General features: G+C 35.9%; 43 protein-coding genes, 6 tRNA genes and 1 other annotated feature. Of the genes, 6 read left to right on the top strand and 43 right to left on the bottom strand.

What is annotated here, in order from left to right; genetic code table 11:
* Positions 1-130 precede the first annotated feature (130 nt).
* A complete protein-coding gene (locus tag JUJ52_RS13780) occupies positions 131-1,588 on the bottom strand; it encodes a spore germination protein (protein ID WP_026681147.1) in 1,458 nt (485 codons plus the stop codon).
* Positions 1,589-1,742: 154 nt separating this feature from the next.
* Here JUJ52_RS13780 and JUJ52_RS13775 point away from each other — a divergent pair, with 154 nt between their 5' ends.
* The gene (locus JUJ52_RS13775; protein WP_026681148.1) at positions 1,743-2,603 is read left to right on the top strand and encodes a hypothetical protein; all 861 of its coding nucleotides are present in this window, start codon (positions 1,743-1,745) and stop codon (positions 2,601-2,603) included.
* A gap of 186 nt (positions 2,604-2,789) precedes the next feature.
* Here JUJ52_RS13775 and JUJ52_RS13770 read toward each other — a convergent pair whose 3' ends face one another.
* The 7 genes from JUJ52_RS13770 to JUJ52_RS13740 form a co-directional block, all read right to left on the bottom strand.
* Positions 2,790-4,337, bottom strand: coding sequence for a rhomboid family intramembrane serine protease (locus JUJ52_RS13770; protein ID WP_026681149.1), 1,548 nt, complete (start codon positions 4,335-4,337; stop codon positions 2,790-2,792).
* A gap of 97 nt (positions 4,338-4,434) precedes the next feature.
* Positions 4,435-4,629: a hypothetical protein gene (locus JUJ52_RS13765; protein WP_026681150.1), complete on the bottom strand. Its 195-nt coding sequence runs from the start codon at positions 4,627-4,629 to the stop codon at positions 4,435-4,437.
* Positions 4,630-5,251: 622 nt separating this feature from the next.
* Positions 5,252-5,836 carry a 5-formyltetrahydrofolate cyclo-ligase gene (locus tag JUJ52_RS13760; protein ID WP_205388620.1) on the bottom strand — a complete coding sequence of 195 codons (585 nt, stop codon included), beginning with the start codon at positions 5,834-5,836 and terminating at the stop codon, positions 5,252-5,254.
* 88 nt (positions 5,837-5,924) lie between these two features.
* Positions 5,925-6,074, bottom strand: coding sequence for a 50S ribosomal protein L33 (gene rpmG, locus JUJ52_RS13755; protein ID WP_026681152.1), 150 nt, complete (start codon positions 6,072-6,074; stop codon positions 5,925-5,927).
* A gap of 509 nt (positions 6,075-6,583) precedes the next feature.
* Positions 6,584-6,799 (bottom strand): twin-arginine translocase TatA/TatE family subunit, encoded by a 216-nt coding sequence (tatA, locus tag JUJ52_RS13750; RefSeq protein ID WP_205388621.1) that lies wholly within the window; start codon positions 6,797-6,799, stop codon positions 6,584-6,586.
* 34 nt (positions 6,800-6,833) lie between these two features.
* Positions 6,834-8,552 carry a GMC family oxidoreductase gene (locus JUJ52_RS13745; protein ID WP_205388622.1) on the bottom strand — a complete coding sequence of 573 codons (1,719 nt, stop codon included), beginning with the start codon at positions 8,550-8,552 and terminating at the stop codon, positions 6,834-6,836.
* Between the two features lie 26 nt (positions 8,553-8,578).
* Positions 8,579-9,328, bottom strand: coding sequence for a gluconate 2-dehydrogenase subunit 3 family protein (locus tag JUJ52_RS13740; RefSeq protein ID WP_205388623.1), 750 nt, complete (start codon positions 9,326-9,328; stop codon positions 8,579-8,581).
* Between the two features lie 113 nt (positions 9,329-9,441).
* Here JUJ52_RS13740 and JUJ52_RS13735 point away from each other — a divergent pair, with 113 nt between their 5' ends.
* The gene (locus tag JUJ52_RS13735; RefSeq protein WP_121605262.1) at positions 9,442-10,128 is read left to right on the top strand and encodes a hypothetical protein; all 687 of its coding nucleotides are present in this window, start codon (positions 9,442-9,444) and stop codon (positions 10,126-10,128) included.
* Positions 10,129-10,515: 387 nt separating this feature from the next.
* Here JUJ52_RS13735 and JUJ52_RS13730 read toward each other — a convergent pair whose 3' ends face one another.
* Positions 10,516-10,692, bottom strand: a complete 177-nt coding sequence (locus tag JUJ52_RS13730; RefSeq protein WP_080668671.1) for a YjzC family protein — start codon at positions 10,690-10,692, stop codon at positions 10,516-10,518.
* A gap of 251 nt (positions 10,693-10,943) precedes the next feature.
* On the opposite strand from JUJ52_RS13730, the gene JUJ52_RS13725 reads away from it, so the two are divergent.
* Together JUJ52_RS13725 and JUJ52_RS13720 are read left to right on the top strand one after the other, a co-directional pair.
* Positions 10,944-11,156 carry a hypothetical protein gene (locus JUJ52_RS13725; RefSeq protein ID WP_205388624.1) on the top strand — a complete coding sequence of 71 codons (213 nt, stop codon included), beginning with the start codon at positions 10,944-10,946 and terminating at the stop codon, positions 11,154-11,156.
* 20 nt (positions 11,157-11,176) lie between these two features.
* Positions 11,177-11,788 carry a hypothetical protein gene (locus JUJ52_RS13720; RefSeq protein ID WP_121605264.1) on the top strand — a complete coding sequence of 204 codons (612 nt, stop codon included), beginning with the start codon at positions 11,177-11,179 and terminating at the stop codon, positions 11,786-11,788.
* A gap of 364 nt (positions 11,789-12,152) precedes the next feature.
* Here JUJ52_RS13720 and phoU read toward each other — a convergent pair whose 3' ends face one another.
* The 12 genes from phoU to JUJ52_RS13660 all read right to left on the bottom strand — a co-directional run bounded on the left by phoU (position 12,153) and on the right by JUJ52_RS13660 (position 21,777).
* Positions 12,153-12,809: a phosphate signaling complex protein PhoU gene (gene phoU, locus JUJ52_RS13715; protein ID WP_026681158.1), complete on the bottom strand. Its 657-nt coding sequence runs from the start codon at positions 12,807-12,809 to the stop codon at positions 12,153-12,155.
* Between the two features lie 542 nt (positions 12,810-13,351).
* Entirely contained in the window at positions 13,352-15,436 is a 2,085-nt protein-coding gene (locus tag JUJ52_RS13710; protein ID WP_205388626.1) for a peptidoglycan D,D-transpeptidase FtsI family protein, read from the bottom strand.
* Positions 15,437-15,514: 78 nt separating this feature from the next.
* Positions 15,515-16,786: an MFS transporter gene (locus tag JUJ52_RS13705; protein WP_166530586.1), complete on the bottom strand. Its 1,272-nt coding sequence runs from the start codon at positions 16,784-16,786 to the stop codon at positions 15,515-15,517.
* Between the two features lie 196 nt (positions 16,787-16,982).
* Positions 16,983-17,594, bottom strand: coding sequence for a superoxide dismutase (locus JUJ52_RS13700; protein ID WP_205388627.1), 612 nt, complete (start codon positions 17,592-17,594; stop codon positions 16,983-16,985).
* Positions 17,595-17,770: 176 nt separating this feature from the next.
* Positions 17,771-17,846, bottom strand: a tRNA-Phe gene (locus JUJ52_RS13695).
* A gap of 21 nt (positions 17,847-17,867) precedes the next feature.
* A tRNA-Ser gene (locus JUJ52_RS13690) sits at positions 17,868-17,960 on the bottom strand.
* A gap of 11 nt (positions 17,961-17,971) precedes the next feature.
* A tRNA-Ile gene (locus JUJ52_RS13685) sits at positions 17,972-18,048 on the bottom strand.
* A gap of 21 nt (positions 18,049-18,069) precedes the next feature.
* Positions 18,070-18,145, bottom strand: a tRNA-His gene (locus tag JUJ52_RS13680).
* A 26-nt stretch (positions 18,146-18,171) separates the two neighbouring features.
* Positions 18,172-18,248: transfer RNA gene (locus JUJ52_RS13675), tRNA-Met, on the bottom strand.
* A gap of 4 nt (positions 18,249-18,252) precedes the next feature.
* Positions 18,253-18,327: transfer RNA gene (locus tag JUJ52_RS13670), tRNA-Asn, on the bottom strand.
* Between the two features lie 574 nt (positions 18,328-18,901).
* Positions 18,902-20,527, bottom strand: coding sequence for a Na/Pi cotransporter family protein (locus JUJ52_RS13665; protein WP_026681162.1), 1,626 nt, complete (start codon positions 20,525-20,527; stop codon positions 18,902-18,904).
* Positions 20,528-21,144: 617 nt separating this feature from the next.
* Complete coding sequence (locus JUJ52_RS13660) at positions 21,145-21,777, bottom strand: NfeD family protein (RefSeq protein WP_205388628.1); 633 nt, start codon at positions 21,775-21,777, stop codon at positions 21,145-21,147.
* 77 nt (positions 21,778-21,854) lie between these two features.
* On the opposite strand from JUJ52_RS13660, the gene JUJ52_RS13655 reads away from it, so the two are divergent.
* Complete coding sequence (locus JUJ52_RS13655; RefSeq protein WP_034678965.1) at positions 21,855-22,172, top strand: hypothetical protein; 318 nt, start codon at positions 21,855-21,857, stop codon at positions 22,170-22,172.
* 270 nt (positions 22,173-22,442) lie between these two features.
* On the opposite strand, the gene JUJ52_RS13650 is transcribed toward JUJ52_RS13655, so the two are convergent.
* Positions 22,443-22,817, bottom strand: a complete 375-nt coding sequence (locus JUJ52_RS13650; RefSeq protein WP_026681164.1) for a hypothetical protein — start codon at positions 22,815-22,817, stop codon at positions 22,443-22,445.
* A 168-nt stretch (positions 22,818-22,985) separates the two neighbouring features.
* On the opposite strand from JUJ52_RS13650, the gene JUJ52_RS13645 reads away from it, so the two are divergent.
* Positions 22,986-23,270, top strand: a complete 285-nt coding sequence (locus JUJ52_RS13645; protein WP_026681165.1) for a DUF2624 domain-containing protein — start codon at positions 22,986-22,988, stop codon at positions 23,268-23,270.
* A 79-nt stretch (positions 23,271-23,349) separates the two neighbouring features.
* Here JUJ52_RS13645 and JUJ52_RS13640 read toward each other — a convergent pair whose 3' ends face one another.
* From JUJ52_RS13640 to yqfC, 21 genes are all read right to left on the bottom strand, one after another.
* A complete protein-coding gene (locus JUJ52_RS13640) occupies positions 23,350-24,243 on the bottom strand; it encodes a deoxyribonuclease IV (RefSeq protein ID WP_026681166.1) in 894 nt (297 codons plus the stop codon).
* A gap of 23 nt (positions 24,244-24,266) precedes the next feature.
* Entirely contained in the window at positions 24,267-25,574 is a 1,308-nt protein-coding gene (locus tag JUJ52_RS13635) for a DEAD/DEAH box helicase (RefSeq protein ID WP_026681167.1), read from the bottom strand.
* A 30-nt stretch (positions 25,575-25,604) separates the two neighbouring features.
* A complete protein-coding gene (locus JUJ52_RS13630; protein WP_205388629.1) occupies positions 25,605-26,714 on the bottom strand; it encodes a Nif3-like dinuclear metal center hexameric protein in 1,110 nt (369 codons plus the stop codon).
* On the bottom strand, positions 26,689-27,417 hold the full coding sequence (locus JUJ52_RS13625; protein ID WP_205388630.1) for a tRNA (adenine(22)-N(1))-methyltransferase: 729 nt from the start codon (positions 27,415-27,417) through the stop codon (positions 26,689-26,691). Before JUJ52_RS13625 ends, JUJ52_RS13630 begins: the two co-directional genes overlap by 26 nt.
* 96 nt (positions 27,418-27,513) lie before the next feature.
* Complete coding sequence (gene cccA, locus JUJ52_RS13620; RefSeq protein WP_026681170.1) at positions 27,514-27,891, bottom strand: cytochrome c550; 378 nt, start codon at positions 27,889-27,891, stop codon at positions 27,514-27,516.
* A gap of 105 nt (positions 27,892-27,996) precedes the next feature.
* Positions 27,997-28,521 (bottom strand): hypothetical protein, encoded by a 525-nt coding sequence (locus JUJ52_RS13615; protein ID WP_026681171.1) that lies wholly within the window; start codon positions 28,519-28,521, stop codon positions 27,997-27,999.
* A gap of 98 nt (positions 28,522-28,619) precedes the next feature.
* On the bottom strand, positions 28,620-29,741 hold the full coding sequence (gene rpoD, locus JUJ52_RS13610) for an RNA polymerase sigma factor RpoD (RefSeq protein WP_121605269.1): 1,122 nt from the start codon (positions 29,739-29,741) through the stop codon (positions 28,620-28,622).
* A gap of 29 nt (positions 29,742-29,770) precedes the next feature.
* Complete coding sequence (gene dnaG / locus JUJ52_RS13605; protein WP_026681172.1) at positions 29,771-31,585, bottom strand: DNA primase; 1,815 nt, start codon at positions 31,583-31,585, stop codon at positions 29,771-29,773.
* A gap of 461 nt (positions 31,586-32,046) precedes the next feature.
* Positions 32,047-32,850 carry a pyruvate, water dikinase regulatory protein gene (locus JUJ52_RS13600; protein WP_026681173.1) on the bottom strand — a complete coding sequence of 268 codons (804 nt, stop codon included), beginning with the start codon at positions 32,848-32,850 and terminating at the stop codon, positions 32,047-32,049.
* 26 nt (positions 32,851-32,876) lie between these two features.
* Positions 32,877-33,506: a transcriptional regulator CcpN gene (gene ccpN, locus JUJ52_RS13595; protein ID WP_026681174.1), complete on the bottom strand. Its 630-nt coding sequence runs from the start codon at positions 33,504-33,506 to the stop codon at positions 32,877-32,879.
* Between the two features lie 95 nt (positions 33,507-33,601).
* Positions 33,602-35,674, bottom strand: coding sequence for a glycine--tRNA ligase subunit beta (gene glyS, locus JUJ52_RS13590; RefSeq protein ID WP_121605270.1), 2,073 nt, complete (start codon positions 35,672-35,674; stop codon positions 33,602-33,604).
* Positions 35,675-36,553 (bottom strand): glycine--tRNA ligase subunit alpha, encoded by an 879-nt coding sequence (gene glyQ / locus JUJ52_RS13585; RefSeq protein WP_026681176.1) that lies wholly within the window; start codon positions 36,551-36,553, stop codon positions 35,675-35,677.
* A 73-nt stretch (positions 36,554-36,626) separates the two neighbouring features.
* Positions 36,627-36,799: a binding site (T-box leader), on the bottom strand.
* Positions 36,800-36,849: 50 nt separating this feature from the next.
* Positions 36,850-37,593: a DNA repair protein RecO gene (recO, locus tag JUJ52_RS13580; RefSeq protein WP_026681177.1), complete on the bottom strand. Its 744-nt coding sequence runs from the start codon at positions 37,591-37,593 to the stop codon at positions 36,850-36,852.
* A gap of 67 nt (positions 37,594-37,660) precedes the next feature.
* Positions 37,661-37,807, bottom strand: coding sequence for a YqzL family protein (locus tag JUJ52_RS13575; protein ID WP_080668672.1), 147 nt, complete (start codon positions 37,805-37,807; stop codon positions 37,661-37,663).
* Between the two features lie 94 nt (positions 37,808-37,901).
* On the bottom strand, positions 37,902-38,804 hold the full coding sequence (gene era, locus JUJ52_RS13570) for a GTPase Era (protein ID WP_026681178.1): 903 nt from the start codon (positions 38,802-38,804) through the stop codon (positions 37,902-37,904).
* Positions 38,805-39,016: 212 nt separating this feature from the next.
* Entirely contained in the window at positions 39,017-39,376 is a 360-nt protein-coding gene (locus tag JUJ52_RS13565; protein WP_226983520.1) for a diacylglycerol kinase family protein, read from the bottom strand.
* On the bottom strand, positions 39,366-39,830 hold the full coding sequence (ybeY, locus tag JUJ52_RS13560; protein ID WP_026681180.1) for an rRNA maturation RNase YbeY: 465 nt from the start codon (positions 39,828-39,830) through the stop codon (positions 39,366-39,368). Before ybeY ends, JUJ52_RS13565 begins: the two co-directional genes overlap by 11 nt.
* The gene (locus JUJ52_RS13555; protein ID WP_308036041.1) at positions 39,831-41,972 is read right to left on the bottom strand and encodes an HD family phosphohydrolase; all 2,142 of its coding nucleotides are present in this window, start codon (positions 41,970-41,972) and stop codon (positions 39,831-39,833) included. It abuts the gene before it with no gap.
* 73 nt (positions 41,973-42,045) lie between these two features.
* Positions 42,046-43,005, bottom strand: coding sequence for a PhoH family protein (locus JUJ52_RS13550; protein ID WP_026681182.1), 960 nt, complete (start codon positions 43,003-43,005; stop codon positions 42,046-42,048).
* A 2-nt stretch (positions 43,006-43,007) separates the two neighbouring features.
* On the bottom strand, positions 43,008-44,228 hold the full coding sequence (yqfD, locus tag JUJ52_RS13545) for a sporulation protein YqfD (protein WP_121605271.1): 1,221 nt from the start codon (positions 44,226-44,228) through the stop codon (positions 43,008-43,010).
* An 11-nt stretch (positions 44,229-44,239) separates the two neighbouring features.
* Positions 44,240-44,524, bottom strand: a complete 285-nt coding sequence (gene yqfC / locus JUJ52_RS13540; protein ID WP_026681184.1) for a sporulation protein YqfC — start codon at positions 44,522-44,524, stop codon at positions 44,240-44,242.
* Positions 44,525-44,729: the final 205 nt, after the last annotated feature.

Below are 44,729 nucleotides of genomic sequence, written 5' to 3'. Positions count from 1 at the left end.
CGCGGAAAGCGAAGTAATTAGTCGGAGCATTGCCCAATATACATCAAACATTTCAAAATAACTACTTGGCTTAACGCAGTCATTGCACTGATTTTATACTTTCTTAACTTATAAAAAAAGATCCAGACGTTTAACGATCTGGATCTTTGGGGTGTAAAAATGCAGGTCGCCTATTTTTAAGCGGAATGGGTGATCGTAGAAATATATCACGAAATGGACGGTAAGAGAAAGGGATAAATGGCCAAAAATAAGCCACATGGAAAGCCTTCATCCTTGTTAGATATAATAGCCATAACGTAACTCCTAAAATATATCCAATACCTCCTAATAAAGCAGAAGATAGTAGCAGGAATATGCGTACCAACCGATTAGCTAAGCTTAATTCATAGCTTGGAGTGGCATATGTTCCAATCGCAGCTACAGCTAGATATAGTACGACTTCGTGCGAAAACCAACCAACCTCTACAGAAACCTCTCCGATCATAATAGCAGCTACTAAGCCAAGTGCCGTTGCTAAGGAGGATGGAGTATGGATTGCTGCCATCCTTAAAATATCAATCCCGATCTCAGCTATCAGAAATTGTACTAATAATGGTACAACGCCTATCTCATCAGGGCCAATATATTGGAGAGTCTCTGGTAGAAATTCAGAGTTCTTCGCAAACAAATAATATAATGGTAAGATGAATATCGATGCTATGACCGCAATAAAACGAACTAATCGTAAATATGCGCCCACTAAAGGTTTTTGTCTATATTCTTCTGCATGCTGTAGATGATGCCAATACGTAGCGGGAGTAATCATTACACTTGGCGATCCATCTATAATGACCATGACATGACCTTCATATAGATGTGCTGCTGCTGTATCTGGTCGCTCTGTATAACGAATCGTAGGATATGGATTCCAATGCCTTCCACTAATATATTCTTCAATCGTCTTTTCAGCCATAGGCAAGCCATCCGTATCAATCTTCATTAGCTTTTTCTTTAGATTTTCTACACGACGATTATCAGCAATATCCTCCAGATAACAAATACAAATATCTGTTTTTGATCTTCTTCCTAATTGTAAATATTCCATCCGTAGCGATCTATCACGAACTCTTCTACGAGTCAGAGCAGTGTTAAAGACAATCGTTTCAACATACCCATCTCTAGATCCTCTTACAACTCGCTCCAAATCTGGTTCTTGCGGGGAGCGTGCTGGATAGGTTCTAGCGTCAATCATGATTACTTTATTGATTCCTTCAACAATTAGCGCCGCTGGCCCACCTAAAACCAAATCCGCAGCTTCGTTTAAATCAAGTACCTCGTCAACTTCCACATAGGGGATATACGTTTTTATTAATTTTGTAAGCGTATCAGGTTGCAAATCTTCAGGACTTAACTTAGCAAATAACTTCATGATGTATAGTAAAATGTCGTCTTTAGCAAATCCATCAATTAAAAATAGTGACATTTCAACGCCAACATATTCTAAATCTCGTTGAATCATATCAAAACTTTTATCAACCGCTAATCGTTCGTTTAAATACGCTCGATTTTTTTTAAACTCTTTAAATAATGGCTGTTTTTCTTTCTCCATAAACTCACCTATCCAACATGTTAGATTACTAATAGTTTGAGCACTGGAAGGATAACTATGCATAAACCAGTTAAAGAGTTCATCAATTCCATCATATATTAAAACTTATACTCATATATTGGACTAAGACAAGCAGTTTAAAGGCGGGAAGCATATGAACAAATGGCATTTAGTTATTATGATTATCACAGCAGCATGTGTAATAGCAGTTGTATATCTAATCAGACTGAACTCTACTCCTGCCATTACATACTTTCCAATTGATAATAATACAACCTTCTCTAAATCGGAGACACAGCTCCAACTATTCTCGGAAAAAGGCAAGGATAATTATGAAATTACATGGGAGTCTGATTCTATCACAAATATGCCGATCTATTTACGACAAGATGTATCATTGCTATATGATAACGGAAGATTAAAGGGGGCAAAGACAAAATGGACGCAGGATACAGATACCATTCAGTTACGGGAAAAACTATTTCATGAAGATAGCAGTTTATTTCAATCTATCTCATTTCATCATGGTGAGATACATCGCTCAAGTAATGATATAAAAAGCATTCATCGCATGTCTAGCGATTACTTATATGTCATAGATTCACCGACAACAGCACTTGATTCATTTAAAAAGCCTCATAACAATTATGAAAAAGAATGGAAAGATTTACTTGATCGAACAACGAAGCAACAGCTTCTTTATCATTGGCATCAATTATTTCATTATTTCCATATTGATCCAGATAACTATCTTAGCGTACCGCTTACGGATTTAGTCCATTACAACACAAAGCCATTACCATCATTGACACAAGCGCAAACGAATAAAATTATTGGACAACTTTGGGAGGGACTGTATAAAAATTATGTTATACCCGTAGTAAATACCACCAATGAAGAGCTGAATAGCTATATACCAATTATTTTATTTGATAAAGAACAAAAGCATCTACTTGTACTATATGAAATCAACGGAAAAAAAGAAAAACTGATACAAAACTATTCTTTTCAATAAAATATGAAAATAAAGTGAAACTTCAATTCGTGGGGGTTTTGTTTTCCCCCCACGAATTGAAGTTTCACAAAGGTCCTATTATCTAATGTAAGAAACGAGGTGAGAGTAGGCTTTATGTAGTTTTAGATACTCGTTAATGACCCTCTTGAAAAAAGGAATCCTCTACTCGAAAGCACCCATACACTATTAGTTAGCTGATTTACCAGTAAGTTGTTCATATAACCTTATAAAATCATCATTGTCAGGGTTTAATTGATACGCGCTTTCAATAGCTGATTTAGCTTTTTCTACTTTCCCGTTATTCTTATATAAAATTGCTAAATTATAATATGCCTCCGGAAAACTATGATCAATTTCTATACTTCGCTCTAAATCTTCAATCGCTTTTTGATCTTGATTTAATTCAATATACGCATAAGACCTATGAAACAGGATGGCAGCTTCTAGATTCCCTTCACTTTCTAAGGCCTGATTAGCTTGGGAAATGATAGCCTCGTACTTTTCTTGTTTTAGCAATTCTTCTATTTGCATTACATGATACACTTGATTATTCATATTATTGTAATAACCGAATTGAATAAGACCATATGCAATAATGCAATATAGCACAATTGCTATCATTTGTTTAAACGTTTCTTTACGCTTTGGTAAATGGACTATTCCAGATGCAATAAATCCAGCTACTAAACCTCCCAAATGCGCCCCATTATCAATTTGCGGTACGAAGAGACCAAATACGATATTAATTCCGATTAAAACTAAAACATTCGTTCCCATTGTTTGAAAGAAAATTTTCCGATTATGTAATCCAAAGAATAATAATGCTCCGAACAATCCAAACAATGCACCTGAGGCACCAGCCGCAATACTTGGAGAAAAGGCAAAACTCGCTATCCCACCACCAATACCGGCAAGAAAGTAGATACATAAAAATCGAAATGAGCCATATATACGTTCAACTAAAGTTCCTAAATAATAAACAGCAAGCATATTCATGAGTAAATGAAGGAACCCAATATGAAGAAACATAGAGCTAATGATGCGCCACCATTCTCCTTGTTCTATGATAGCAGGATTGTACTTTGCACCAAAATCAATTAACGGCTGCATGGAACTACTTCCACCGTTCAGTTCTACTAATACAAACATCCCAATGCAAATTGCAAGAATAAGATAGGTAAATAGCGGCTTACCAAAGGAGAATACCGCCTGAGTTTGCTCTTTTTGATCCAAAACATTTTTCTTTAAATACTTTTTATAATTGTGTAGCTGACTTTCCTTATCTATAGGTTCTTGAGAATCAGCGGTATTTATTGTTATATCTGTATCTTTTTCCAAACGTATTTTCTCTTCCACAAACTGTTCATCTGACAAATAATAAACATTCATGGAAATAGGGTGCTTCTCATTTAGCTGCATTGGCTTCTTTAGCATTTCCCAATCATCGACAGGCTCGTGCTCGGATATGTAAACATTATAAATTTGAATAACTTTACCTCGCAACAATCGTTTCATTGCTTTAACTTTTTGAAAAACAACTGCAATATCCTTTTTTAAATAGTTCTTCCAATCAAACCCACGACCTAGGAAGCGAATGACTGTAGATTTTTTCCCTTCTTTTTTCTCTAGCCATATTTCATCTTCCTGATCACTTACAAATAGCACGTCATATTGATAAGTCTTTACGTAATGATAAGCGATTTGATATATATTATATTGGTTATCTATGTACATCCTCGACCTCCCCTTAGACTTCCATCATACCAAATCCCTCATCATTTTTCTTTTATCATGATAAAAGAAGCTGCAAAATTCACAACTTCTTCACCGATTAAGAATTTGATGTATTTTTCTGGAACATTGTCGGTATAATTTTCGAACGAACTGCTGGCACGTTCATGGATAAACTTACCACAACTTTTCTTAAAAATCCAATAGCCAATAATGTATTCATAATCCGATAGCGCCATTTATAAAGCAAGCTCGCCGCAGTTATCATTCCGGCAAATAAAAACAGAATACGCATAAATACACCTCTTTTTATCATGGTACTTCTAGTTTTCATCTACCTGATTATTTTTATGCATGTACGATACTATATATTGTTCAAACCACGTATGTTCCTGACGCTTGTTGCAACTCCCTTTTATCAGAATACGGGCATCTGGGAAAATAGTGAAAAGAATATCATCCTGTATAGCTACGCGTAAAAAAAGGGCGTTCTTGTAACATTAAAATGATCTAGCTTTTTTTCTAAAGCTTCCAGTATGAAATCATGAAGCTAATTTGAATCATATTTATACCGCAGAGAACCGTTTCATTTACAATCGCTTCTGATTTTAGAGCTGGATAATCTTTTTTGACAGGTTGGACAATTTGATCTGAAAGCTAATTTCACATCATGTTGTAGATTATCCCAGATATTTTTCGTAATGAGTTGTGATTACCAGTAACATGCTTCATAGACCAACAAGTTGAAAAGCGGCTACTTGTTCTACTGCAGATGAGATAGCACCTACCCTATCAAATGATTGCAAAGTTTACTACCAAGCACCCCTAACCCAGCAACAAGTACGGTATAATTCTCTATTCACCTCTGTCCATTTTCATGTATTGGACGAAATAATTGTTGACAAATGTATCTGCTCTCATTCATCGATCCTTCTTCTGTCATAACTGCTTATCCATGTATCTTCTGTAATTAAGTGGTCTACCGGAATATCAAATGATTCCTTAGGTATAGCGTCTACTAATTGACTACTATGTAACAGTGCAACCGTATGATTGGAATAGTTCATTAAAAATCGATCATAGTAACCTCCGCCAAAACCAATTCGGTAACCTTTCCTATCAAAGACAAGCCCTGGTACAAATAGCAATTCAATTGCAGTTATATCTATTTGTTTCGTTTCATCTGGCTTAGGTTCAAACAATCCATAATAGACAACCTCTAACTGATCAAAGGAACTAATTTGATAAAAAGTTAACGTTTTATCAACAGAAGAACACTTCGGTACACAAACTTGTTTCTGCTGCCTCCAGGCTGTTTCAATAATGTTTCTCGTATCCCATTCAAACGCTTGCGATACCGTTATTCCAATTACCCTGGCGTTTTTCCAAAGCGATGAAGCTATAAGTCGTGCATATAAGCTATTCTCAATTTCGCGTTTCTTTACTGGATTTATTTCTTTAAGCATCTGAAGCTTTGCTGACCGAATGTGAGCTTTATTCAAATCAATTACCCCCGTTTGAGTTAATAAGTACAGCAAATGATTAAAAATAAAACCCTTATCAGCTGATAAAGGTTTTATTTTTAATCATTTATTTTGTTTCACGATGTAGAGTGTGTTTTTTAAGACGTGGACAATATTTCATAAGCTCAATACGTTCAGGATTAGTACGTTTGTTTTTCGTAGTAATATAATTACGATCTCCTGTTTCAGTACAAGCTAAAGTAATGTTAACGCGCATGATTTTCCCTCCAAACTTTACCTAATTGCTTCAAAACGAGCGATTAATTCATTTCAGACTTATTCATAATATCAGATGTTGATGAAACTATCAAGAAGTAAGCTAGAAATCCTTAAGAATTTGATCAGTTTTGGAAAATCAATTCGCCTATTCTAATAGCTATAATAGACCACAACTAGACGAAGTATAACAAGAGGTATTATATATAAAACAAGAGCGCAAGCCCCCGATTAGAAACGTTGCCTAGGGCGAGTCAACGGAGATATAGAAATCACGGTGAGCTTATGAGCCGATGATGACTTAGATTAGGACTATTCGTGAAGTGGAACTTCTTGGTGCTGGAGCTGGATGCTAGCTCAACACTCCCATATTTAATCACATGGGCTAATTTCCTAGACAACAAGAAAAAGGTTGTCCATTACTCTGAATAGTCAACCTTTTCTTATTGAAAAATTTCATATCCTTTTTCAAATGCAAGCAAGATAGTTGTTTATTGGGCGTTTTGCAATTTAGTCAGATCTCTTCATTTTTGCTGCTGTCACATCTTTTGGCCTTGTGGTTTCAGCTTGTTCATCATCACTCATAATGTCACTGGTAGTCTTTTTAAATTCCGATAACGTCTTTCCTAATGCCGATCCAATCTCAGGTAACTTTCTTGGACCAAATATAATTAATGTAATGATTAGAATAATAATCAAACCTGGTATACCTATATTTGTAAGCAATTACAGCACCTTCTTTCCTAATCAAACCAACCCATTAAGATGTAAGAAGTCCACCATCCTTACTGTATTTAACCACTCCTTCTGCAGCACGATATGCTAACGCACCAACGGTATCAGTAGGATTATAACCGCTATTATGTGGAAAAGAGGAAGCTCCTACAACGAACAGATTCTCCATATCCCACATCTGCGAATAATTATTAACCGCTGATGTTTCCGGATCTGCTCCCATAATTGCACCTCCGGTATTATGCGTTGACTGATAGGTAGTAATATCATAGGGTCCCAATTCATCCATCGCATCGATTTTATCAGCACCCATCTCTTGCAGAATTTCCTTTGCTTTTGTTGCGGTAAACTTAGCAAGTTCTTTATCTTGGTCTCTAAATCCATAAGTCATGCGAATTAAGGGGTCACCAAAAGCATCTTTATACATTGGATCTAAGTCCAAATAATGCTGTTTATATGGTAAGCTGGCACCCATGGCACCAATGGACAACGTCCTATTAATATATTTTAATGAGTTTTGCTTAAATTCCTTACCCCATGTTGCTGAATCAGAAGGAATTGGATTGGTCTGAATCGGTCTTTTTCCAGTCTGTGTTAGAGACAAATAACCACCATGTAAAAAATTCACATTTGAATGGTCGAAATTATCCCCATTAAAGTCGTCGATAACCATTCCTAAGGCGCCTGCTCCAGCGAAATTATTAAATTTCTTGTTTTCGAAAAACCCTGTTGCTGCACCTTTAATGATCTGATAAGCATAATTTTTTCCGATAACTCCTTTACCACTAGCAGGATCATACGGGCGACCAATTTTTGAATTCAGTAAGAGTTTTACATTATTAAATACGTAGCTTGTTAATACTACCATATCAGCTGGTTGTTCTATTTCTTCACCGGTAGTTAAATCTGTATATAGTACACCAGTTGCCTTCCCATCCTTATGTAAAACTCTTCTCACCCAAGAATGGGTTCTTAAGTCAAATTTACCCGTATTTTTAGCTACCGGTATAACCGTAACAACCGGATCAGCTTTTGCTCCATATTCACAACCAAAGCGTTCACAAAATGCGCAATACTGACAAGCGGCTCTACTTATACCATCTGGATTTTTATACGGTTCTGATAAATTGGCAGAAGGGATCGTATACGGATGATATTTTAGCTTTTCTGTTGCTTCTTTAAACATTTTCATTTGCGGAGAATGTAGCATTGGCCCGGTAGGATACTTATCCGAGCGTTTACCCCCTAACGGATTTTCCTCTCCTGAAATACCAGCCATTTTTTCAAACTTGTCATAGTATGGCTCGATTTCATCATAGGTAATTCCCCAATCCTGAATCGTCATATCAGCTGGTATCTTACCTTTCCCATATCGTTCAATTGTTTTACTTCGTATTTCGAAGTCATACGGCAAAAATCGAAAAGTTTGTCCATTCCAATGAACACCAGCACCACCAACACCATCTCCGAATAAAAATGAGCCATACTGACGCATTGGTAATGCTCGCATTTTCTCATTACCTCTAAATGTTATCGTTTCTTTAGAAAGATCCTGCATCAACTCATAACGAACTGCATAGCGCAATTCATCATGAGCCATATAATAGTCTTCGGTTTCTCTTTCCTGTCCTTTCTCCAACCCAACCACTTTCAATCCTTGTTTTGTCAGTTCTGAAGCAATAATACCTCCACCCCAACCGACACCAACAATTACTACATCTGTCTTTGGTAGTTTTTTAGCCATCATATCACCTCATACCATTTTAATTACTACATATGGTCTCGAAGACTCCTAGGTTCAATTTGCTGAAATTCTTCACTCTCGATTACCTGGGTATAGTTCATTTGATCGCCAGGATAATCTCTTAATTTCCAACCTTGCATATCTTTATTTCCACCATATAAAGGATCACTATACACTCCTTCTAACGTCATACTCCTTAGAAGATTGAAGAACCCACTTGCTGAAACAGTCGTAATATTCACCTTATCATCGGCAAAATCTGCTAGCACCGTATCCTGTTCATCAGCAGTTAAATCCGTGAAGCCCTTTTTATATTTCGAATGACTATAGTTTTGCATTTCACGAATACCAATCTTGAAAATTTCTCTTCTTTTCAATCTACCTTGATAACCTTGGGTTTTTTCACCATGAAAGAAAGGAGGATTCATATAATCCCTTGCGTTGAAGCCATAAGAGCCTGCCAATTGATGATCAATATAAAATGCCACTCCTAACGCTTGAGCTCCTGGGCCATTTTCATCTTCTGGAAAAATGCGTTCTGTTGCCGCTTCAACAGTTTGAAATTCTACTTGATTAAAATTCATTAACGCATGATTGTAATTTTTTGTTTCATTAGCAGCCTGTTGTGGCTCTTTTTCATCGGTTCCCCATGGGATAACACTGCCTAATACACCACCAACAGCTAGACCCCCGACGGCAAAACCTGAGTTTCTAAGAAACTTTCTACGAGATAAACTCTCTTGATCAATCTTTTCCTTATTATTATCTTCTGCCAAAAGACTCACCTCCTTATAAGTTGACCTTATTATGTCACCAAAAATAACCACTCATACATAAAAAATTTCAGGACATAATACTTATAAATCATTTATTATGGAGGGAAGCTTTTATGTTAAGAAAATGGAAACTATCAATATTGCTGATCACAGTTCTAATCACAGCATTACTTACTGCTTGTACTGCAAACGATAACAGTGCGATGGAAGATGAACATACGAATGACATGAATATGGCCAACGTATCCGATCATGCCAATCAGGAAAACTTAAATAATCCAAATATAATACCTAGTGAGACAAGTGATAAAACACGGACCACGAATAAAAAAGGAACTACCTATAGCGGCATGGGGCAAAATTTATATAGTTCGATCGGAAGCTCTGGTATTCATGAAGGTGGTGTTTCTTCATTTTTTGAATCTATTTTAAAGAGCGAAGGAATAACTGGAATTAAGGTATTTGTTGTTGATGATTCAGTTATCCTAGCTAGAAATAACGAACAAACGACTAGTCATCAATATGATGATATGCAAAAAGACCTTTTAAGTGGTACAGAAGGCTTATCCTCAAAAGGAGAAACCGAAGAAGTAGAAAATAATAATGAAAAGAATCCTAATGATAACTTGCAGCAAGCCAAAAATAAGATGAATGAGATGTTCAATGGTGATGTAAAAATTCTTACCGTTACACAACCAGGAGCTGTAGAGCTAATTGAAGGAATTAAAGAAAACATTATGGACTCAGCTTACTCAGAGGCATCGAATCAATTGCTAGAGCTATTTAATATGGCAAGCTAATCTAGCTATCGACTGGATTATTAAACGTAGTATATCTAAAATCAACTAATAATAAGTTCATCTTTCCATATGGACTCTTACTGCGGACACAGCCTCAACGAATGCTGCTAACCACAATACGCTTAGAAGCGAAGATTTTCGAATTGAGCTGTTTCCGCAGGCTTTACTGCAAAGATAAACGAGCAATCCGTCCCATTCTATTTCTCCAAAAAGTGAACGAAGAAATTTCGAATGACTTCCCGAATATTACTTTATATATTCGGATTTTCTTTATATTAAAAATTCATTTCTTTCTTCTTTTTTCATAGATGCACTTAATGAAATGCTTTTATTCATGTAAAAATACCTCCCGAAATCCAAAATCAGGAGGTATCTCACTTATTTCTTCTAGTTTTTATCATATGTCCAAACTCGATTATGATTTGTTGTTTGCGGGAATTTTTCTCCCGCTTTTAATTTTATTATTTTGGGATCGGTGACACTGCTCCCCGTTTCACCGATTTCGATATATACACCATTATTTGGTGCTTTTTGGCCAAATCGAAAATGACTGAATTCACCCATTGCTGTAACTCCTTCCAAAATTCTTTATTATCACGTAATAAGTAGTGTAATCGTTTAAACAGCAAATTATACACCAGGTCGTTTTACTCACATTTCCATTTCTATTTTCATTTCTTAGGACCTGTTAATCTGCTTTAATTCAGCAAAAATCGGGACTATTCTATTAATTTTGTCGAAAAAATTTAATTGGTAATGGCTTTTAGCTACTCATTTATGTTATAACTAATAATGAATAAGAAGGAGGTATTTACATGGTCTATGCAATCATTACCATCATTGTGATTGGACTAGTTCTACTAACATTGTCCTATTTCTTAAATGATCGTATGGAAGAAGTAGAGAGTCAATTAGAGCAGTTCTCCATTACTACGTTGCAGGATACATATCAAATGAAAAAGAAAATAAAAATCCTGGAAGAGGAATTGCTTACAGAAGAGTTCGCACAAGATTTGGAAAATAAATAAAGGGATTAAAGGAGAAAACAATGAAACAACCTGTACGAGTATTTGCAATTGGTCTTCTTACAGCAGGGATTATTATGTTAGCCACTTATCTATTATTTAAGGGCGATACAAAGACTGTTGAAGGTATTTCTGAGAAAGAATTGATTTCTCTAGTCAAAGATAAAGGATATCATGTCTTATCCAATTCAGAGTACGTTGCTTTATCTGTCAATGATAATCCAGAAAAAGCTGCGAAAACTCCACCGAATGAAAATACTTCTACTACTACACAAAATGATCAATCTGCTAAGACTACAGAGCAAGAAGATGCAGCTAAAAAACAAGATTCCAATAATACGGAGAAAGCTGAAAAAGAAAACACCAAAGAAGAAAATCAAGAACAGAAGAAAGAACAAGCAAAGGAATCACCGGAAAAAGAGGAAGGTCCCAAAACGTATACCTTACATATAAAAGAAGGGATGGCCTCATCTGAAATAAGTTCCTTATTAGAAGAGAACAAATTAATTAAAGATGCTTCAAAATTTAGCGATTACTTAGAAAAAAATGACTATAGTCAACGCGTGCAAATCGGTAAGTTTAAATTAAATACAGATATGGATCAACATCAAATAGCTGAGGCAATCACTAAATAATAGTAAGGAATGCACGATTAAATAAGTGGCTAACTAACATTCTCGATTAGCCACTAACGTATTTAAAAAGAGGCTGAGACAAAAGAATGAAGAAGCAATTAAAAACGAACGATGATTGGTTGGAAACTAATTATCGTTCGTTTATTGATCAGAATCATTCATTTAGCACCTGAAATCAGCGAGACTCCGGCGAGAACAGCACGAGTCCGAAGATCCACTTGGTAACGTGTTTTTCTTTACCAAGTTAGCTGAGGCCGTGCCCGCGGAAAACGAGTATAGTTTCACGGTGCGGCGATGATACTCCTATTGATAATATGATTATTCGTATTTTGAGTAAAGAAGTTATGTTTTGTACCAGCCTCTTTTAATTTAAATTAAAATTCTCTCCTTTAACTAAATATAAAATGCTTTCACCAATGTTGGTAATATGATCAGCATACCTTTCTAAATATCGTGCACAAAAGGCAACTTGCATAATATATTGAATTTTATCTGGTTTTGTAGCAGTTTCTCCTAGAAGCTCACTAATGATTAATTTGTTCTGTTTATCTACCCTATCATCCATTTCTGATAATTGTGCCGCTAAGATGATATCTTCATTGGAAAATGACTCCATTGCTATCTGCAACATTTCTATGATATATGTTTGCATGTTTGCTAAACCGTGTGGTAATAATGTCTCCCCGTTTTCTCCTAAACGAATTGCTGAACGGGCAATATTTTTCGCGTTATCAGCCATTCGTTCTAAATCCGTCACAATTTTTAATGCGGTAATTAATCTTCTAAGATCCGTTGCTACTGGCTGTTGTTTGGCGATAAGTAAGATAACTTTATCATTAATATCTATTTCCTTTTTATCTATTTCTTTATCATCTTCAATTACTTGGTTTGCTAAGGTTATATCTTGTTCATATAAGGAATTCAGGGCATTATTCAACGCTTTTTCTGTTAATTTAGCCACTTGTATGATATCTTGATTAATCTCCTCTATTTCATGATGAAATTGTCCACGTGTATTCATCTGGCTTTTCCCTCCTATCTAATCTAGCTATTGCTTATCTATACTTTAACAGACAGGTATGAAATGGCTATTGATTTAATGTTAATTACATGTAAAATTTTATAAAGTGAAACTTCAATCAGTTTGGGATTTTTGTTTTATCCCCCACTGATTGCTAGTACCACAAGGGTCTGACCTAATGGCCTTTGAACCAATCGGACATGTACTAGCAATAGATCCACGACTTATCCATATTGGGTTTACTTTATTGCTTAAACTAGGGGCTTACTGACAGTTATATGCGGGAGAACAAAACGCAAGCGCCCATTTAAAAACGTAGCGAATGGAGCGATTCAACGGAGATAAAGGAATCACAGTAAGCTTACGAACAGATGATGACTTTATATCGTAAGGCGATTCGTGAAGTCGCCACCGTTTCTCAGCGCTGGAGCTGGACACCGCACAACATGCCCACATTTATACATATGGACTGTTAATTTCCTCTAATTTCCTAGAGTATAAAAAAGTACAAGTCTTCGTAGACTTGTACTTTACGTAATACTTTATTCTTTTTCTTCATTCTTTTCTTTGTCTCGCTCTTCCTTCAAATCAAAATATGCATCTAAAATCCGGGTTCCAATCATATGATTAATCTTATAGGAGTTACCCTTGCCTGTATCTGGAGCTATAATTGCAAATGCGATCTCTGGCTCGTCATATGGTGCATAACCGACAAGAGATAGATTTTCTGTCTCCGCTAACTTTTTGCCATCTTTATACACTTCATTTTGCGCCGTACCAGTCTTTCCTACAGCATTATAATCTTTATGGTAATACCCATAACCAGTTCCTCCTGGCTCCTGAAACACTCTCCGAAAACCTTCCTGCACACGATCTATATAGGATTGATCCATTTGAACACGGTTCAAGATATCCGTGTTCTCACTACGATAGATGGATCCAAGATCCTTACCTGATTTACTTGGTTCACGAATTTCCTTTAGAAAATGCGGACGAACTCGATAGCCATCATTGGCAATCGTCGATACATATTGAGCTAATTGCATCGTGGTATACGTATCATACTGCCCAATAGCAAAGTCCATCAAAAGTCCTGCTCGATTCATCGAATCCCCTTCAAAGCCAACACTTTCATAAGGAAAATCAATACCAGTCTTCACACCTAAACCAAATTGCTGGAAATAGTTACGCATTTTCTGCCAAGCTTCCGTATTAAACGACGCTTTACTTCCATTTGGGAAGGGATAGCGATTCTCTCCCCCCATTTTTAATGCGATATAAAACATGTAGACGTTGGACGAGCGTTTCAACGCATCCTGATCATCGACTACCCCAATATAGTTGCTGTGGGAACCTTTTTTCGGGGTACCTGAAATTTTTATCGGACTGTCATTAAATCTTTGTCCAGGTGAGATCACGCCTGATTCTAAGCCTGCAAGTACAGTTGCACCCTTTACAATAGAACCAGGGCGATGGGCATCATACAACGTCTTGTATGCAGCGTTACTGTATTCATTTCCATCTCTGGTTTGTCCACTAACCGCTAATAATTCACCTGTTTGTGGATTCATAACAACGGCAAGTGCATCCTTTAAATATTTATTGTCATAGGGATGGCTCTGAACGGCTGCTTTTAATTCCTCTCGTACTATTTTATCCACTTCTTCCTGAAATTCCATGTCGATAGATAAAACTAAATCCTTACCTCGGCTACCCTCAACGACCGTTTCTGTTCCAACAACTTCACCTGATTTAGTGGTCGTGTACTGAATTTGTTCCTTTGTTCCTCGTAATACGTCCTCATAATATTCCTCAAGTCCGCTCTTTCCAACCCGATCATTACGGCTATAACCTCTTGTTAGGTAATATTGCTCTTTTTCCGCCAAGATCCCTTGCTCTTGTGTTGTAATAGTACCTAGTAAGCTGTTGATCGTCTCACCGAAAGGGTAGTCCCTATTCCAGTCAGTCGTTGCATTAACTCCAGGTAGAACATCCAAGTGCTCAGAAACTTTAGCATATTCCTCTGCGGTGACATCGTCATTTTTAACTATTTGCGGCGTAAGCGAATATGCTTTATCTAATTCTTTTTTAATTGCAATTACTTCAAGCTCCTGTTTCGAAAAACCGGAGATTTCATCTTTTGTAATTCGATCTAGAATGGTATTATACTGTTCAGCATTATCTAAATCTGCTACTTCTTTTTCAGATAAGCGATTGTCAGCTTCTTCCTTATTTTTTAAGTACCAATACTCTTTTTTATTGCGCTCTGTTAATTTATCAAGGTATTTTTTTTCATCATCCATAGAAATATACTTCGACAATTTTTCAGCAACTTCTAATCGATCTTCTGCCTGCGTTCCTTTTGCAGGTGTATACGTGATCGAATACAATGGTTTATTATCTACAATAACATTATGGTTACTATCATATATTTTACCTCTAGGAACGGGTATCTTTGTTGTATCCTTTACCGTTCGATCAATTTCTTCCTGAAATGCTTCACCGTTTAAAATCTGTACAACTCCTAATTGTAAAATAAGCACTGTAAACATTAGAAACACAACAAAAAATAATATGTTAATTCGGAAGGGAAGTTGCGTTTTTTTCTTTTTTTTCTTATTCCCCATTATCTCTCCCCCATACGAAATTAGATTTATTTTAAACCTTATTCATTATACCATTTATCCCTCTTTATTTTCATCCATTTATCTATTTTTTTCGTCTGTTAATTGCTCTTTAATTAATACTTCTTTTTTTGGCTTACTTCCTAAGTAGATGTTCTTGACGAATAAATAGATAAAAATATGCCCAGCACCAAAAACGGCTAATATATATGGGATTGCCTTTTCAGCTGGAAAAATAGAAACAGCAATTAAAAAAACAGAAATGGAAGTAATTCTTCCGATATTGACAAACATTTCTCTGACAACGATATACTCCACACGTAACTCTTTTGCCTTCCATGCTTTTCCTATTACATCATAGGTTAAAGAGACATATGGTATAGTAATGATTGGGTAAGCGATCCCAATGCAAATTGCATATATAATTAGCTGTGCATAGCTAATCTCAAAAATAATAATTGTAATAGAGAAATACAGGATAAGACTCCCGATAAGGATAGCTTTTTTTCTCATGGAAGGCTTGATAACTTTCGTCCCAATAAAATAAAAAACAAAGGATAAACCAGAGAACACTAGATTGAACATCCCTAATGAAAATTCACTTTGTGTAATCAAAAACACCCATATGGAGATAACAAAGGCAAATATCCCTTCTCTTAATCCTTGAAAAATATGTGCATTTAATATACGATTCCAATTTTTGTTATGTGATCGTTCAGCTAATACCCGTCGAAAATAAAAGCTTCCTTCTGCCTTTCTCCTTGCCAAAAAGAAACTACAGATAACTGCGCAAATGAACAAAATAAAAGAAATCGTAAAAATTGTTGTATATCCGATATTTGCTTCCAAATTAGCAATAATAGTCCCAGCTAATAACGGTCCAATCATTCCACCAAAGGATTGAAGCACTCCTAAAAATCCATTAAAAAAGTCCCTAGTCTCTGGCTCAGTAATCTCGAATGTAAGTACATTAAATGCTAGCCAATAGAAACCATAACCAATACCAAGAAGACTACCTAGCATAAAATTATAGTACGATGCTTTTTCAGCAATAATTAATACACTCAAAAAAAAGAGAGATAAAAAAATTACCCCTAAACGTAATACAATAACTCGATCCACTTTCTTAGCTAATTTTCCAGCCACAATAAACGTCAATGGTTGAAAAATATAAATGGCTAAATTATATACAGCAATGGTTATATAATCCCCTGATTGCTTCCACAAGTATATATTTACAAATGTATTGGATAAAAATATCCCTAAAGAATATAGTCCACCAATAACAAGTAAAAACAATAAATCCTTATCAATGTCTAATTTCCCCTGATAAAGTGATAGGCTTTTTCGCATATTCCATACTCCTTTTCAAGTCATTAATAGTTTGAACAAATGAGTAACAGATATGCAAAGAAGCCTTAATTAAAGATAAGGATATAACAATCTATTCATTAAGCTTACATTCATCATTTCTTGACAATTATAGATAAAAAAAGGCATATGAAGGAATCGAATCCCCCCACATGCCTTTTCTATTCAATTATTTTTGTTATTTCGCTTCATTATAGTTTTTCGTTACTTGATCCCAATTAACAACATTCCAGAAAGCTGAAATGTAATCTGGGCGTTTATTTTGATATTTAAGATAGTAAGCATGCTCCCAAACATCAAGACCTAATAAAGGTTTTTTTCCTTCCATTATCGGCGAGTCTTGATTAGGTGTACTCATTATTTCTAATTCTTCATTATTTAAAACTAACCATGCCCAACCTGATCCGAAGCGTCCTGCTGCAGCATTAGCAAATTCTTCTTTGAATTTGTCAAAGCTGCCAAACTTTTCATTAATTTTATCAGCAAGCTCACCAGTTGGCTCGCCACCACCATTAGGTGATAATACTTTCCAGAATAGACTATGGTTTGCATGGCCGCCACCATTATTACGTACGGCGGTCCGCGCGCTTTCCGGAACAGCATCTAGATTACTTATTAGCTCTTCAACAGATTTATTCTGAAGATCAGCATGTCCTTCTAAAGCACCGTTTAGTTTCGTTACATACGTATTATGATGCTTTGTATGGTGAATGTTCATGGTTTCTTTATCAATAGTAGGTTCTAGTGCATCGTAAGCATAAGGTAGTTCAGGTAATTCAAATTTTGCCATTATAACTTCCTCCTAATAAAATTATTTTATTAAAAAGGATCGAATATTCACCCTTTTAAAGCAAGATTATCAAAGCTACTATACTGATGCAAATTATATGCATGCATTTTTTTACCAAATTATAAAAAGCGTTATTTTCTTGAGAAAATAAAAAAACAAGCCACCGCTTGTTTGAATGGTGGCTCGGGACGGAATCGAACCGCCGACACAGGGATTTTCAGTCCCTTGCTCTACCGACTGAGCTACCGAGCCTAAATCTACTCTAAATATGTATGGAGGAGGTAGAGGGATTCGAACCCCCGCGGGCTGTTACACCCCTGGCGGTTTTCAAGACCGCTCCCTTCAGCCAGACTTGGGTATACCTCCAAATAATTTTATGGTGGACCCTGCAGGACTCGAACCTGCGACCGATCGGTTATGAGCCGATAGCTCTGACCAACTGAGCTAAGGGTCCTTCTCATTTTAAAATTGTTTATGGGGCGACCGGTGGGGATCGAACCCACGAATGCCGGAGCCACAATCCGGTGCGTTAACCACTTCGCCACGACCGCCATGCTTCAGATTAATTGTTATATTATGGTGGCGGCGGAGGGGATCGAACCCCCGACCTCACGGGTATGAACCGTACGCTCTCGCCAGCTGAGCTACACCGCCAAATTGGCTCCACAGGTAGGATTCGAACCTACGACCGATCGGTTAACAGCCGATAGCTCTACCACTGAGCTACTGTGGAATGTTATCGTGACTACTTTCAACGAATTATAGCGACAAGATATAATTTACCATGTTCAACAACATCTGTCAATATTTTTTTCAAAAAATCATAATCGCAATTTCTTATGTATGTATCGCTGTTAAAACGACAATATTTACTATAGCATCTTATCAAAGGTTTTTCAATACAAAATTTAAAGTTAGAAAATTTTAATTTTAATTCCTTTATTAATTAGTAAATACTACCTTATAACTTGTAAAGTAACTCCTGTGTTTGTGTGAGCAGACGTAACGCTGAGTCACCTCTTGAAAACCATACTACAGGGGCCGGAAGTCACCCGTTTTTCTACAGAATTTTCCTAACAGAACTTCACGAAATAACTCCCCTTCACTTAACTCACCATGGATAAGTGAACGGCTTTCTTCAAGTTCCGGTTGAATAATGCTTGTTCACACAGATTTTCTTTTCCGCAAACGACAATGACGTAGCTCTTGCAGTTCATTTGAATTTGAGATAGCTAACTTCTACTTAGTATAAAAAACAACTGTCAGAAAGCATTTCCGACAGTTGTTAAACTAAACATACGTTATTATTATTCACCTAATACTTCTTCAGCAATGTTAACCGCATGGTCTCCAATTCGCTCTAAATTGCTAATGATATCAACAAAAACAATTCCAGCTGATCCAGTACATTTACCTTCATTCATACGAATGATATGTTTCTTTCGGAAATTCCTTTCCATTTTATCAATTTTATCTTCTTTTTGAATCACAGCTAGTGCCTCTTCTCTGTCCATACTTTGGAGAGATTCAACGGCTTGTTTTACTGTTGACGTTGTTAATTCAAACATTTCATTTAGATCTTCCTGAGCATGATTGGTTAATTGAACTTTATTAGACATTTTATAATCAATTAATTCGACAATATTTTCAAAATGATCGCCTATTCTTTCGATATCTCGAACGGAGTCAAGGAGTGCGGAATGTTTCGCACTTTCTATTTCCGTAAGTGATTCTGCCGATAGTTCTACAAGATAATCTGTTATTTTTCGGTCCAGATTATTTAAAGCCCCTTCTATTTGCATAGCCATTTCGGAATGCTTAGAAAGTTGTGTATTTAAATATTTATTTGTTTCTTCTAAGCCTTTATAAGCATATTCACCCATGCGAATCACTTCTGCTTTCGCCTGATCTAATGCCAAGGTCGATGATTGCTGAATAAATATCGGATCTAAGTGTTGTGGTTTATACTCTACAATTGTATCTTCACCTGGAATAATCCTAGTAACTAACCAAGCTAAAGCGCCTATAAATGGAAATTGAATGATCGTATTTGTAATATTAAAGGTCCCATGAGCAAACGCAATTGTCATCTCCGGGTTCAAGTTAAACTGTCCTTGTAAAAACGTAACAATTTGCGTAAAAACTCCAAGTAGGAGTAAAAAGATGGTAGCTCCAACTAAATTAAAGATTACATGAGTATACGCTGCTCGTTTTGCAGCAACAGTTGCACCTAGAGATGCTAGCACTGCAGTTATTGTCGTTCCTAAGTTATCTCCAAAAAGAACGGGTATGGCTGCCTTTAGTTCTATTGCTCCTTCAGCAAATAGACCTTGTAAAATACCTATTGTGGCACTTGAACTCTGTACAACAACGGTAAAGACAGTACCGATAACTACACCAAGAACTGGGTTTTCACTCATATTAACGGTTAATTCATGAAATGCTTCTAGTGTACGCAATGGCTTCATACCACTACTCATTAATTCTAATCCAAAGAATAATGCACCAAATCCAAAGATTGCTTGTCCAACTGCATTAACTTTCTGACTTTTAAAGAAAAATAATAGAAAACACCCTACAGCAATGATCGGTAGCGCATAAGCACCAATATCAATACCTATTATAAATGCAGTAACTGTTGTACCTATATTAGCACCCATAATTACACCAATTGCTTGTCTTAACGTCATAAAGCCTGCGTTTACTAGACCGACTGTTAAGACAGTAGTACCAGAGCTACTTTGAATTAAAACCGTAACGATAATACCAGCTAATACCCCCATAAATGGGTTACTTGTAAAGCGATCCAGTATATCTCTAAGACGATCCCCTGCTGACTTTTGTAACCCTTCTCCCATAAACTTTATACCAAGAAGGAAAATACCCAGTCCGCCGATAAATTCAAATATCAGTTTTTGAACATCAATTTCCAAAATTTATACCTACCCTTCCATTCATGTTGAATCTTGTCACACCATACCAATATTAATTATATATAAACTTTTTGTAAAGGTTTAAAAGGTATATTTAACATTAAATTTACATTCAGCTACATTTAATAGATCTTTTTAGTATTTACTACTTCATGCTTTCCATGCGATGAACAAATAAACAAAAAGAACACAAGCGCTAGCGCCCGATTAGAAACGTAGCGACTGGAGCGAGTTAATGGAGATAAAGAAATCACGGTGAGCTTGCGAGTCGATGATGACTTAGCTTAGGGCGATTCGTGAATTCGCCTCGTTTCTGGGCGCTGGAGCTCGACGCGGCTCATCACGCACATCTTTTGGACTTTGGCTTGTTTGGGAGCCTTGTCCGTCTACAGAGCCTTGGTATCAGATTTCTGTTCGTCGAGCCAAGATTTTGATACACGCTTCCTTCAGCCTTCACCTCACGATAAACACCTTTGCGGTTCTCTAGTGGTTGGTTGATGTGTACCCTCACAGCGGACTTTCACCACCTAGATAGTCGCCATGCCTGGCGCACAAATAAAAAAGATAATCTTTCTAAGATTATCTAAAATCTTGTCGATTATCTTCACGTTCAGCAACTAACCATTTATTATTTCAACTAAAATTTTCGTTCCGTCGACTTGAACTACTTTTACTTTTGTATCTTTACTAATCCACTGACCATTTGACACAGCACTATAGTCCTTTTGTTCAATGCGAATCGTTCCTACCGGTCGTAAATCGTTTAGTGTTACTCCCACTTTATTTAAAAGTTGTTCATAGCTTTGATTCATGGAATTATAGCCTGCTTCCTGCGTAAGTTGATCTGTTAAGGTTAATTTATTCCACATATCTCTTCTTTTAAATACCTTTAAGAAAAAGAATGAAGCTCCGCCACCTAGCAGTACACCAAGCACAGCATATAAACCAGAAGCTAAATTAGGCGCAGGCAACGCTACTGCTGTTAACATACAAGCTAATCCAATCGTAGCAAGTGTTCCATCATTTAATAATTTTCCATCAATAATGATAAGTAATAATCCTACAAAATAAATAATAAGCATAATAATGAACGAGCCTGTTTCAACATAGGCACCAAAATATACCGTAATAAAACCTATACCTAATAACGCAAAAATTCCACGCATATTAACAAGCACTTCGCCAATTAAAAACAAGGTAGCAAAACCAGTAATAATGATTCCAATCCATTCCAAATCAAAAACACTCAAAAAAACTCCCCCTCTCTCCTATAGTACGTATATACGTAAAACAGCAATGATTTGTTTCATAATAAGGAGTAGATCTGATGAATTTCCTAAAAAAAGCAGCCATTTGGTTTATTATTTTCTTGTTTCTTTCAAGCGTTTATAAGGATATTTCAAATGTACAGACAACACCGTTCCAAGAAAAAGAATCTGAAGTGTTACATACAGATTACCATGTCACACCGATAAAAGTCCAAACAGGGGATACTGTTCTAAGTATAGTTGAAGAAATAAATAAACATCAGTTAAATAGGTTGAATATTGAAAAAGTTTTAATTGATTTTCAAGTTATTAATCCAAAGACAGATCCATATCAACTTGAAATTGGGAATTTTTATTACTTTCCCATTTACGATTAAAACATAATAAAAGTCAAGGAGCCGAAATAACGCTTTTCTCTTCTAGAGAATCTCCTGTGCTTTTTTGCAAGTCTTTCCTGTCAATATTACGAATGCAACTAGTACGTTTTTCTGAATAAGCGACAATAACTCACCCTTGCTTGCGTTTCGAACAATTTACTCCAATCTCCTACTATAAAATACAGCGGATAAGAAGAGCTATATTCTAAATAAAGATGGGCTGCCGAGATACTTTCTCGACAGCCTGAAAGGGCTGAGATAGCCCTTTGTCTACACAAACGGTAATACAAAAAGGGTAATTAAGATAGAGATTGCCCCACCTGCAATGGCAATATTCCCTAATGTATCCGCTCCACGACTTCTCGACATGAACCCGAGAATGATACCGGCAGCGCCAAAAATTACCGGCCAAATAAAGAACGAAATAACGGATAATGCGATCCCAACCCAACCGAATGTTGAATTTATATCCGTATCATTATCTGTAACATCTGGATCGTAATCATCTGCAGTCATTTCTGCAGCAAATTCTTCGTCTCTAGAACTGTCAGGTTCAATTCCAACGAAATCTTCATTTTTTCTCTGCTCACCATAATTCGGAGCTCTTTCTACATCCTTCATTCCATTATTTGGATACTGATCCATAGTCCGAGACCTCCTTTTTCTAAATAATGAGGTGCATCTTTAGGATATGGAATTTCACATAAATTAATGGTGTTATTTAATGGAAGGGAGAATTTATGGGAGACAAGTTGATTTTTTTATTTTTGCGCATACAGTAAAAGAGTATATAAAAAGGGGAGTATTTTTAAAATGTCCAATTTTATAAAAGAAATGATTCGTAGGAAGTTAGCACAATTAACAGCTCCGGAATTACTTCATTATAGTAATCAATATGGTTTTTCATTATCAAATAATGAAGCTCAGCAAATTATTACGTATTTGAAGAAAAATAATGTAGATCCATTTTCTTCACATGGAAGAGAAAAGATGCTTCGAGATCTAGCTCTTATTACGGATCAAGCAACTGCAAAAAAAGCCCAAAAGTTATTTAATGAATTAATTAAATCTTACGGGCTCGGTCATTTATTTGAGTAAGGAATAATACTTTCGTACTATTCCTTACTCTTTTACTTTTTCTGCAAACACGCTAATGGCTTCATTTATAACAACAACTTCAAGATTGGAGGAGCTTGTCTTTTAATCCTTCATCAAATTTACCCGCTCTTATCATGTCAATTTCAAATTTGTATGGTGCTTTCTTATTCTTTTTATCTTCACCCACATATGGAGTCTCTAAAATTTTTGGTAATTGTTCTAATTGGGGGTGTTTAATGACATGCAACAATGCATCGAAACCGATATGTCCGAAGCCAATGTTTTCATGACGGTCTTTATGAGCTCCTACTGGATTTTTACTGTCATTTACATGTACTACCTTTATTCGGTCAATTCCAATAATCTTATCAAACTCGTTTAGAACACCATCAAAATCATGAACAACATCGTAACCACCATCATGAATATGACATGTATCCATGCATATTGAAAGCTTCTCATTATGGGTAACACCATCAATTATTTTGGCTAATTCATCAAATGTTCTCCCAACTTCCGAACCTTTTCCTGCCATAGTTTCCAAAGCTATTTGTACCTCTTGATTGTTGTTAAGTACTTCGTTCAACCCTTTAATGATTTGTTTAATTCCCACCTCTGCACCTGCACCAACATGTGCACCTGGATGTAATACTATCTGTTTGGCTCCTAACGCTTCTGTTCGCTCCATTTCATTCCTAAGGAAATTCACGCCTAAATCAAACGTTTCATTCTTGACAGAATTTCCAATATTGATGATGTATGGAGCATGTACTACAATATCTTTCATACCATGATGATCCATATGGTCTTTACCCGCAGCAATATTTAATTCCTCAATTGGTTTCCTTCGCGTATTTTGAGGAGCACCGGTATAAATCATAAACGTATTAGCACCATAGGAGGCAGCTTCTTCAGAAGAGCCTAATAACATTTTCTTACCACTCATCGATACGTGTGATCCTATTTTCAACATCCCTTACACCTCTTTACAAAATCCTACTTTTTATATTTCTTCTTAGTCAATTGTTTTTTAATGGTTTCTTGTTGCTTTTTCATTTTTTTCTTATAGCCCGGTTTGACTTTCTTCGACTTTTTAACTCTTCTCCATGCTTGCTTATCTACTTCCGTTGAACTTTTGGTTCGTAACGAACGTTGATTCCAAGACTTCGCTTCATGCCATTCACCATCTCGAACATCCATGTACGTAAAGGGTAGGCCCTTCTGTTCTAATTTATCGATAAGTTTGAGATCTTCTTCTGTATAAATACTGATTGCAGTTCCTTCCAATCCTGCTCTTGCTGTTCTTCCAACCCGATGAACATAAAATTCTTCTTCTTTAGGTAGCTGTGCATTGATAACATGACTAACTCCTTTTATGTCAATCCCTCTTGAAGCCAGATCCGTAGCGACAATATACTGATATCTTAGATTTTGAATTTCCTTTAATACACGCTTTCTCTCCCTTGGAGGTAGACCACCATGAATAAGCCCGACAGCCAAGCCTTTTTCTTGTAGTGCCGCAGCTAAGTCATTTGCTTTTTCTTTTCCATTCGTAAATATAATTGCCAAATACGGATGGATGGTTTTAGAAATTTCATGGATAATCGATGCTTCGTCCCGATGCTTCAAATAAATTAATCGATGCTCCATGGTTTCTGGGGAAAAATCATCCTCAATTTTCACATACACTGGATTATCCAAATACTTTTTGAAAAAATGCTGTAATCGTTGAGGAATAGTCGCAGAAAAGACCAGTAACTGGATCCTTGGATGGCATCGGATTAATAGCTGGTCTACTTCATGAATAAATCCTAAATCAAGCATCAGATCTGCTTCATCAATAACAAAGGATGTTGCTGAATAGATGGAAAGAGCCTCTTCTTTTACCAGATCAAGAATTCGGCCAGGTGTCCCGACTACAATATGAGGTGGTTCTTTCAATTTTTCCATCATTTTTTGCTTATCCGTACCACCTACAAGCAGCTTAGCTGTCCATACATTTTCCTTCTCTGCATAATGAATTATCTTCCTTACTTCTTCATAAAGCTGTGTAGCCAATTCTCTAGTAGGCGCAGTAATTACCATCTGCACCTCCTTTTTCTCTTCCTGCAACCCATTTAGTAATGGAAGTAAAAAAGCGTGCGACTTTCCTGAGCCAGTACGCGATTGTCCAACCACACTATTTCCTTGAAGCACTTTAGGAATAACCTGTTGTTGAATTTCCGTAGGGACTTTAAACTTTAATTTATTAATAACCTGTTCCATAATTGGACTAAATTTAAATTCTTGAAATTGTTTGCTCATTTCTAACGTACTCCTTTAACCATTCCAAATTTAGATAAACTGAAATGGGTCTGTATTCGTGTTGGATAGAATAATATTAACGTCATGCAGTTTTTCCTCTAGGTACGCTTTTACAGATTGCTTCATGACTTTTTCCATATAATGTCCTGGATCAATCACTGCTAAGCCCATTTGCCATGCATCCTGCGCAGTATGAAAAGTCATATCACCAGTGATATAAACATCAGCTCCTTTTTTCTTGGCTTGATGAATGTATTTTTCACCACTACCTCCAAGCACTGCCACTGTCTTTACTGGTTTTGATAAATCTCCAGTTACTCGGAGCTGAGATACCTCTAATTTTACTTTTATCATCTTACAAAATTCCTCTAACGTCATCGTACGATCTAATTCCCCAATACGACCAATACCAATCCTGTCACCCTCATTTTCTAATGGAAAAATATCATAGGCTACTTCTTCATAAGGATGTGCCTTTTCCATTTCTTTTAAAACAGCTGACAATATCCCTTCTGGAACAATCGTTTCTAGTTTTACTTCGTCAACATATTCTAGTTTCCCTTTTGTACCAATGAATGGATTTGTTCCGTCTAAAGGCTTGAACGTTCCTTGTCCTTGTGTTTTAAATGTACAGTGGCTATACTCGCCGATATGTCCAGCACCAGCTTCTGAAATAGCTTCTCTAACTTGTTCTTCATGTGTATTGGGTACATAAATAGCGAGTTTAAGTAATTTTTTGGCTTTTTCATCAAGTAGTACCCTACGCGATTGTAAATCAAGCACACTGCATAACATATCATTAACTCCACCGCTGGCAACGTCTAAATTTGTATGTGCAGCGTAAACGGTAATATCATATTTAATTAGTTTTTGTAAGATACGTCCAGAAGGGGAATCGTAGTTAACTTGTTTTAACGGCTTAAATAATAAAGGATGATGCGCAATAATTAAATTGACATCCTTTTCTATCGCTTCATCTACAACGCGCTCTAGCACGTCTAATGTTATCATTATTTTTTTTACTGGTTTATTCGCAGATCCTATCTGTAGGCCAACATTATCCCACTCATAAGCTAAAGACTTAGGTGCTAGATCTTCTATTATTTTAAAAACATCATTCATCATGATCTGTTGTTTCATTAGTGACCTCCTCCATCCAGTCTTTTTCTTTTTCAAACAAACTAATTTTTTTACGATTATTACTATCTTTAGCTAACTTCATTTGTTTAATAATCCGTTCTAGCTTATTTGCCTCAAACCTCCATTTTCGATAAAATGCTTCCGGTTTCTTCTGCAAAAGAATTGGTCCAAATAAAAGCTGCTTTGTATCCAGTTTATCATGTATCGAAGTATCATTCGATGATCGGGTAGCAGATATAATTTCATAGAAATGATCATTTTCCTCGATTAAATCCTCATCGGCTATACCATAACCATTGTTTATTAGCCATTTTCTAACTGAGCGTGCATCCACATTTGGTTGTGCAATGATTTGCTCAGTATATTCAAGTTTTGCTTTTCCTTCATTTAAAATAGTTGTTATTAATGTTCCACCCATCCCAGCTATTACAATCTGCTTTGCTTCTTTTGCTTCTAATACTTCCAAGCCATTGCCTAGACGTACATCCACCCTATCACCAAGTTCAAAGTGTCTAACCGTATCTTTCGCACTTTGAAAGGGGCCTTCGTTTACCTCGCCAGCTATTGCTTTGGCTGTTTTATCTTTTTGACATACAAAGCACGGTAAATAAGCGTGATCTGAACCGATATCTGCAAAGTATGCACGCTTTGGAAGAAACGAGGCTACTCGTTTTAATCGTTTCGATATATTAAACTGCGTCATCGTATCGCCACTTTCATTCGTTTTATCGGTTAAAAAGAAAAGCTTTCTGTTTAACAGCAGAAAGCTTCGCTTTTTACGTATATCATTGTTTTTCTATTACTTTTTCTCAGCCAGCCACTTTGCTAAAACCTCTGCTTCAGCATCTGTAGCCATTCCAGGAGGCATTTGTCCCTGACCATTTTTTATCACATTTTGTATTTCCTCTTGTGACAATTCACTTCCAACTTTAGTCAGATCAGGCCCCATTCCACCTGATAAATCGGCACCGTGACAGCTAGCACAGTTTGTTTCAAAAATAGCTTCAGGATCATCAGTAGTTTCGCCCTCTTGTGCCTCTTCAGCTTGTTCTCCGCCGCCTTCTTCGGCTTGTTGAATGTCTTTACGTTGATCTAATCCAATAAATGCAATAACTATTACGGCAAGTATCCCGACAAGAGCAATTAGTGCATATGGGATAACCGGGTTTCTTTTCATTGCGTTTCCTCCTTATGTAATCCCCATAATTCTTATTCGCTGTAAAAGACTATATTTATTTTACTTGAAAAAGCGATTTCTTTAAAGAGTTTAGGTGTGAAAATTTTATAAAACTATATAAATACATGTAAATACTAGAGCTAAAATACCAGTAATAAGTAAATAATTTATCTTTTTATAGAAACCTATTACAACCCAAAACAGGAAATTTATAAAAACGATAATTATCAATCCGAAATCATGCAGGTAAGCTTTACTAACTAAAACAGATATAAATAATGCTATCAAGAGACTATTCATTAAGGCTAAATGATACTTTAACGTCCATTTAGGTTTCAAGTAAACGTACATCCAAATAGAATAACCCAAAAAAAGAATTAACATACTCAGTTGCAAAATAATTTGAAATTGCGTAAAATAAATAACAAGCAATGAAAACGGTATCATCATCGACAGAAGTAATGTTTGAATGGTATCGATAAATCGATTTTGGCCTATAACTGAAGGCTCTATTTGCTCGTCACCATTTGAATATAGTGCTAACAGAAAGTCGCAATAAACGACTGGCAGCATTTTATGCTGCTTCCAATAATGAATTTCATCCATAATAATTTGTTTTCGTTCTTCCAAAATCGGTCACTCCGATATCGACATCACTATATTAGTCTTGTAGTACTTGAATAGGAAAAGTCATTGGACAACATTGTTGTCCAATGACAAAACATTTATTAATCAAGAAAGTCCTTTAATCGTTTGCTTCTACTCGGATGTCTTAACTTACGAAGTGCCTTAGCTTCTATTTGACGAATTCTTTCCCGTGTCACACCAAACACTTTTCCAACTTCTTCTAAGGTTCTTGTTCGCCCATCATCTAGACCGAAGCGCAAACGTAGCACATTTTCTTCACGATCTGTCAGTGTATCTAAAACATCCTCTAATTGTTCCTTTAAAAGTTCATATGCAGCATGATCTGAAGGAGAGACAGCCTCTTGGTCTTCAATGAAATCCCCTAAATGGGAATCATCTTCTTCACCTATAGGTGTTTCCAACGAAACAGGCTCTTGCGCGATTTTTAATATATCACGTACCTTGTCAGGAGAAAGCTCCATTTCTTCTCCAATTTCTTCTGGTGTGGGCTCTCTACCTAAATCTTGAAGCAATTGTCTTTGTACGCGAATCAATTTATTAATTGTCTCTACCATATGAACTGGTATTCGAATTGTTCTTGCTTGATCCGCAATTGCACGAGTTATTGCTTGACGAATCCACCAAGTAGCATACGTACTAAATTTAAAACCTTTTCGGTAATCAAATTTTTCGACTGCTTTAATTAATCCCATGTTACCTTCTTGGATTAGATCGAGAAATAGCATTCCTCTTCCTACATACCGTTTCGCAATACTTACGACTAGTCGAAGGTTTGCTTCAGCAAGTCTTCGCTTAGCCTCCTCATCACCTTTCTCAATACGAGTAGCAAGATCGATTTCTTCTGCTGCAGATAATAAATCAACTCGACCTATTTCTTTAAGGTACATACGAACAGGGTCATTTATTTTGATACCAAGCGGGACACTTAGATCATTTAAATTAAATTCTTCTTCTTTTGCAATTTGTTGCATATTAGGATCTTCTTCCGATTCTCCAATTACCTCGACACCTTGTTCTCCTAGGTACTCATAAAATTCATCCATTTGGTCTGATTCTATAACAAAATTAGATAGACGATCAGCTATCTCTTCGTAAGCAAGTACACCGCGCTTTTTACCCATTTCTAACAGCTGATCTTTAGCTTGTTCTAATGTTAGTTCAGGTTCATTTTCTTTTGTTTGTGAAGGCTTGTTATCGGCCATGAGTCCCCCTCCTTCCAGACTACGTAAATTCAATTCATATTTTTTGACTGCTTATTTATTTCAATAATCTGCATTGCTATTTGTGCAGCTTTTATTGGATCCTGTTGTTGTTCTGCTCGCTTTTGTTGATCTTTAAGCGTTTTTATCGCATCCATATCACTTTTTTTTGTTTGTATTATTCGAATGTAATCATTTATTTCCTTATCACTAATATCATCCTGTAACGGGATCATAGCTATTTCAGTAATCTCTTGCTGAAGCTTTGGTTCAGTGATTTTCTCTAAAAACAAGCTAACATCTGGGTCATTTCCTTCTTCGTAAAAAGCATATAAATAAGTAGCGATAATCTTATGGGAATCTATATTAAAGCCTGCTCCTATTTCTGTTTGAACCTTATCAGTTATGACGACATCTTGGAGCATATATGATAGAAGCTGTCTTTCTGCATTATGGAAAGCTGGTAATAATTTGGATTTCCGAACATTCCATTCTCTACTACTAGTAGTATATCTGTTCTTCTGACGATTATCCTTATTTGACCCAAACTTTTCTCGGTAGCCTGAAATTTCATTTGACAGGGTATCCATCGATATATTATATTCATTACTTAACTCTTTTAGATAATATTCCCGTTCAATTGAGCTATCAATCATAGCAAGTTGTTTTAATACTTCTTCTATATAATGAAGTCGATCTCCTTCATTATTCATATTATAATCTTTCATTAAATACCGCATATAAAAGCTTATAAAGGTATCACTTGCTTTAATAACCTCATTTTCAAATTTTTCTCCACCATACTTCTCAATAAAATTGTCAGGGTCCATATTATGTTGTAGATGTGCTATTTTTACTTCACAACCGACATCGCGTAATAAAACGGCTGCTTTATAAGCAGCATCTAACCCTGCACGATCCCCATCATAACAAATAACAACTGTATCTACATAGCGGTTCAAAAGTTTTGCTTGATACTCCGTCAATGCTGTACCAAGTGTAGCTATTACATTTTTGATACCCGCCTGATATGCAGCAATTATGTCCATTTGCCCTTCAAATAAAATGGCTGCATTTTTTTTTCGAATATGCTTTTTGGCTAAGTCAAAATTATAAAGAATCTTCCCTTTATGAAATAATTCACTTTCAGGGCTATTCATATACTTAGGCTTCTGATCTCCAAGAGCTCGACCACCAAAAGCAACCGTCTTCCCTAAATGATTCCGGATTGGAAAAATAACTCTTCCTCTAAAACGGTCACTTACTTGATTGTCATCCTGTTGGGTAATTAAACCAGCTTTGACCAGTAACTGCTGATGATATCCTTTTTTATGAAGGAATTCAGCTGTAAAATTCTTTACATTAGGAGCAAATCCAAGTTGAAATTCATCAATAGCCTCATCATTGACACCCCGATTCTTTAAATAGCTATAGCCTTCCTTACCATCTTTTGTAAATCGCAACAAATGATGATAAAGCTTAGTTAACCATTCGTGTGCAGATAGTATATCTTGGGTCTCTTGTGACAAAGTGCTTACTGATTTGTTTGTTTCTGGTAATTGAATTCCACTTCTATCCGCCAAAAATTGTAATGCTTCATAAAATGAATAGTTTTCCATTTCCATTAGAAATGTTATCACATTGCCACCTTTTCCACATCCAAAACAGTGGAAAATTTGCTTTTCCTGTGTAACAGAAAAGGAAGGTGTTTTCTCTCCATGAAACGGACAAAGACCAAAATAGTTTCTACCTTGTTTTTTTAATTGAATATATTCCCCGATAATGTCTACAATATCATTTGCTTTACGAATTTCTTCAATTACATGTTCAGGAATTTGATTGGACATAAAATCACCATGCTAAGTTAATATTCGTCTTTCATTAAAAAAATCCTTCATTTTTCGACAATATTTTTTTGAAATACCGAAAAAAATTCCTTCTTTTTATAAAAATAATCTGTGAAGGATATCTAAAAGCTGATTTACTTCATTTATATAAAAAGCAGGTCACAAAAATTCAAAAAGCAAAGACATTCATTCAATAACACAAGCTCACAGTATACATACTTCTACATTTGTCACTTAAATTCCTTCTTAAAATGTAAGGTTTATTAAATAACAATGATAGAAATATATCTTCTGTATGCTATATCATTACACAAAGAGACATTATAATATACTTTCACAAAAAATGCTATCAAATCGTCTCTAGTTTTATATTATTCCCAGTAGTTTTTCTTCCTAACCGTGAAAAAACATTCTACATATTCATATAGAATGTTTTTCTATTCGATTAGATTGGCCACTTACTAGTTTTGAATAATCTGCATGATACTATTAGCCGTTTCTTCTACGGCCTTGTTAGAAACATCAATTACATTACATCCAATCTTATTAACCACTTTATCAAAATAGTCTAATTCTTTATAAATCCGTTCCATATTTGCGTAAGTAGCTTGATCGCCAAGGCCTAATGCCTTTAATCTTTCTTTCCGGATTTCATTAAGTTTCTCAGGACTAATACGCAAACCAATACACTTAGCAGGATCGACATCAAACAACTCTTCAGGCGGATCCACCTCAGGAACAATGGGAACATTAGCCACTTTCAAGCGTTTGTGGGCTAGAAATTGAGAAAGTGGCGTTTTCGATGTCCGAGAAACACCGATTAGTATGATATCTGCACGTGATATTCCCCTGGTGTCACGACCATCATCATATTTCACAGCAAATTCAATGGCTTCTACACGTTTAAAGTAGTCTTCATCTAATTTATGGACTAATCCAGCTTCAAACCGGGGTGTTCGTTCAAATACTCTTTCCATTGCTTTTAACATCGGTCCCATAATATCGATTGCTTCTAAATTTAGTTGCTTTGATCGTTCATTTACATAGTTTCTTAGAATTGGATCGACAAGGGTGAAGCCAATTAGCCCATTATTTTCTTTAGCAATTTGAAGTACTTCATCAATTGTATCCTTATCTTCCACATATGGAATCCGTTGTATCTTATAATCCCCATTATTAAACTGACTTAAACCTGCTTTAATAACTAACTCAGCTGTTTCACCAACCGAATCAGATAGAACATAGACAATAGGCTGCATGCTCATTCATCTACTCCTTCCCACAAACGTAGCTAAATATGTTCATCTGTAATTAATTCTACGAAAGCCTTCGTAATAGTCGTCTTTGTTATTCTTCCTACCACCTCTAAACCGGAAGCCGTATCTTTTACAACCGGAATACCATCTATTTGCTTATTAATCAAATTTTGGGCTACATCTAAAAGTAAATCTTCTTTTCTGCACACCGTAATGTTTGGCATTCTTGTCATAATTATATGAACCGGTACGGCGTTTAAATCCTGTTTGCCAATACTTGCACGTAATAAATCTTTTCGCGATAATACTCCCGTTAAGCAAGCTTTATCATCAACTACAAAGAGTGTTCCAACATCCTCTAGAAACATAGTAGATATGGCATCGTATACCGATACACTTTCTTTCACAACAATCGGAACATGTTGATACTCATATACTTTAAATTTTTTAATTTGTTCCGTAAGTAGTTCACTTCCGGTCTTTCCTGTGAAAAAGTACCCAACACGAGGACGCGCATCAAGAAATCCTGCCATGGTCAAAATGGCCAAGTCTGGGCGTAGCGTTGCTCTAGTTAAATTTAATCGTTCAGCTATATTTTCACCCGTTATTGGACCATTCTCCTTGACAATTTCAATAATTTCTTCCTGCCTACTCGATAATTCCATCCCTTCACCACCTAAAAACCATGTGACTTATACTATTTCTTCATATTATAGACTAAAAATAGAGAAAAGAGAATTGTCTCGCACGCGTTTATGGATTAAAAGCTTTGTTTCCATTCTACTTTAGTTAAGTCCGCATATTTCTGTATAAGTGAAGCGATACTTGCTAATAGTGCTAAGCGATTATTACGAATCCTTTCATTATCATCCATTACCATATTATGATCAAAGAAATTGTGAATTGGTTCTGCTAGTTGACCTAATAACAATAAATCCCGTTCTGCATCACGTTCTGATTGTTGGTAAGACTGCTCTATCGAGCAAAATTCTTTATACAATGCCTTTTCCGATTCCGTATCAAATAAATTTGTATCTATATGATTAGAATTAGCTTTTTGAGCTAAGTTTAATACGCGTACAAGTGCTTCTTGAATCGTCTTAAACGAAGCGTCTAACCTTTTATTTGATAAGTTATGTGCCTTTGCTAATGCATACGTATACACACCTATTTCTTTGTGAAGTATCGCTTGAATTATATCTTGTTCAATAGATTCTTCTTTAAATAAATATGCTGCTCGATTCGTCAAGAAATCATGAAGGTTACTAAATGCTTTATCCTTATCCAATATTTGTATGTGTGATTGTTCCATCACTTCCAGTGCAAGATTTATTAATGTTTCCATAGGAATATTCCACTTATTAGCTTCTATAATACGTAAAATGCCCGTTGCTTGACGACGTAAGCCATATGGATCCTGTGAACCAGAAGGAATTAGTCCAACACCAATACAACCAGCCACCGTATCTAATTTATCGGCAATGCTAATAATCGAACCCTCTATAGTATTCGGTAATTCACCATTTGCCTGCTTAGGTAAGTAGTGTTCACGCACCGCTTGTGCTACAGTCCTAGTTTCACCAAAATATTGAGCGTACTTTTCACCAATTACCCCTTGTAATTCTGTAAACTCATTTACCATATTTGTTGAAAGGTCAAATTTACAGATCGATGCAGCTCGCAGAATATTTTCCTTTTCTTCTATGTGCAGTAGATCTGAAATATGGTTTGCTATTACGACAACACGTTTCACTTTGTCTGTAATTGTTCCTAGTTTTTCCTGAAAGACAACTCGATTTAATTTTTCATTATAAAAATCTATAGAATGCTTTAAATCCTCATTATAGAAGAACTCGGCATCGGACAAACGAGCACGTAGTACCTTCTCATTTCCTTTTATTACGGTATTTAATGCATCGTCATTTCCATTTCTAATCCCGACAAAGTAAGGAAGTAGCTCACCTGTATTTGATTTTACTGGAAAATAACGCTGATGCTCTTTCATGGAAGTAATTAATACTTCTTCTGGGAGTTTCAAAAATTGTTTTTCATAAGCGCCCAGAAAAGCTTGTGGGTATTCAACTAAATTACGCACCTCATCAAGTAATTGTTTATCCACCGGTATTTGAATACTATGACTTTTCTCTAACGTATGAATCCCCTCTAAAATTAAATCTTCACGCCGTTTTGGATTAACAATTACAAATTGATCCAATAACGTATCCTCATAGTTCAAAGGATTATTCAAATCAATTTTATCACCAAGAAACCGATGCCCGTAAGTTGTTTTACCACTTTTCACACCAGCAACCTCAAAAGGGATCACCGTGCCGCCAAGTAAAGCCACAAGCCAACGAATGGGACGCGCATATCTCATAGATTGTGTACCCCAACGCATGTTTTTCCCGAATGTAATGGATTCAACAATTTTGTGAAATTCAGGTAATAGTGTAATGGTTTGCTTACCTTCAATATGCTTTTCTACAAAAATATAGTTTGTACCGTTAATTTCTTTACTATAAATGTCGTCTACAGTTTTCCCCTGACCTTTTGTAAAGCCAATTGCAGCTTTTGACCAATTACCGTCTGCAGCTTTTGCAATCTTTTCAGCTGGTCCTTTTACTTCCTCTTCTATTGTTGTTTGCTCTTCCGCTATGCCTTTAATTAGTACAGCAAGACGTCTAGGAGTAGAATAGGAAACAACACTTTCAAATGTAATGCGTAATTCTTGTAGCCAGGATTCGGTTTTTTCTTTAAGCTGTAACTCTGCATCGTCAACAAACCGAGCCGGAAGTTCCTCCACACCTATTTCGAATAAAGCATTTTTTGCCATTTACTGTTCCTCCTTTTTCAGCATAGGAAAACCAAGTCTTTCTCTTTCTTCTACATATGCTTTTGCAATATTTCTAGCTAGATTACGGATTCTACCTATATAGCCAGTTCGCTCTGTTACAGAGATAACACCTTTTGCATCCAATAAATTAAATGTATGCGAGCATTTTAATACATAATCATATGCTGGAAAAACTAAGCCTTTTTCCATTGTCTCCTTTGCTTCCTTTTCATACTTAGTAAATAGATCAAATAACATTTCCGTATTAGATGCCTCAAAAGTATATTTAGAATGCTCATATTCTGGTTGATAAAAGATATCCCTTACAGTAACACCAGATGTCCATTCTAAATCGAACACATTTTCTTCATCTTGAATATAGGATGCTAACCGCTCTATACCATAGGTAAGCTCAACAGCCACTGGGTTTGCTTCTAAACCACCGATCTGTTGAAAATAAGTGAATTGAGTAATTTCCATGCCATCTAACCAAACTTCCCAACCCAATCCAGCTGCTCCAAGTGTTGGATTCTCCCAATTATCCTCCACGAAACGAATATCATGTTCTAGAGGATTAATTCCTAGTTTCTTTAAAGATTCAAGATATAGCTCTTGAACATTGTTTGGAGAAGGCTTCATGATTACTTGAAATTGATGATGCTGATAAAGTCGATTTGGGTTATCCCCATAACGACCGTCCGCAGGTCTTCTTGACGGTTCTACATAAGCAACATTCCATGGTTCAGGACCGAGACTACGCAGCAGTGTCATTGGCGACATGGTACCTGCACCTTTTTCAACATCATAAGCTTGCATAATAATACAGTTTTGTTCAGACCAATGCTTTTGTAATGTTAATATCATTTCCTGAATATTCATCTTCACATATCCTCCATCTTGATATTAGTTAAGTAAAAGACAAAATCCCCGTCCCTATGTCTTTTTTATTAGACATAGGGACGGGGATAGGCCGCGGTTCCACCCTATTTGCTCATCACGAAAATGAGCCACTTTATTATAATCGCTCAGAAGCGCCCTTCCAATTTGCTTTATGATCCAGCTTTCACTATTCTGGATTCGCTTTACATAAATACAAAAAGTACTCCTCTTCATCACAGCAATACTTATTATAATTTATGTACAAATAATACGCTACATTACTGGTTCATGTCAACTTATTTTAATAAATCAATCTGCTTCAAAAATTTCTTTGATTTGATATAATACCCTCCATAATAATCATAATATGCATCTAATAGTTGGCGCAATAATTGTTGATTTTCCTTTTTTACAGAAATATTTCCAACTCGCTGTAAATTAACCGTTGCGAATATACGTAATAGCTTTGCTAACAATTCCGATAATTGAATTGCCTCGCGGTCCATACTTCTACAATGGTGACATAATATCCCGCCCTCCGCAATCGAAAATACAAAAGGTGGTGTGTTACCACCACAATTACTGCAACGATCTAATGTAGGCGCAAAACCACCTTTACCGTAAAGCTTTAATTCATACATCATTGTTGGTATATTTACATCATCATTCTTTTCTATCCATTTCATTGTCTCAAAAAGCTGTTCAAAGATAAATGTATCAGGATCCTTGTCGTCTGATAATTTGTCTGTTAATTCCACAATATACGCAGCATATGCTGTTTTTATAATATCCTCACGTATCGATCGAAAAGAGTGTATGATTTCTCCTTGTTGAATCGTGCTCAACCCAGTTTGAATATAAACAAAAAACTCCGCATAAATGAATGGCTGCGTAACTGCAGCCATTCTACTTTTGGTTTTCTTTGCACCTCTCGCAATTGCAGAAAACTTCCCTATCTTTTTACTATATATCGTAACTATTTTATGTGTTTCCCCATAATCCTGTGTTTTTAAAACAAGTCCTTTTATTTTTTCCAACACGTAGCTTCACCTTTCTTACCTAACAAAGGGAATAGCTTGACCCTACGATTTTCTTCATAAAATTACTTTATAAATTGGTATCTAATGGAGTAACCGTTTGTTCATCATGCTGAGCTCGATCATCTGGATACTGTTCATTTTCCATCTCTTTCATTAATAAATAGGTTTCAATGTTTCCCGTTTGACTGAATACTTTCCACGTAAATTCGATCACAAGAAACCCCACCTTTCTTTAATGTTTGAAAATGTAACTTATTAATTAGAATGACCACTAAACTCAAAACAATTAGTATAAAAATTTACCATGTTTAATATTCATCACTTCGAAAACCGTATTCATGAAGCTGACTTTGTTTGTTTCGCCAATCTTTTTTAACCTTTACCCACAGCTCTAAATACACCTTAGATCCTAATAACGCTTCTATATCTTGTCGAGCCGATTTTCCGATATTTTTTAACATATTCCCTTGCTTGCCAATTAATATACCCTTTTGTGTCTTTCTTTCAGTCACAATTGTAGCCTGTATAAATATGGAGTCAGAATCTCTTTTCTCTATATTTTCTAACATAACGGCGATGGAATGTGGAACCTCTTCTCTGGTCAATTGTAATACTTTCTCTCTAATTAATTCGCCAATGATAAACCGTTCAGGATGATCTGTAACTTGATCTTCTGGATAATACTGTGGACCTTCAGGTAAATGCTCTTTCAATACGTTTAGCATATGATCAACATTGTTTCCTTGCAATGCTGAGATCGGAATAATTTCAGAAAAATCAAGCTTCTCCTTATATTGATCAATTAAAGGAAACAGGTCATCTGGATGAACAAGATCAATCTTATTTATGATCAAATATACTGGCCTTTTTATTTTCTGTAAACGATCTAGGATGTATTGATCACCTTTTCCATAGCCTTCACTCGCATTAATCATAAATAAGACAGCATCCACTTCATTTAACGTATTCTCTGCCGTTTGAACCATAAAATCTCCTAATCGATGTTTTGGTTTATGAATACCTGGTGTATCAATAAATATCATTTGTGCGTCTTGTTGTGTTAAAACTCCTTGGATCTTGTTTCTAGTAGTTTGTGGTTTATCACTCATAATGGCGATTTTTTGGCCTATTACCCTATTCATAAATGTGGATTTCCCTACATTTGGTCTACCAATAATTGCTATAAATCCAGATTTAAATTTATTCTCCATGCTGTTGCCTCCGCGACGTATTCAATATGTTTTATTCATATCATACTACAAATTGGCTCTAGTTTCATGTAATCGACAAAAGCTTTAAAAACTTTTGGTTGTTCTATATAATCCTGCATATCTCCAGACAAAATTTTTACCTTAACAGAAACGGAAGTCTGGATGAGCTATGAGAATGGAAACAAATAAAAAAAAGAGAGCCACGCGACTCTCTAAAATAATCCTAATTTTGGTGCAAAAATAATCAATCCTATTCCTGCAGCTGTAATAGCAGAAATAAGAACGGCACCAGCAGCCATATCCTTTATTTGCTTAGCAATTGGATGGATATCGGGTTTCAGATAATCCATCATACTTTCCATTGCACTATTTATCAATTCAGCAGTTAACACCAAGCCTATAGCTAAAAGTATGAACATCCATTCGAACGAAGAAAGCCGACAAATAAAGCCTGCTACTATAACAAGAGATGCAGAAACGAGATGCAGTCGAAAATTGCGTTCATGCTTAATAACATGCATTATTCCGTTCCAGGCATAAGAGAAGCCTATCGATTTCTTATTATCTTTCAATTCCAAACTCACCTAGTATGAGATCTTGTTTGGCAAACATGTTTTTTTCATCCTGTTTAGTCATATGATCATAGCCTAACAGGTGAAGAAAGCCATGAACGGACAAGAAGCCTAATTCTCTTTCAAGGGAATGGTTATACTCATCAGCTTGCTCTCTTGCTTTGTCGATCGAAATAACAATATCACCAAGTAATAACGGAAGGTCCTCATCGATAATATCTATTTCGCCTTCTCCAGCCTCCTGCATGGCAAAAGATATTACATCTGTTGGTACATTTTTTTGCCGGTAATTACGATTTATTTCTTGAATTTCTTTATTACTTACAAAATTAATGGAAAGCTCCGCTTCTTGACTAACGCCTTCTTTTTTAGCTGCGTAGGTAATTAACCGCTGTATCATATCAATATAATCACTTGGAACAGAATTTGTCTGATCATGAAAATCAATATACATCTATTTTTCCTCCTTTACCGGATATTGAATACGAGAGTGAAAAATTCCTTTCAAGGTATTGCACGTTATACGTTGGATTGTATGAAGTTCCTTTAACGTAAGTGGACATTCATCAAGCTGACCATCTGTCATTTTATTATTTATTATAGACGCTACTATTTCTTCTATTTTTTCTTCTGTTGGCTCTTTTAATGAGCGAACTGCTGCTTCTACTGAATCACAAATACTAATAATTGCAGCTTCTTTTGTCTGTGGTTTTGGACCTGGATAACGAAACTGCTCTTCTGTTACCTGCTTCCCTGCATCTTTTGCTTTATAATAAAAGTATGTTAACAGGGATGTACCGTGATGTTGTTTCGCTATATCTATAATCTCCTTTGGTAAACGATGTTGTTTTAACATCTGTGCACCATCGTATGGATGACTAATGATGATCTCCGCGCTCTCCTCCGGTGCGATAACATCATGAGGATTTTTTATTGCCAATTGATTTTCAATAAAATAATGCGGGCGTACTGTCTTCCCAAGATCATGATAATATGCTCCAACTCTAGCTAGTAACCCATTAGCGCCAATTGCCTCGCACGCTGTTTCACTTAGATTAGCAACCATGATGGAATGATGATATGTTCCCGGTGCTTCCGTTAAAAGCTTCTTCAAAAGCGGATGATTGGGACTTGAAAGCTGTAATAGCTTTATGTCTGATAATATTCCCAATGATGTCTCAAAAAATGGTAATAAGCCCATCGTAAGAACTGCCGATAAAAAGGCAGATGCCGCAGCAAAAGACGATTGAATAAATATATCTGTTAAGACATATTTTTCAAATGATAGAAATATAAATAGTACTACAATCATTATATTTACAATACCCATCCCAATACCAGCTTTTAATATAGCTAGACGATCCTTGACATTCATAAGAAAAAAAACTGCTGCTAATTGAGATAGAAAGAAATATATACCAGCCTCTACATTTAAGGATCCAGGTATTTGGCTATTAAAAATAACACTACCTAATATCGCATACAATCCACTAAAAACAATGGCAGTACGTTCATGAATCAATTGTTTGAGTAGTAATGAACCTGTTGCAATTGGCATTACATAAAACAGCTGGTTCACTTGCGTCGTAAACATGCTAACAATTTTCATTAAAGCGATGACGATTACACTTATTAATAGTATCGAGATGATTTTACCTCGATCTAAACGATAGTTTTTCGCAACCCAATTCATTTCATGTACGACAATCGTACAAAGTAACAAAATTAATAACGCCAATCCAATGCCAGGGAATAAATTCCTCTCTTTATCAAGCACACCAACAAGTTTTAACTTCTCATATATTTCATTTGTTATAATTTGTTCCTCTCGAACAATAATTTCCCCTGCCCTAATAACTACTGGCTCTACGCTACTTGCCGCTTCCTTTCTAGCAGTAGATGTTTTATCTACATCAAAGAATGAGTTCTCAACAACAGCGAACTCACTTAATTTTGTTAAAACGTCTTTAAGATCCGCGTCTAACTCCGTATACTTTATATTCTGTTTTATGGATGTGATCGCGCTTTGCGTATTCTCCGTCCGAACTCCGTTATTCATTACCTTTGTTAATGACTCAACAAATAACTTTCTTCCCTTATTACGTTCTTCCTTAGGAATTTCTACTAATTGAGAAAGCGAATTATCACTTACTCGCTCTGTAATTTCAGGAGATAATATCTGTTTCAAGCGTTGAACTTTCTCCTGATTCGACAGTGGCTGCTTATGACTATCATCTTTACTATCTTCCTTTTTTGATTCTTCCTCAATCTTAGAAATTGCATCAAATATCTCATTTGTATAAGCAATGCGCTCTTTCGTAATTTCTTGATTAATATTATATCTATCTTCTACCGCTTGAACAGTCTCTCTTGTTTTACGTTCTGTCTCTTGTTCATTTTCAATAGTTACGGGTGAACGAATTGTTTCTTTAGCTCTACTAAATCTTTCAATATCATATGTTTCTGTATGTACGTTTTTAATCGTTAACGCAAAAATAAATAAACCTAATAAAATAGCTGCTATTATAATCATGAACCATTTATTGTATCGTTTAATTAACCAGTTATCATCGAACTTAAAACGATTCTTAAACAAGTGCTTTCCCCCCCCTTTAACTAGGAAAATACAGAAATAAGACCCAGTAAAGGGGTCTTACCTATCCAATCATTCACTTATCTTTTTCGTACGCATTGATAATTCGCTGAACTAATGGGTGTCTTACTACATCTGTCTGTTCTAAATATACAAACCCTATTCCTTTTACACCATTTAGCAGCTTACTAGCTGTAAATAATCCAGATTGAACACCTTTGGGCAAGTCAATTTGTGTAATATCTCCAGTGATTACCATTTTTGAACCAAATCCTAAGCGGGTTAAAAACATTTTCATTTGTTCAGGCGTCGTATTTTGAGCCTCGTCTAAAATAACAAAAGCATCATCCAATGTTCTTCCCCTCATATAGGCTAATGGAGCTATTTCAATAGTCTCGCGCTCAATCAGTCTAATTGTATGCTCAGCCCCCAATACATCATGCAAGGCATCATATAAAGGTCTTAAATATGGATCTACCTTCTCTTTTAAATCACCTGGTAAGAAGCCTAAGCTCTCTCCTGCTTCAACAGCAGGTCTAGTAAGAATAATCTTTTTCACCAATCCATTTTTTAAAGCATGAACTGCCATAACTACTGCTAAATAGGTTTTTCCTGTCCCTGCTGGCCCAATGCCGAAAACAAGATCATTTGCTTTAATGGCTGAAATGTAACTTCTCTGTCCCAAAGTTTTCACGCGAATAGCCTTGCCCTTCGCATTTTTAGTAATCTCATCTTCAAAGAGCGTTTCGAATTGGTTCAACTTCCCTTTTTGTGCTAGATCTACAGCATAGACTACATCTCTTTCGGCTATTTTTAAGCCTTTACGTATAACCGATAACATGGTTAATAAAATGTCTTGAGCAAGGGAAACAGATTGTTGATCTCCAGAAACAAGAACCTGCTCTCCCCTTGTTACGATAGAAATATTAAGAAGTTCCTCCAACTGAATAAGAAATTTATCGTTAGTGCCAAATAATCCTAAAGCTTCATTTGGACTTGTTAGTTGTAAATCAATTTCTGTAAGGTTTTCTGGCATACTTAATCTCCTTGACGTAAAGGTTGTGTTTCGACAATATTCTCTTCTACACTCATATATAAGTTTAGTTTAACTTTACCACGCTCTACAGATTCATGCAAAACTTTTTCTGACAGTATTTGTGCCTCTGGTCCCAACTGTAATCTTAACTCTTCTTTAGCTTGTTTAATCCCTGTTTTAATGGCTTGGTTTTTCGTCCTTTCCTCTTTTTTATACGTTTTTTCGCTGATTAAAGTTTCAATCATTTTAACAGGTAACTCCCATTTTAAAAAACGAATCGGATTTTCTGTTATTTCACGTTGATCATACGTGTATTCAGGTGTTTTAAAACCCCAGATTGGTAATTGAAAGTTGCCAAAACCTAAATAAAACTTCTTTTCTTTATTTCCAGTAAGCTGCTCTGAACTTGCGTTTAATGGAACTGTCACTTTTACTTCATACCAAGTAGTTGCTGTGATTTCTCCATCAGCTGCGACATAATCGACCTTTTTCTCTTCCTTCTTTGCATCATCCTCTTCTGTACTTTTGTCACTCATCTTCCCAGAAACAAGAATATCCCCCGGATGGACATAGTCATTCACCTGCACTTTTGGTACACCACTTGACACATACATTTTCTTTATAATTCCTTTTTTCGAAGCAACTAGATTTCGAGGACCTGGGTTTTCTTCTTCTTTCACTACTACTTTTTCGACACCTTCTAAGAAAAAGGTTGTCCCTTTTTGGTTTATACCTACCCATAATAACTCAGGTACGTCATCTAATAATTGTTGTTGTATTTCTTTTGGCGAATCCAATGAAAATATCCACGTACCAGCATGTATTCCATATTGTTCTAATTGCTTACTGATCTTTTCCTCAATATCTTTTGGAACACCAGTTATCTTAACCTCCCAGAGAATATTGGAGAGAAATAGAATAAGTAACACACTACATATAAATCCTAGTAATAATTCTTTTTTACGTAAGAAACGTCGAATGAAGAATGGGTAACCTTTTCTATTCGTAAATCTAATTTTATAAACTGTTCTGCTTCTTAATTGTTTTACTTGTTTAATATCGCTTAACTTTATATTGCCCTCACATACATCACTTTCAGTCTTTCTTACATTCCAGACACGTATTCCAGAACTTGTACATTGTTGAAAGAAAAGTTCAGGCCTTTTACCAATAACTGAGATGGTAACATAACCAGTTACTACGGATTCTTGTATATGCTTCATGTCCTCCTCCTTTAATGATCTGAAATGAATTTAATATCTCGAATAGTTCCTTCTAGCAATATTTCCTCGGGTAGCATCATTTTTAGTACGAATGATGATCCCGTAATTTGAATATATCCTTTGTTTGCCTTTAATTTAAGTTCCGTATCAGAATATGTTGCCAATCCTTTATGGTTCTCAATGTATACATGTAGTTGACCAATAACTGTAATCCTAGGTAGTTCAAGTACTACATCTGAAGGAAGTGCAAAATATTTTGTTAACCACGGTAGGATACCTTGATGCCATTTCTTCACAATGCAGCCCCCTCTCTCATACATATTTATGAAAATAATCATTAGTTAAGAACAACTACATCATAAAATCCTCCGTTTATATCAGGTTGTCATGATAAAAGATCGCAACACACTAGAAAAACTGAGCAAAATTCGCTCAGTCCGTATCACTAAATGCTCAGATTTACGCTTCCTCTAGTAGCTATTATGGAATAATAGCTACTGC

The sequence above is a fragment of the Virgibacillus sp. AGTR genome, assembly GCF_016919725.2.
Taxonomy (GTDB): domain Bacteria; phylum Bacillota; class Bacilli; order Bacillales; family Amphibacillaceae; genus Virgibacillus; species Virgibacillus salarius.
This window is presented reverse-complemented; position numbering and strand designations above follow the sequence as displayed.

Bases quoted from the DNA above. Each gene is read 5' to 3' on its own strand.
- JUJ52_RS13780 (WP_026681147.1), bottom strand. From the start codon at position 1,588: ATGGAGAAAGAAAAACAGCCATTATTTAAAGAGTTTAAAAAAAATCGA.
- JUJ52_RS13775 (WP_026681148.1), top strand. From the start codon at position 1,743: ATGAACAAATGGCATTTAGTTATTATGATTATCACAGCAGCATGTGTA.
- JUJ52_RS13770 (WP_026681149.1), bottom strand. From the start codon at position 4,337: ATGTACATAGATAACCAATATAATATATATCAAATCGCTTATCATTAC.
- JUJ52_RS13765 (WP_026681150.1), bottom strand. From the start codon at position 4,629: ATGCGTATTCTGTTTTTATTTGCCGGAATGATAACTGCGGCGAGCTTG.
- rpmG (WP_026681152.1), bottom strand. From the start codon at position 6,074: ATGCGCGTTAACATTACTTTAGCTTGTACTGAAACAGGAGATCGTAAT.
- JUJ52_RS13745 (WP_205388622.1), bottom strand. From the start codon at position 8,552: ATGGCTAAAAAACTACCAAAGACAGATGTAGTAATTGTTGGTGTCGGT.
- JUJ52_RS13735 (WP_121605262.1), top strand. From the start codon at position 9,442: ATGTTAAGAAAATGGAAACTATCAATATTGCTGATCACAGTTCTAATC.
- JUJ52_RS13730 (WP_080668671.1), bottom strand. From the start codon at position 10,692: ATGGGTGAATTCAGTCATTTTCGATTTGGCCAAAAAGCACCAAATAAT.
- JUJ52_RS13725 (WP_205388624.1), top strand. From the start codon at position 10,944: ATGGTCTATGCAATCATTACCATCATTGTGATTGGACTAGTTCTACTA.
- JUJ52_RS13720 (WP_121605264.1), top strand. From the start codon at position 11,177: ATGAAACAACCTGTACGAGTATTTGCAATTGGTCTTCTTACAGCAGGG.
- phoU (WP_026681158.1), bottom strand. From the start codon at position 12,809: ATGAATACACGTGGACAATTTCATCATGAAATAGAGGAGATTAATCAA.
- JUJ52_RS13710 (WP_205388626.1), bottom strand. From the start codon at position 15,436: ATGGGGAATAAGAAAAAAAAGAAAAAAACGCAACTTCCCTTCCGAATT.
- JUJ52_RS13705 (WP_166530586.1), bottom strand. From the start codon at position 16,786: ATGCGAAAAAGCCTATCACTTTATCAGGGGAAATTAGACATTGATAAG.
- JUJ52_RS13700 (WP_205388627.1), bottom strand. From the start codon at position 17,594: ATGGCAAAATTTGAATTACCTGAACTACCTTATGCTTACGATGCACTA.
- JUJ52_RS13655 (WP_034678965.1), top strand. From the start codon at position 21,855: ATGAATTTCCTAAAAAAAGCAGCCATTTGGTTTATTATTTTCTTGTTT.
- JUJ52_RS13650 (WP_026681164.1), bottom strand. From the start codon at position 22,817: ATGGATCAGTATCCAAATAATGGAATGAAGGATGTAGAAAGAGCTCCG.
- JUJ52_RS13645 (WP_026681165.1), top strand. From the start codon at position 22,986: ATGTCCAATTTTATAAAAGAAATGATTCGTAGGAAGTTAGCACAATTA.
- JUJ52_RS13640 (WP_026681166.1), bottom strand. From the start codon at position 24,243: ATGTTGAAAATAGGATCACACGTATCGATGAGTGGTAAGAAAATGTTA.
- JUJ52_RS13635 (WP_026681167.1), bottom strand. From the start codon at position 25,574: ATGAGCAAACAATTTCAAGAATTTAAATTTAGTCCAATTATGGAACAG.
- JUJ52_RS13630 (WP_205388629.1), bottom strand. From the start codon at position 26,714: ATGAAACAACAGATCATGATGAATGATGTTTTTAAAATAATAGAAGAT.
- JUJ52_RS13625 (WP_205388630.1), bottom strand. From the start codon at position 27,417: ATGACGCAGTTTAATATATCGAAACGATTAAAACGAGTAGCCTCGTTT.
- cccA (WP_026681170.1), bottom strand. From the start codon at position 27,891: ATGAAAAGAAACCCGGTTATCCCATATGCACTAATTGCTCTTGTCGGG.
- rpoD (WP_121605269.1), bottom strand. From the start codon at position 29,741: ATGGCCGATAACAAGCCTTCACAAACAAAAGAAAATGAACCTGAACTA.
- dnaG (WP_026681172.1), bottom strand. From the start codon at position 31,585: ATGTCCAATCAAATTCCTGAACATGTAATTGAAGAAATTCGTAAAGCA.
- JUJ52_RS13600 (WP_026681173.1), bottom strand. From the start codon at position 32,850: ATGAGCATGCAGCCTATTGTCTATGTTCTATCTGATTCGGTTGGTGAA.
- ccpN (WP_026681174.1), bottom strand. From the start codon at position 33,506: ATGGAATTATCGAGTAGGCAGGAAGAAATTATTGAAATTGTCAAGGAG.
- glyS (WP_121605270.1), bottom strand. From the start codon at position 35,674: ATGGCAAAAAATGCTTTATTCGAAATAGGTGTGGAGGAACTTCCGGCT.
- glyQ (WP_026681176.1), bottom strand. From the start codon at position 36,553: ATGAATATTCAGGAAATGATATTAACATTACAAAAGCATTGGTCTGAA.
- era (WP_026681178.1), bottom strand. From the start codon at position 38,804: ATGGAGAATAAATTTAAATCTGGATTTATAGCAATTATTGGTAGACCA.
- ybeY (WP_026681180.1), bottom strand. From the start codon at position 39,830: ATGTATATTGATTTTCATGATCAGACAAATTCTGTTCCAAGTGATTAT.
- JUJ52_RS13550 (WP_026681182.1), bottom strand. From the start codon at position 43,005: ATGCCAGAAAACCTTACAGAAATTGATTTACAACTAACAAGTCCAAAT.
- yqfD (WP_121605271.1), bottom strand. From the start codon at position 44,228: ATGAAGCATATACAAGAATCCGTAGTAACTGGTTATGTTACCATCTCA.